Annotated in this window: 60 protein-coding genes, 1 tRNA gene and 1 riboswitch (2 of these 62 only partly in view); of the genes, 41 read left to right on the plus strand and 20 right to left on the minus strand. The window is 35.9% G+C overall.

The features are described 5' to 3' along the window. The 4 genes from ACH0CI_RS18130 to ACH0CI_RS18145 form a co-directional block, all read left to right on the plus strand. Window positions 1–145 carry the final stretch of an SRPBCC family protein gene (locus ACH0CI_RS18130; protein ID WP_406902017.1) on the plus strand. 284 nt of this gene lie to the left of the window's left edge, so only the last 145 of its 429 coding nucleotides appear in the window; the start codon falls outside the window, past its left edge; its stop codon occupies window positions 143–145. Continuing rightward, on the plus strand, window positions 146–481 hold the full coding sequence (locus ACH0CI_RS18135; RefSeq protein ID WP_034266233.1) for an ArsR/SmtB family transcription factor: 336 nt from the start codon (window positions 146–148) through the stop codon (window positions 479–481). A gap of 184 nt (window positions 482–665) precedes the next feature. Continuing rightward, window positions 666–1,454 (plus strand): MBL fold metallo-hydrolase, encoded by a 789-nt coding sequence (locus tag ACH0CI_RS18140; RefSeq protein WP_034266236.1) that lies wholly within the window; start codon window positions 666–668, stop codon window positions 1,452–1,454. Between the two features lie 125 nt (window positions 1,455–1,579). After that, entirely contained in the window at window positions 1,580–2,449 is an 870-nt protein-coding gene (locus ACH0CI_RS18145; RefSeq protein ID WP_335707688.1) for a GNAT family N-acetyltransferase, read from the plus strand. A gap of 165 nt (window positions 2,450–2,614) precedes the next feature. Here the strand turns inward: ACH0CI_RS18145 and ACH0CI_RS18150 are convergent, their stop codons facing one another. Next, window positions 2,615–3,418: an alpha/beta fold hydrolase gene (locus ACH0CI_RS18150; RefSeq protein WP_406902069.1), complete on the minus strand. Its 804-nt coding sequence runs from the start codon at window positions 3,416–3,418 to the stop codon at window positions 2,615–2,617. A gap of 334 nt (window positions 3,419–3,752) precedes the next feature. Between ACH0CI_RS18150 and trhO the strand changes: the two genes are divergently transcribed. The 6 genes from trhO to ACH0CI_RS18180 all read left to right on the plus strand — a co-directional run bounded on the left by trhO (window position 3,753) and on the right by ACH0CI_RS18180 (window position 9,516). Further along, window positions 3,753–4,721, plus strand: a complete 969-nt coding sequence (gene trhO / locus ACH0CI_RS18155) for an oxygen-dependent tRNA uridine(34) hydroxylase TrhO (protein WP_033579013.1) — start codon at window positions 3,753–3,755, stop codon at window positions 4,719–4,721. Between the two features lie 201 nt (window positions 4,722–4,922). Beyond that, on the plus strand, window positions 4,923–5,780 hold the full coding sequence (locus tag ACH0CI_RS18160; protein WP_406902020.1) for an SMP-30/gluconolactonase/LRE family protein: 858 nt from the start codon (window positions 4,923–4,925) through the stop codon (window positions 5,778–5,780). Window positions 5,781–6,004: 224 nt separating this feature from the next. Then, complete coding sequence (locus tag ACH0CI_RS18165; protein ID WP_025751868.1) at window positions 6,005–6,367, plus strand: group I truncated hemoglobin; 363 nt, start codon at window positions 6,005–6,007, stop codon at window positions 6,365–6,367. 141 nt (window positions 6,368–6,508) lie between these two features. After that, window positions 6,509–7,945 carry a 4-hydroxyphenylacetate 3-monooxygenase, oxygenase component gene (hpaB, locus tag ACH0CI_RS18170; protein ID WP_406902021.1) on the plus strand — a complete coding sequence of 479 codons (1,437 nt, stop codon included), beginning with the start codon at window positions 6,509–6,511 and terminating at the stop codon, window positions 7,943–7,945. 148 nt (window positions 7,946–8,093) lie between these two features. Then, complete coding sequence (locus tag ACH0CI_RS18175) at window positions 8,094–8,900, plus strand: DUF817 domain-containing protein (RefSeq protein ID WP_033579016.1); 807 nt, start codon at window positions 8,094–8,096, stop codon at window positions 8,898–8,900. A gap of 55 nt (window positions 8,901–8,955) precedes the next feature. After that, window positions 8,956–9,516, plus strand: coding sequence for a tubby C-terminal domain-like protein (locus ACH0CI_RS18180; RefSeq protein WP_335707684.1), 561 nt, complete (start codon window positions 8,956–8,958; stop codon window positions 9,514–9,516). A 30-nt stretch (window positions 9,517–9,546) separates the two neighbouring features. On the opposite strand, the gene htpG is transcribed toward ACH0CI_RS18180, so the two are convergent. After that, the gene (htpG, locus tag ACH0CI_RS18185; protein ID WP_406902024.1) at window positions 9,547–11,427 is read right to left on the minus strand and encodes a molecular chaperone HtpG; all 1,881 of its coding nucleotides are present in this window, start codon (window positions 11,425–11,427) and stop codon (window positions 9,547–9,549) included. Between the two features lie 210 nt (window positions 11,428–11,637). Beyond that, a riboswitch (ZMP/ZTP riboswitch) is annotated at window positions 11,638–11,716 on the plus strand. A gap of 168 nt (window positions 11,717–11,884) precedes the next feature. On the opposite strand from htpG, the gene ACH0CI_RS18190 reads away from it, so the two are divergent. From ACH0CI_RS18190 to ACH0CI_RS18205, 4 genes are all read left to right on the plus strand, one after another. Next, window positions 11,885–13,084 (plus strand): phosphoglycerate dehydrogenase, encoded by a 1,200-nt coding sequence (locus tag ACH0CI_RS18190; protein ID WP_013057119.1) that lies wholly within the window; start codon window positions 11,885–11,887, stop codon window positions 13,082–13,084. Window positions 13,085–13,208: 124 nt separating this feature from the next. Further along, window positions 13,209–13,670 carry a hypothetical protein gene (locus ACH0CI_RS18195; RefSeq protein WP_310884474.1) on the plus strand — a complete coding sequence of 154 codons (462 nt, stop codon included), beginning with the start codon at window positions 13,209–13,211 and terminating at the stop codon, window positions 13,668–13,670. A 260-nt stretch (window positions 13,671–13,930) separates the two neighbouring features. Further along, entirely contained in the window at window positions 13,931–14,473 is a 543-nt protein-coding gene (locus tag ACH0CI_RS18200; RefSeq protein ID WP_335707681.1) for a DUF6143 family protein, read from the plus strand. 514 nt (window positions 14,474–14,987) lie between these two features. Continuing rightward, window positions 14,988–15,137 (plus strand): hypothetical protein, encoded by a 150-nt coding sequence (locus ACH0CI_RS18205; protein ID WP_328171054.1) that lies wholly within the window; start codon window positions 14,988–14,990, stop codon window positions 15,135–15,137. Between the two features lie 119 nt (window positions 15,138–15,256). Here the strand turns inward: ACH0CI_RS18205 and ACH0CI_RS18210 are convergent. Beyond that, window positions 15,257–15,328, minus strand: a tRNA-Ala gene (locus ACH0CI_RS18210). Window positions 15,329–15,434: 106 nt separating this feature from the next. Then, on the minus strand, window positions 15,435–15,983 hold the full coding sequence (locus ACH0CI_RS18215; RefSeq protein ID WP_335706640.1) for an HD domain-containing protein: 549 nt from the start codon (window positions 15,981–15,983) through the stop codon (window positions 15,435–15,437). Between the two features lie 241 nt (window positions 15,984–16,224). On the opposite strand from ACH0CI_RS18215, the gene ACH0CI_RS18220 reads away from it, so the two are divergent. Beyond that, a complete protein-coding gene (locus ACH0CI_RS18220) occupies window positions 16,225–17,526 on the plus strand; it encodes a GH25 family lysozyme (protein WP_406902025.1) in 1,302 nt (433 codons plus the stop codon). A 179-nt stretch (window positions 17,527–17,705) separates the two neighbouring features. Continuing rightward, window positions 17,706–17,936 carry a hypothetical protein gene (locus ACH0CI_RS18225; RefSeq protein ID WP_260506611.1) on the plus strand — a complete coding sequence of 77 codons (231 nt, stop codon included), beginning with the start codon at window positions 17,706–17,708 and terminating at the stop codon, window positions 17,934–17,936. A gap of 152 nt (window positions 17,937–18,088) precedes the next feature. Here the strand turns inward: ACH0CI_RS18225 and ACH0CI_RS18230 are convergent, their stop codons facing one another. Beyond that, the gene (locus ACH0CI_RS18230) at window positions 18,089–18,988 is read right to left on the minus strand and encodes a DMT family transporter (RefSeq protein ID WP_335706638.1); all 900 of its coding nucleotides are present in this window, start codon (window positions 18,986–18,988) and stop codon (window positions 18,089–18,091) included. Between the two features lie 136 nt (window positions 18,989–19,124). Here ACH0CI_RS18230 and pdxR point away from each other — a divergent pair, with 136 nt between their 5' ends. From pdxR to ACH0CI_RS18255, 5 genes are all read left to right on the plus strand, one after another. Next, the gene (gene pdxR, locus ACH0CI_RS18235) at window positions 19,125–20,558 is read left to right on the plus strand and encodes a MocR-like pyridoxine biosynthesis transcription factor PdxR (RefSeq protein WP_335706637.1); all 1,434 of its coding nucleotides are present in this window, start codon (window positions 19,125–19,127) and stop codon (window positions 20,556–20,558) included. 517 nt (window positions 20,559–21,075) lie between these two features. After that, on the plus strand, window positions 21,076–21,708 hold the full coding sequence (locus ACH0CI_RS18240) for a hypothetical protein (protein WP_034266280.1): 633 nt from the start codon (window positions 21,076–21,078) through the stop codon (window positions 21,706–21,708). A gap of 134 nt (window positions 21,709–21,842) precedes the next feature. Beyond that, window positions 21,843–22,688, plus strand: coding sequence for a DUF2971 domain-containing protein (locus tag ACH0CI_RS18245; RefSeq protein ID WP_406902028.1), 846 nt, complete (start codon window positions 21,843–21,845; stop codon window positions 22,686–22,688). Window positions 22,689–22,833: 145 nt separating this feature from the next. After that, window positions 22,834–24,033 carry a phospholipase D-like domain-containing protein gene (locus ACH0CI_RS18250; RefSeq protein WP_335706634.1) on the plus strand — a complete coding sequence of 400 codons (1,200 nt, stop codon included), beginning with the start codon at window positions 22,834–22,836 and terminating at the stop codon, window positions 24,031–24,033. A 358-nt stretch (window positions 24,034–24,391) separates the two neighbouring features. After that, complete coding sequence (locus tag ACH0CI_RS18255) at window positions 24,392–26,326, plus strand: alkyl/aryl-sulfatase (protein WP_406902029.1); 1,935 nt, start codon at window positions 24,392–24,394, stop codon at window positions 26,324–26,326. 9 nt (window positions 26,327–26,335) lie between these two features. Here ACH0CI_RS18255 and ACH0CI_RS18260 read toward each other — a convergent pair whose 3' ends face one another. Next, entirely contained in the window at window positions 26,336–26,491 is a 156-nt protein-coding gene (locus ACH0CI_RS18260) for a hypothetical protein (RefSeq protein WP_162871471.1), read from the minus strand. A gap of 198 nt (window positions 26,492–26,689) precedes the next feature. On the opposite strand from ACH0CI_RS18260, the gene ACH0CI_RS18265 reads away from it, so the two are divergent. Both ACH0CI_RS18265 and ACH0CI_RS18270 read left to right on the plus strand, forming a co-directional pair. Beyond that, window positions 26,690–27,982, plus strand: a complete 1,293-nt coding sequence (locus ACH0CI_RS18265; RefSeq protein WP_406902031.1) for a Glu/Leu/Phe/Val family dehydrogenase — start codon at window positions 26,690–26,692, stop codon at window positions 27,980–27,982. A gap of 232 nt (window positions 27,983–28,214) precedes the next feature. Further along, entirely contained in the window at window positions 28,215–28,775 is a 561-nt protein-coding gene (locus ACH0CI_RS18270) for a nitroreductase family protein (RefSeq protein WP_335706631.1), read from the plus strand. 308 nt (window positions 28,776–29,083) lie between these two features. Here ACH0CI_RS18270 and ACH0CI_RS18275 read toward each other — a convergent pair whose 3' ends face one another. Both ACH0CI_RS18275 and ACH0CI_RS18280 read right to left on the minus strand, forming a co-directional pair. Next, a complete protein-coding gene (locus ACH0CI_RS18275; RefSeq protein ID WP_406902032.1) occupies window positions 29,084–29,569 on the minus strand; it encodes a hypothetical protein in 486 nt (161 codons plus the stop codon). 21 nt (window positions 29,570–29,590) lie between these two features. Next, the gene (locus tag ACH0CI_RS18280) at window positions 29,591–30,004 is read right to left on the minus strand and encodes a thiol-disulfide oxidoreductase DCC family protein (RefSeq protein ID WP_406902034.1); all 414 of its coding nucleotides are present in this window, start codon (window positions 30,002–30,004) and stop codon (window positions 29,591–29,593) included. Window positions 30,005–30,372: 368 nt separating this feature from the next. Here ACH0CI_RS18280 and ACH0CI_RS18285 point away from each other — a divergent pair, with 368 nt between their 5' ends. Both ACH0CI_RS18285 and ACH0CI_RS18290 read left to right on the plus strand, forming a co-directional pair. Continuing rightward, window positions 30,373–31,140 (plus strand): ABC transporter ATP-binding protein, encoded by a 768-nt coding sequence (locus tag ACH0CI_RS18285; protein ID WP_406902035.1) that lies wholly within the window; start codon window positions 30,373–30,375, stop codon window positions 31,138–31,140. Then, window positions 31,137–33,644 carry an FtsX-like permease family protein gene (locus ACH0CI_RS18290; RefSeq protein ID WP_406902036.1) on the plus strand — a complete coding sequence of 836 codons (2,508 nt, stop codon included), beginning with the start codon at window positions 31,137–31,139 and terminating at the stop codon, window positions 33,642–33,644. The genes ACH0CI_RS18285 and ACH0CI_RS18290 overlap by 4 nt, the downstream gene beginning before the upstream one ends. An 87-nt stretch (window positions 33,645–33,731) precedes the next feature. On the opposite strand, the gene ACH0CI_RS18295 is transcribed toward ACH0CI_RS18290, so the two are convergent. Next, entirely contained in the window at window positions 33,732–34,196 is a 465-nt protein-coding gene (locus tag ACH0CI_RS18295; RefSeq protein WP_182029696.1) for a hypothetical protein, read from the minus strand. A 47-nt stretch (window positions 34,197–34,243) separates the two neighbouring features. Then, window positions 34,244–34,744 carry a hypothetical protein gene (locus ACH0CI_RS18300; protein ID WP_335706627.1) on the minus strand — a complete coding sequence of 167 codons (501 nt, stop codon included), beginning with the start codon at window positions 34,742–34,744 and terminating at the stop codon, window positions 34,244–34,246. A 123-nt stretch (window positions 34,745–34,867) separates the two neighbouring features. Between ACH0CI_RS18300 and ACH0CI_RS18305 the strand changes: the two genes are divergently transcribed. Next, complete coding sequence (locus ACH0CI_RS18305; protein ID WP_154972927.1) at window positions 34,868–35,686, plus strand: hypothetical protein; 819 nt, start codon at window positions 34,868–34,870, stop codon at window positions 35,684–35,686. Between the two features lie 90 nt (window positions 35,687–35,776). Here ACH0CI_RS18305 and ACH0CI_RS18310 read toward each other — a convergent pair whose 3' ends face one another. Continuing rightward, window positions 35,777–36,001 carry a hypothetical protein gene (locus ACH0CI_RS18310; RefSeq protein WP_230683503.1) on the minus strand — a complete coding sequence of 75 codons (225 nt, stop codon included), beginning with the start codon at window positions 35,999–36,001 and terminating at the stop codon, window positions 35,777–35,779. 829 nt (window positions 36,002–36,830) lie between these two features. Between ACH0CI_RS18310 and ACH0CI_RS18315 the strand changes: the two genes are divergently transcribed. The 12 genes from ACH0CI_RS18315 (at window position 36,831) to ACH0CI_RS18370 (ending at window position 43,652) form a co-directional block, all read left to right on the plus strand. Further along, window positions 36,831–37,244: a GRAM domain-containing protein gene (locus ACH0CI_RS18315; RefSeq protein WP_406902037.1), complete on the plus strand. Its 414-nt coding sequence runs from the start codon at window positions 36,831–36,833 to the stop codon at window positions 37,242–37,244. A 345-nt stretch (window positions 37,245–37,589) separates the two neighbouring features. Next, window positions 37,590–37,799 carry a hypothetical protein gene (locus ACH0CI_RS18320; protein WP_263034173.1) on the plus strand — a complete coding sequence of 70 codons (210 nt, stop codon included), beginning with the start codon at window positions 37,590–37,592 and terminating at the stop codon, window positions 37,797–37,799. Window positions 37,800–37,894: 95 nt separating this feature from the next. Continuing rightward, the gene (locus tag ACH0CI_RS18325; RefSeq protein ID WP_406902038.1) at window positions 37,895–38,224 is read left to right on the plus strand and encodes a hypothetical protein; all 330 of its coding nucleotides are present in this window, start codon (window positions 37,895–37,897) and stop codon (window positions 38,222–38,224) included. A gap of 128 nt (window positions 38,225–38,352) precedes the next feature. Beyond that, window positions 38,353–39,168 (plus strand): protein-glutamine gamma-glutamyltransferase, encoded by an 816-nt coding sequence (locus tag ACH0CI_RS18330; RefSeq protein ID WP_406902039.1) that lies wholly within the window; start codon window positions 38,353–38,355, stop codon window positions 39,166–39,168. 431 nt (window positions 39,169–39,599) lie between these two features. Continuing rightward, window positions 39,600–40,073: a DinB family protein gene (locus tag ACH0CI_RS18335; protein WP_116741067.1), complete on the plus strand. Its 474-nt coding sequence runs from the start codon at window positions 39,600–39,602 to the stop codon at window positions 40,071–40,073. Window positions 40,074–40,206: 133 nt separating this feature from the next. Then, complete coding sequence (locus ACH0CI_RS18340; RefSeq protein WP_406902040.1) at window positions 40,207–40,422, plus strand: DUF378 domain-containing protein; 216 nt, start codon at window positions 40,207–40,209, stop codon at window positions 40,420–40,422. 133 nt (window positions 40,423–40,555) lie between these two features. After that, a complete protein-coding gene (locus ACH0CI_RS18345) occupies window positions 40,556–40,741 on the plus strand; it encodes a hypothetical protein (RefSeq protein WP_034266296.1) in 186 nt (61 codons plus the stop codon). A 15-nt stretch (window positions 40,742–40,756) separates the two neighbouring features. Then, complete coding sequence (locus ACH0CI_RS18350) at window positions 40,757–41,035, plus strand: hypothetical protein (protein ID WP_048020820.1); 279 nt, start codon at window positions 40,757–40,759, stop codon at window positions 41,033–41,035. A gap of 101 nt (window positions 41,036–41,136) precedes the next feature. Then, window positions 41,137–41,940, plus strand: a complete 804-nt coding sequence (locus tag ACH0CI_RS18355; RefSeq protein WP_048020818.1) for a cobalamin-binding protein — start codon at window positions 41,137–41,139, stop codon at window positions 41,938–41,940. A gap of 18 nt (window positions 41,941–41,958) precedes the next feature. Further along, the gene (gene fabZ, locus ACH0CI_RS18360) at window positions 41,959–42,384 is read left to right on the plus strand and encodes a 3-hydroxyacyl-ACP dehydratase FabZ (protein WP_406902041.1); all 426 of its coding nucleotides are present in this window, start codon (window positions 41,959–41,961) and stop codon (window positions 42,382–42,384) included. 195 nt (window positions 42,385–42,579) lie between these two features. Continuing rightward, window positions 42,580–42,855 (plus strand): hypothetical protein, encoded by a 276-nt coding sequence (locus ACH0CI_RS18365; protein ID WP_014459988.1) that lies wholly within the window; start codon window positions 42,580–42,582, stop codon window positions 42,853–42,855. 176 nt (window positions 42,856–43,031) lie between these two features. After that, window positions 43,032–43,652, plus strand: a complete 621-nt coding sequence (locus tag ACH0CI_RS18370; RefSeq protein ID WP_033579046.1) for an NUDIX hydrolase — start codon at window positions 43,032–43,034, stop codon at window positions 43,650–43,652. 34 nt (window positions 43,653–43,686) lie between these two features. On the opposite strand, the gene ACH0CI_RS18375 is transcribed toward ACH0CI_RS18370, so the two are convergent. Continuing rightward, the gene (locus ACH0CI_RS18375) at window positions 43,687–44,331 is read right to left on the minus strand and encodes an SDR family oxidoreductase (protein WP_028413280.1); all 645 of its coding nucleotides are present in this window, start codon (window positions 44,329–44,331) and stop codon (window positions 43,687–43,689) included. Between the two features lie 411 nt (window positions 44,332–44,742). Between ACH0CI_RS18375 and ACH0CI_RS18380 the strand changes: the two genes are divergently transcribed. After that, entirely contained in the window at window positions 44,743–46,254 is a 1,512-nt protein-coding gene (locus ACH0CI_RS18380; RefSeq protein ID WP_221780028.1) for a class I adenylate-forming enzyme family protein, read from the plus strand. Between the two features lie 34 nt (window positions 46,255–46,288). On the opposite strand, the gene ACH0CI_RS18385 is transcribed toward ACH0CI_RS18380, so the two are convergent. After that, window positions 46,289–46,747: a MarR family winged helix-turn-helix transcriptional regulator gene (locus ACH0CI_RS18385; RefSeq protein WP_013057155.1), complete on the minus strand. Its 459-nt coding sequence runs from the start codon at window positions 46,745–46,747 to the stop codon at window positions 46,289–46,291. Window positions 46,748–47,146: 399 nt separating this feature from the next. Here ACH0CI_RS18385 and ACH0CI_RS18390 point away from each other — a divergent pair, with 399 nt between their 5' ends. After that, on the plus strand, window positions 47,147–48,109 hold the full coding sequence (locus ACH0CI_RS18390) for a VanW family protein (protein WP_406902042.1): 963 nt from the start codon (window positions 47,147–47,149) through the stop codon (window positions 48,107–48,109). A 42-nt stretch (window positions 48,110–48,151) separates the two neighbouring features. Here the strand turns inward: ACH0CI_RS18390 and mbcS are convergent, their stop codons facing one another. The 7 genes from mbcS to gad form a co-directional block, all read right to left on the minus strand. Then, window positions 48,152–49,732 (minus strand): acyl-CoA synthetase MbcS, encoded by a 1,581-nt coding sequence (gene mbcS / locus ACH0CI_RS18395; protein WP_335708389.1) that lies wholly within the window; start codon window positions 49,730–49,732, stop codon window positions 48,152–48,154. Between the two features lie 156 nt (window positions 49,733–49,888). Next, window positions 49,889–50,587 carry a hypothetical protein gene (locus ACH0CI_RS18400; protein WP_014459981.1) on the minus strand — a complete coding sequence of 233 codons (699 nt, stop codon included), beginning with the start codon at window positions 50,585–50,587 and terminating at the stop codon, window positions 49,889–49,891. Between the two features lie 1,636 nt (window positions 50,588–52,223). Further along, on the minus strand, window positions 52,224–52,571 hold the full coding sequence (locus tag ACH0CI_RS18405; RefSeq protein WP_406902043.1) for a hypothetical protein: 348 nt from the start codon (window positions 52,569–52,571) through the stop codon (window positions 52,224–52,226). A 234-nt stretch (window positions 52,572–52,805) separates the two neighbouring features. Further along, the gene (locus tag ACH0CI_RS18410; RefSeq protein ID WP_406902044.1) at window positions 52,806–52,967 is read right to left on the minus strand and encodes a hypothetical protein; all 162 of its coding nucleotides are present in this window, start codon (window positions 52,965–52,967) and stop codon (window positions 52,806–52,808) included. A gap of 172 nt (window positions 52,968–53,139) precedes the next feature. Then, a complete protein-coding gene (locus ACH0CI_RS18415; RefSeq protein WP_406902045.1) occupies window positions 53,140–53,634 on the minus strand; it encodes a cupin domain-containing protein in 495 nt (164 codons plus the stop codon). A gap of 67 nt (window positions 53,635–53,701) precedes the next feature. After that, on the minus strand, window positions 53,702–54,709 hold the full coding sequence (locus ACH0CI_RS18420; protein WP_406902046.1) for a hypothetical protein: 1,008 nt from the start codon (window positions 54,707–54,709) through the stop codon (window positions 53,702–53,704). Window positions 54,710–54,922: 213 nt separating this feature from the next. Continuing rightward, a complete protein-coding gene (gene gad, locus ACH0CI_RS18425) occupies window positions 54,923–56,326 on the minus strand; it encodes a glutamate decarboxylase (RefSeq protein ID WP_028413270.1) in 1,404 nt (467 codons plus the stop codon). 224 nt (window positions 56,327–56,550) lie between these two features. On the opposite strand from gad, the gene ACH0CI_RS18430 reads away from it, so the two are divergent. Beyond that, a protein-coding gene (locus tag ACH0CI_RS18430) for an LURP-one-related family protein (protein WP_406902048.1) crosses the window boundary here: on the plus strand, window positions 56,551–56,994 show its 5' portion. 78 nt of this gene lie beyond the right edge of the window; 444 of the gene's 522 nt are visible here — the first part of the coding sequence; the start codon lies at window positions 56,551–56,553; its stop codon lies off the right edge, out of view.

Consider the following 56,994-nt stretch of genomic DNA (forward strand, 5'->3'; position numbering starts at 1 on the left):
ATTTACGCTTATTCATAGCGGCTGGAAAGAAGCTGAAACACTTCTTGAAAAAGCAAACGAAAAGAGTTCCGTGGTACGAGATAGAATGAGCTACGGGTGGACTAGTCTCGTGAATGAAAAACTTCGAAAGGTTGTTGAAAACTAAATGACTTCATCAGCTGCCAAGCATGATATCTTTCAAGCCATTGCTGATCCTACTCGAAGAAAAGTACTTGAGCTGCTTTCTGAAAAAGAATTACCTATTTCAGAAATAACGTCCCATTTTTCAATAAGCCGTACCGCTGTTGTCAAGCATCTTCATATACTTTCAGAAGCAGACCTAGTCCATGGACAAAAAAAAGGCAGAGAAAAAGTGTATCATCTTCAGCCAGAGCCTTTGAAAGAGATAAAAGATTGGCTTTCTTACTACGAACAATTTTGGACAAACAAATTATCTATTCTTCAGCATATTGTTGAAAGAGACGAAGAAAGAAAGCAATAGAAAAAGCATAAAAACGTTTTTTATAAGGAATATAGCAAAGCCAGTCGTTAAAAAGACTGGCTGTTTTACATAAAAGCTGGTTTTATTCTAGAAGGACAAATAAAAGAAAGATGCAGAACACCATAGGGCATTTCTTAAAATAAAAAGATAGACCTTTAGAAGAAAAAAAGGGGGAAACAGAGCAATGAACAAGCTTTTATTTTATGGGACGAGCGATGCTCAAGGAGTGCCTCGATTATTATGTGACTGTAAAGTATGCGCGCAAAAAGATCCATTAAATCAGCGCACAAGACCTAGTGCACAGTTCACACTGGACGGTAACGTGTGTTTGATTGATGTATCACCTGATTTTAAACATCAATTTCATTTATACAATAACAAAAAAATCCCTTCTACCGTGTTTATTACTCATCCTCACAATGATCATGTTGCTGGTTTAGGGGATTTAGCCGACTTATGCTACTGGAATAATGTAAGTACAGAAGTCGTAGGAGCGCCTGAAGTCATCAATGAGTTAATCAAAAGATTTCCTTATCTCGCAAAAAGAAAAGGGCTTACCTTTAATGGCACGTTAAAGTGGGAAAGCGGAGAAACGGCCATTACGTTTCATAAAGTGAATCACGGATTTAACGGTTATTCCTACGGCATTGTGGTTCATCAAAAACAAGGCGAACGCTGGGCGTATGTATCCGATTCTTTTAATGTGACAAATGAACAGTGGAAGCCTTTTTACCACTTAGATTTACTGATATTCGGTACATCTTTCTGGAAAGAATATCTTCAAAAAGAAAAAAGATCCGTATATGATGTGACAGAGGCAATGGAGATTAAAGTGAAGCTACAGGCAAAAAACATGGTGTTTACTCATTTATCACATGATATTGATATCAGAAAGCACGCTGAGATGCTTTTAGATAAAAACGTAAGCTTTGCCTATGACGGACGCGAGATTTCATTACCTTATTTGTGTTGAGATTAATTAATATCATATAGAATAATAATTTCAAACTAGGAAGGTAAAAGGGGTTAATAAGCAGGGATAGCTTGAAGTAGGAACGAACACGACACTAAATTGGAGTTAAAGAAGGGGATAGTGTTATGGATGCTATTATAGAAAAATCAAATAACCTCGGTGAATTATCTCGATTTCTATCAGAAAAAAATAGTCAGAAAACATCACATATTGGTTATTGTGGTGAAAAAGAAGAAGAAATCTACCAGACATTAAAAGAAGATTTTATTAGTGACGAGGGTGATATTAAATTTTTAATCGCTAGAAATAGGACAGGAGACATTTTAGCGGCTATTGGATTTGATATCGAAGAAACGGTAGCAGAAGTGTGGGGACCTTTTAATAAAACATCTTCTATTGATTTGCAATCTCAATTATGGAAACAGTTAGTTAATGAAAATCCTTTGATTCAAAAATTTCATTTTTTTATCAATGAAGAAAATGAGCTGCAACAAGTATTTATGAATGAAATAAAAGCAAAAAAGACTGGTGAACACTTGATCTTAGAAATTAAAGAACAAAATTTTGATAAAGTTATTGAAATGAAAAGCGAGCCATTTAAACATAGTGATTTTCAAGCATTTGAAATGCTGCATAACGCAATGTTTCAAAATACTTATTATGATGGAAAAACAATTATTGAGAGACTTAACGATAGAAATATGTTAAAGATACTTAAAAATATGTCTAATGAGTTGCAAGGCTATGCGTACTTTGAAGTCGATACTGAAATGCGAGAGGCTTCATTGGAGTATATTGGTGTTTCAAAGAATGCTCAGAGTCAAGGTCTAGGAACGAGGTTGTTAAAGGAAGTTTTAACAGAGATGTTTTCATTTCCACAAATTAATGAAATTAAACTAACCGTTGATAGAGCAAATAGTCAAGCAAATCGAGTATATATGAAAGTTGGTTTTGAACCAAAAGATATTCTTATAAGTTATCGCCTCAAACTGTAAAAGAGTTAAGTTCAATGAGGGCGGAGAACATTAAGTGTAAAAGCGCTCGGATTTTTTTCGAGCGCTTTTACTTACCATTTATATTGCTGATTTGTAGTTCTAACTTATGCTTCTTTCTATCAACCGAATCCGTTAGAAACAAGGCAATTCTTTTTTTGTTGTAAATTAGATGCGCTCGATAAAATCACTCACAACTTTGTTAAACCGATCGCTTTCTTCGAGAAAAGGGCAGTGACAGCTGTTCTCAAAAACTTCAAGTACAGAACCTGAAACCAGCTTTTGAATATGCCTTCCAGCCGCTACAGGAATGAGTTTTTCTTCTTTTCCAAAGCACAGTAAAGTAGGAATTGTAATAAACGGGAGGAATTCTCGATAATCCACAATGGATTGATCAAACAAAATAGCACTAGCTATTGACTCGGGCATTTTCGTTACTTCTTTCATAATCCAATGTTTATCTTTTTCAGTTAATTCATCCTTAAACATAAGCGGAATAAAACTTTCTAATGTGCTTGTTCGATCAAGCTGAATACCTTGCATAAGCGAAATAAGGGCAGGTAAATCAAATGCACCGATTGGAAAGTCTGACCATTTAAAGTCTGAAGCCATTTCATCTACAATAATATTCCCTTTTACATTTTCTTCACCAAATTGTTTCAAATATTCCCACACAACAAAAGCACCCATCGACCAGCCTACTAATATGACGTCTTTTAATCGATTATTATTTATAAACTCATGCACATCGCGAGCATAAGTGAAAATTGTGTGACCATATGGAGTATGACTTGAATTTCCATGTCCTCTTAAATCCAAAAGAATAGTTTGATACTGTTTCGAAAAAAAAGAAAGCTGGTTGTGAAAAAAACGACTGCTCATCCAAACTCCGTGAATGAAAATAATAGGTGTTCCTTCCCCTTGTTGTTCATAGTATAAAGTTGCACCGTCTTTTAATGTATAAAAAGGCATCATTTCCACCTCCAATCTCAAAGGTTCATATCTCATCATGTATGCGCAGAAAAGCTCAGGTAGAACGTATCTCCGCAAGAAAATGTTCATAAAAAAACAAATCCTAGAAGTGTTCGCCTTGATATGTTATACTATTACAGGCTTAAATACTGTATGTTTTTGAAACAATCATTCACTGTAATACTTTTTAGATAGAAGCATCCTCATAAAAAGGATGTTGTTTTTGTCGTAATGTACCTTTAAGTAATGAATTGTTACCATCAATTCGGTTCACAATAACCGACCTACATGCATTATATCTTGCAAATATAAACAGATAGGTGGAAGAAGCAACATGACTGAAAGAAAACCATATCAAGTACTACTATATTATTTGTACACTCCAATTGAAAATCCTGAAGAGTTCACAGCTCAGCACTTGGCATTTTGTAAAGAGCTTGAACTAAAAGGACGCATTTTAATTGCGGCTGAAGGGATCAATGGAACAGTATCAGGAACAGTTGAACAAACAGATAAATACATGGAAACGATGAAAAATGATCCTCGTTTTGAAGGTATTGTATTTAAAATAGACGAAGCAGATGAACATGCGTTCAAAAAAATGCACGTGCGTCACCGCAAAGAATTAGTAACTCTTCGATTAGAAGAAGATGTGAATCCTCTTCGCGTAACGGGTAATTACTTAAGCCCAAAAGAATTTTATCAAGCGATGCAAGATGAAAATACGGTCGTAATCGATGCACGAAACGATTATGAATACGATCTAGGCCACTTCCGAGGAGCTGTTCGTCCGGATATTCAAAACTTCCGTGAGCTTCCTGAATGGATTCGCGACAACAAAGATCAGTTTGAAGATAAAAAAATCTTAACGTACTGCACAGGCGGTATTCGCTGTGAAAAATTCTCTGGATGGCTTCTTGAAGAAGGTTTTGAAGATGTAAGCCAGCTTCACGGAGGTATTGTAACATACGGAAAAGATCCAGAAGTACAAGGTGAACTATGGGATGGTCAGTGCTATGTATTTGATGAGCGCATCAGCGTACCAGTTAACCAAAAAGAGCATGTGATTGTCGGGAAGGATCACTTTACCGGCGAGCCTTGCGAACGTTATGTTAACTGCTCAAACCCAGAATGCAATAAGAAAATCTTAGCTTCTGAAGAAAACGAACACAAATATTTACGCGCTTGTTCACATGAATGCCGAGTAAGTCCCCGTAACCGCTATGTAAAAGAACATGGTTTAACAGAAGAAGAATTTGCAGCACGTGTTAAAGAGTTAGAAAACGAACACGTAACTTTATAATAAAAAAACAGCACGCTATATACAGCGTGCTGTTTTTTTATGAAAAGATTCTCTTGTAACCTAGTGTTTAGAGAAGGTTATGCAACGGGTATTTATAAAAAGGAAACATATTCCTGTTTTTTGTTTTGCATACTTAAAGGAATATGTTTTAGAAAGCGATTAAAAAACGGTTGTACATAAAAACAACAAAGGAGCTTGAAAATGGAAGCGAAAATTGAAAAAAAGTACGATGGACGTTTACTGGAAGGACCCCTATGGGATGGAGAAAATCAAAGATTAGTGCTAGTAGACATTTTAGATAAAAAACTTCTTACGTACGATCCAAAAACGACAACATTAGAAGATATGGATCTTCCTTCAGTTGTTACAAGCGTTTCTACAACCAATCATTCAAAATTGGTCGTCTCCACTCGTAATCAGCTGCTTTTAGTGGATAAAAACAAAAAGAATCATGAAGAGTATATCCGTTTAGATACTCTTGAAAAAAACATGCGTTTTAATGACGGGAAATGTGATCCATATAATCGCTTTTGGATTGGCACGATGAGTGAAGAAGATGAAGAAGGAAAAGCCCAGCTGTACGTAGTAGATGAAAAAGGTGTAATTAAGAGTGCTAAAGAAGGATTAAGCGTGTCAAACGGGCTAGCTTGGAATCGAACAGGAGACAAATTCTTTCTGGTTGATTCCCCAAAAAATAAAATTATGTCTTATTCATTTTCTAAAGAAACAACAAGGCTCGAAGATGAAAAAGTGGTGATTGACCTTTCAGATATAGACGGGTTTCCTGATGGAATGACAATTGATGAGCACGACCGACTGTGGGTAGCGCTTTGGGGAGGTTCGAAAGTTATTTGTGTAGATCCAGAGAAAGGAGAAATTATAGAATCTATTCATCTTCCTGTTTCCAATGTAACCTGCTGTACGTTTGGAGGAGACGATTTGCAAACATTATTTATCACCACAGCTAAAGAAGAAGAAAAATACGAAGAAGCTGCCGGCTCTCTTTTTTCATGCCGAGTAGGAGTTAAAGGCGTGCCGGCTTATACTTACGTGTATTAGAGAAGCGCTTGTAAAAATGTAATGATTCCTAAAGCCCAGTAACGAGAGATGTTACATACAGCTTCTACAATTCCTTTACGTTGTGTCCATTTCTTTACATTTTATTCTTTATGAGGAAGAGGAATAAAATATGGGGACAACGAATTTCCATAAAGAAGCCTTTTAAAGAATATGAACACTTCTATTAGGTAATAATGGGAAAAGGTACAAAAGGAGGAATTGTTTTGGAACAAACATTGTATGAAAAAGTGGGCGGACAAGAAGCGATTGAAAAAGTAGTTGATTATTTTTATTCTGAGCTTGTTTTAAAAGACGAAACAGTTAGTCACTTTTTCGAGCACACGGATATGGATAAACAACGTCGACATCAAGCTAAGTTTATAAGCTTTGCCTTAGGTGGACCGAATCAATATTCAGGAAAGTCGATGGCCAAAGCGCATGCAAATATGAATATTCAGCCCGAACATTTTAATGCAATTGCTAAGCATCTTCACGATGCACTTGCTCACTTTAATGTTGAAGAACCTGATATTGACCAAGCATTAAGTAAAGTTGAATCCCTAAGAAATGATATTCAATATAAATAAATCATAAAAAAAGAAGGTTATTGTGACCTTCTTTTTTTTATGCGCAAAGCTGTGATGTATGAAGGAAACATGGAAAAGACATCGTAATATGATAAAAATGCAATAGGTAAAAATATTTATCGAAAGTCTGGGAGTGGGAGTATGTCAGCAATTAATGGGAAGCAATACGTAGAGAGAATTAATCAATTAAAAGCAAATGTATGGGTTGATGGCAAGCTCGTAACAGGCGATATATCAGAACATCCGGCTTTTAAAGGAGCCATTAACAGTCAAGCTAAGCTTTATGATCTTCAGCATGACAAAAAAATTAAAGATATCATGACATATCAATCTCCGGCTTCTAAAGAATTTGTTGGTACATCTTATTTACAGCCTAAAACAAAAGAAGAGTTAAAAAAAAGACGAGAGATGACCCAGCAATGGGCGCAATTAACCCATGGTATGATGGGAAGAAGTCCAGATTATATGAATACAGTATTAATGGCTTTTGCATCCTCTGCAGAACTCCTGAGAGGAGAAGAAAATTGCTTTCCTGAAAACATCATTTCTTATTATGAATATGTGAGAGAGCACGATTTATCGCTCACTCATACATTCATCGATCCTCAAGTCAATCGAATCCAATTTTATTACGAGCAAAACGACGAACCGATAGCAGCAAAAATAGTTGATAAAAACAATGAGGGAATCGTTATCCAAGGCGCGAAACTGCTTGCTACACAGGGCGGAATGACGGATGAGCTGCTCGTACTGTCTTCAGCGGGCATTCAAGGAAAAGAAAAAGGATTTGCTTTTTCGATTCCAAGTAATACAAAAGGAATTAAATTTATTTGTAGAGAATCATTTGCAGGAAAAGAATCGACGTTTGATTATCCATTAAGTTCTAGATTTGAAGAAATGGATACAGTTGTTGTTTTTGACCATGTATTAGTACCGTGGAACCGCGTTTTTTTCTATGAAAATGTAGACGTATCAAATACATTCCTTGCTTCTAGTTCCTTTTCAGCTTTTGCTCTGCATCAGGTAACTTCAAGGAGAATTGTCAAAACAGAGTTTGTATTAGGGATTGTACAATCTCTGATTGAAACCATTAACATTACGGATTATCCGCATGTGCGAGAAAAAGCAACGGAGCTTATTATTGCGTTAGAAACAATGAAAGCTCTCATGATGAAAGCAGAAGAAGAAGCGGAAATTGATCCATGGGGATACATGCGTCCGAATGAAACTACACTTCGTATTGCCGCAAATATATTTTCAAAAACATATCCTACCTTTACAGAGATTATCCAGCTTTTAGGTGCAAGCGGACTAATGGCAATACCGACAGAAAATACGTGCCGCTCATTGGTTAAAGAAGATATTACGCGTTATTTACAAGCTAAATCGAGAGGGGCAGAAGATCGAATTAAGCTTTTTCGACTAGCGTGGGATTTAACTATGAGTCCGTTTGGCACAAGAGAAACACTGTATGAACGTTTTTTCTTTGGAGAGCCTGTACAGTTAACCAGTTATCTGTACTTATCTTATGATAAAGAGCGCTATGTGCAGACAGTAACCGATTTTTTGAAAAGTTAACGGAGAAAACAAATCTCCGCTGGATATGATAGTTTGGTTACAAAAACAGCGGAGATGCTTATTGAATAAATTTGAAAAATCTGCAATAATTTTCAGGTAATCATTTCTGTGAAAATACTAAGGAATACTATAAAGATAGGATGTTACAATGAAGCAATTAATCTATTTTGGTTTAGAACAAGCAAAATCTTGTGTTTTTCCTGTTATTATTTTTCTGACATTAGCTATGACAAAAATAATTGAAGTACCGTTTATTTCTAGATATGACCTTATTTTATTAGCCTGTCTAGGAACTCAAGTTTTAATGGTGATGTTTAAACGAGAAACGCTTGATGAAGTAAAAGTCATTGCAGTATTTCATTTAATTGGACTAACGTTAGAACTCTATAAAGTTCATATGGGCTCATGGAGCTATCCAGAAAAAGCTTTCACTAAAGTCTGGGGAGTTCCGCTGTACAGCGGATTTATGTATGCTAGTGTAGCCAGCTACATGTGCCAAGTGTGGAGAAGGCTTGAATTAAAGCTTACGAATTGGCCTTCTACGTGGATTGTCAGTATACTAAGTATGGCTATTTACCTTAATTTTTTCACGCATCATTTTATTTACGACTTCCGCTGGTTTTTAAAACTTTTTACTTTACTTATTTTTTATCGAACTTTTGTATATTTTACGGTTAACAAACGTACATATCGCATGCCTTTAGTATTGTCTTTTGTACTGATTGGCTTTTTCATTTGGATCGCTGAAAATATCGCAACATTTTTCGGAGCATGGCAGTATCCAGATCAACAGCAGCAGTGGACAATGGTTCATATAAGTAAAATTAGCTCTTGGCTTCTTCTTGTGATTGTTAGTTTCTTGATTGTTGCTTTACTAAAGCATTTAAAAGAAAATCAAAGCCAATTTAAACAAAGTAAGAAATCAAAAGAAACAAACGAACTATATGAAAGATAGAAACATAACTATGTACATGCTGTTAATATAAGGTACAGAATCTTTGGAGGCTTATATGCAAGAATATATCTTTTATCTTCCCTATTTTAAATCAGCGGGAAAGACCGTAGCAGTTACAAATGAAAATGGAGAAAATGTCGGACAGCTTAAGAGAGTGCATAAAAACATGTGGACTAAAAGTATTGATTTTTTAACTCGTGATGGACTTCCAGTGTTAGATTCTATTTCTTGGTTTCCTATCTTTTCCTGCGGCTTAAAGGTACATGTACAAGTTCAATGGGAAGGAAGAACGGTGTTTATTGATCACGTGAAAAAACACCGGTGGGTGATAAAAGAAAATGGAAAAATAATAGGGGATCTATTAGGTAAAGGAATAATTAAAAACGAAGGCGCACAAGAAATTAGATGGGGAAATAACGTCTACATGTTAAGCAGTCATGAAACCGTAGAGGAAGCGTGTATTTTTAATCAAAAAAGAGAAAAAGTCGCAGAGTTTAAATCAGATCTTTTTCATTTTAAAGAAGGAAAACACTCAATAAGAGTAACAGAAGAACTGCCCGTACCCATTTTTATCGCTTCTTACTATATAACTGCTTTTATTATGCCATACATATAATCAGGCGCAGAATGATTCTGCGCCTGATTTTTATATCATAATTTTACAAATATCATTTGTGAATTCAACGGGATCACTAATAGATAAGCCTTCAATTAAAAGAGCTTGGTTATATAATAAATTTGTATAAAGGTCTAATTTCTCTTTGTCATTTTCAAATGCATCTTTTAAAGAAGCGAATACATCATGATTTACGTTAATTTCTAACACTTTTTCTGCTTTTACATGTTGATTATCAGGCATAGCACTTAAAATTTTCTCCATTTCAATCGTTACTTCACCATCAGCTGATAAGCAAACGGGATGTGTTTTTAAACGTTTAGACGCGCGCACATCTCCTACTTTTCCCGCCAAAGCTTTTTTCATATAGTCAAATAGCTCTTTATTTTCTCTTTCCTCAGACTCATTGAGCTCTTCTTCTTCTTCTGCTTCAATCCCTAAGTCACTGCTTGAAACAGATTTAAATTCTTTTTCTTCGTACGTCATTAACATTTTAATTGCAAATTCATCGATATCTTCTGTAAAATACAGAATTTCGTACCCTTTATCTGCAACCAATTCTGCTTGAGGAAGCTTTTCAATTCGGTCATACGATTCACCTGATGCATAATAGATATACTTTTGATCTTCAGGCATGCGCGATACATACTCATCTAGTGTTACGAGCTTTTTCTCTGTAGAAGAATAGAATAAAAGCAGGTCTTTTAATACGTCTTTGTTGCTGCCAAAGTCACTGTAAACGCCGTACTTCAACTGGCGGCCAAATGATTCATAAAACTTCTCGTACTTTTCACGTTCGTTTTTAAGCAAGCTTTTTAATTCATTTTTGATTTTCTTGCCGATGTTTTTGGCAATCAGCTGAAGCTGGCGGTCTTGCTGCAAAATTTCACGTGAAATATTAAGAGATAAATCTTCAGAATCTACCATACCTTTTACAAAGCTAAAGTAATCTGGAAGAAGATCTGCACATTTATTCATAATTAAGACGCCGTTTGAATACAGTTCAAGCCCTTTTTCAAATTCTTTTGAGTAGTAGTCAAACGGACTATTTTCTGGGATAAATAAAATGGCATTGTAGCGAATCGTTCCATCCACATTAATATGAAGGTGAGTGAGCGGTTTATCAAATCCGTAGCGCTTTTCTGAATAAAACTGCTCATAGTCTTCTGAAGTCAATTCATTTTTATTTTTCTTCCAGATCGGTACCATACTGTTGATAACTTGCTCTTCTGTATAATCTTCTAGCTCGTTATCAGCACCTTCTTTGGGACGTTTTTCCGTTATGTCCATTTTAATCGGGTAGCGGATAAAGTCTGAATACTTTTTAATGATCTCTTTTAAACGATACTCTTCTAGATACTCATCATATGTTTCATCTTCTGTATTTTCTTTAATTTTTAAAATAATTTGAGTCCCAACCGTTTCTTTTTCGCAAGGTTCGATTGTATAACCATCAGCACCGGTAGATTCCCATTTATAGGCTTCATCGCTGCCTAACGCTTTACTAATCACCGTTACGACATCTGCCACCATGAACGCTGCGTAAAACCCAACGCCGAATTGACCAATAATCGTGTGCCCGTCCTTTGTTTCATTTTCGTTTTTAAACGCAAGGGAACCGCTTCGCGCAATTGTGCCCAAGCTGCTTTCAAGCTCTTCTTGCGTCATGCCAATTCCAGTATCCGTAATGGTTAATGTACGGTTAGTTTTATGTGGTGTTACTTTTATGTAATAGCTTTCTTTGTTAAAACGCAAGGAGTCGTCTGTTAAGGCTTTGTAATAAATTTTATCGATTGCATCGCTTGAATTTGATAGAAGTTCTCTCAAAAATACTTCTTTTTGAGAATAGATGGAATTAATCATCATCTCTAATAATCGCTTTGATTCGGCTTTGAATTCTTTTTTTGACATAAGAAGTTCTCCTTTCCAAATAGGGCTTATAAAATAATTAGCACTTGAGTGGATAGAGTGCTAATCACTCTTTTTATTTAACATGTATTAGGATATTTGTCAATATATTAGGAGATTCGCTAAAGAGATTAAAAATTAGACTGAAAAAAGCAAACTTTTAAAAAAAGGTTGAACGTTCTGAAAGAGTTTGCTAGAATATACTTAATTTCAAAGACTATATGTGACTGGCGAAACGCGGATAACCGTGAGGAAGCATATAGTGACGTAGCCGTTCGCCTGGGCAGAGGTAAGGGATTAATACATATCTCTTACCTCTTTCTGTTTAGGGGGAGAGGATATAGAAGTTATCAGACATGTAGGCTAAAAAACCAGACTTTTAAAAAAATTAAAAATGAAGTTTCTTTATCCAAAGGTAAAAACATGTAAAACTACGATGATAATCAGAGGAGAGTACAAAATGAGCACATTAACATTAGAAAAAGTACAAACAATCAAAACATTAAACAACATTGCACAAAAAGGTCTAAATGTTTTTAATCAAGAAGGTTATCAGATTGACAACGACAGCGAAAATCCAGATGCGATTGTCGTGCGTAGCTTTAACATGCACAGCATGGCATTTGACCAAAATTTAAAAGCTATTGCACGAGCTGGAGCAGGGGTTAACAATATACCGGTGGACGCTTGCACGGAGCAAGGTATCGTTGTATTTAATACGCCAGGAGCTAATGCAAACGCAGTAAAAGAAATGGTTTTAACTACAATTATGGCTTCTTCTCGTAACTTATTTGCTGGAGTTGAATGGACAAAAGGATTAGACGGCCAAGGTGATCAAATTCCTAAGTTAGTTGAAGCAGGTAAAAAACAGTTTGTTGGAAAAGAAATCAAAGGTAAAACATTAGGCGTTATTGGTTTAGGTGCAATTGGTGCTCTTGTAGCAAACGACGCGCTTGATTTAGATATGGACGTAATTGGTTTTGATCCATTTATTTCTGTTAATACAGCTTGGAATTTGTCTCGCAACGTACAGCGTGCAATGTCTCTAGAAGAACTATTTGCAGCATCTGACTATATTACGGTTCACGTTCCATTAACGGACGATACAAAAGGTGTTTTCAATAAAGAGACGTTTAGCATCATGAAACCAGATGTTCATATTTTGAACTTCTCACGCGGTGAGCTTGTAAACGAAGAAGATATGAAAGCTGCTCTTGAAAGTGGAAAAGTTGGTCGATATATTACAGATTTCCCAAATCAAAATGTCTTGAACATGAAAAATGTTGTGCCAATTCCTCATTTAGGGGCATCAACACAAGAATCAGAAGAAAACTGTGCGGTAATGGCAGCACGTCAAGTGAAAAATTTCTTAGAAACAGGAAACGTTAAAAATTCAGTGAACTTCCCGAATGCATCTCTTCCTTACACTGGGAAAAAACGCGTAGCTGCTTTCCATCACAACGTACCGAATATGGTAGGACAACTTACGCAAGTATTCTCAAACTACAATTTAAACATCGCAGATATGGTGAACAGAAGCCGCGGTGAATATGCGTATACAATGATCGATATTGACAATCAAGTAAGTGACGAGATTGTGCCTGAGCTAGAAGAAAAAATTGGTCAAATTGAAGGAATTATTACAAGTCGCATTATCTAATTTGGTTATCATCCTATTTTAGTGTTTCAGCCCTAACTTTTTTAAGTTAGGGCTGTTTTTACATGGTGCTTATCCTCATATCATTTCCTTCATTCCCATAGCATATAGAAATACCTTTAAAGAGGTGAACGTTTTGTCAGGAGAAATGATAGGGATTTTGATAGGGTCACTCATCGCGCTGGCAGGAACTTTCATTACGTCTGTCGTAGCTATAGCGATGTCGAAAGAGCAATACAAGCAAGAGCTTCGCAAAGCATTTATCCAAAAGAAAGTTGATGCCTATACCCATGTGTGTCAGGTTATTTTAGCTATAAAAAATGATTTACTGACAATAACCGTTTCTTCAGCCGGCTTAAACTGGACGGCTCAATCTATTAACAAACTAGCAGATGTATGTATTACGGAAGGACTGTGGATCGATGAAGAAGACAGCAAAAAGCTGGAGGTTCTGCAAAAGCAGCTTTCAAAGTTTGTATTGGATGAAATAGAACTGTCTAGACATGATATCCTCACAACTTGTTATGATATAGTTGAATATTGCGAAAAAAAGATTAAAATTCTCCATTTTATGACCGTAAAAGAATAGATGATTACTATGTTAAGAATAAGTGATTGTGGGAATATTAAATAAACATTGGACGATAAAGTAACGAAACAATCCTTTATACACCAAGTATAGACAAGAGTGCTAGGAAGAAAAGAAAAAAGTGAAATTTCATTTTGGAAAAGTGATAGAAAAAGGTAGGCATAAGAGGGTGTCTATCTTTTTTTCGTTTATATATACACTTGTCCAAGCGTTTATCGAAAAACTTCATAAAATATAGTACAAAAAAGGGGGGTGATTGTATGTCAAGTTACGAGTCGAACAAACAGTATATTAAAGCGGTTAATATACCTAATCCTTTATATCAATCGTTAAAAGGAGACTATTTTGTTGGACAAACTGAGCCTATTCGTTTTGGCGGAAACAGAAACGCTTGGGGCGGATTAGTGAACACTTCCGGCTCCGGAGTAGATTTATTTGTGAATGCTTTTACTATCACTAACTATTCAAACGAACCTTTTACTGCTGAAATTTGGTTTAATTCTATCCCCCCTGGAAAAGGAACAACTTCAGATAATGTGAGTCCAGCAAATACTACAATACGTTCAAAGCCAAAAGGGAAAATTAAATTTGCAGAAATGGTAAAAGGCGTTCCTGCTAAAGGGGTAAACGTATTTAACCGTGTTGTTCCGCCGAAAAGTACATTAGTAAGTGATGAAGACGGCAAATTTATCTTTCCAAACAACGGTTCATACGTTATTTTCTTAGTTTCTCCAGGAAATAAAGAAATCGAAGCTGAAATTGCCTATGGATGGTTTGAAAAAAAGCGTAAGAAGGACTGTTAACTGAATAGCTTTTAACGATGGTACAAAAAAGAACTTTGCAGCAGCATGCAAAGTTCTTTTTTATAGTTTGCATTTTTTCTTTCGATTATCGATAGAACCAAAGAGAAGTAAACACGCTTAACATCTCACGTTAATATCTAACTTCAAATTATCTTAAGCTTCAATTCATACTGGCTTCATATAAATTAATCATACTGAATGTATGAATAATTTATATGAGGTGGAGCAATGTTAAACAAGTTTTTTAAACTATTTACACAAAAAAACGAGATATCTAAAGATCAAGAAATAGAATTCACGAAGAGAACGATTTTGATGAAGTTTGTGATGAGTATTTTATTATAGATGAGTATTAAAAAAACTATAAAGCGCTGCAAAACTTAAAGGATTGATTAAGTATATCCGTGTATCGAGTAAAGGTATACTTTTATGGACCATTAATGTGTATAAATTGCTTTTTAAATGAAACATTGTGTAAAAAATGGGCATCCTAAAAGCAAAAGGAGGGGATAGAATGGACAAAGAAACAAAAGATGAAACAAGTGAAGGGCTGAATCAGCTTTTTGAAATTATTAATGCAAAAGGCGACGAGGGCGAACTTAGAGAAATTGTAAGTAGAAGCATTGAAAAGAACAATTATAAAAATCATGAGGATCAATCATAAAAAAAGAAAATAAAAAACCTCTTCATGGAAATCATGAAGAGGTCAAATGAAACAGTATTGCGACCATTCCATCGTGCAGAGTTTTAAAGTGTTTTAAACCCTTGATACAACTGATTTTATGGAACTGATGGGATTCGAACCCACGACCCCTTGTCTGCCAGACAAGTATTCTCCCACTGAACTACAGTCCCGATTATGTAGAGTCTTTATCGTTTATTGACTCTACTATATTTTAATACGTATATGGCACGTTCGCAATAGTTATTTTCAGTGTTTTCTAATTTCTTTATATGAATATTAACTTCTAAAAAAATCATTTACTTCTTGTTCGTACGTATAAAAGAAGCTTGGAATCTGACTTGATTCTAATCCTTTTACAGCGTATTTACTGATGGATTCGTAGTACCATTTCTGCTTTTCGAATCCTCTTTTAAAACTATTCCAAATCACATCTCCTTGCTGATTGTAGCTTTCTTTTAAAGACCGTAAATTATCTAATTTATCTGCTACAATTAAGGCTTTCACTTCAAGAGAAGCTGTTTTAACGGTTTGGATTGTATGCTGTTTACGTTCTTCCCAGCTTTTTGATTTGTCTTCTGTATGAGCTGCAACAATCTCCGCTACTTCTAAGCCAAATCTTTGTACAATTTCTTCAAGTGTTACACTTGTATCTTCTACAGCATCATGCAGATAAGCTGCTGCAATTACTTCTTTACTAAAACCCGCTTTTTCTAAAATATCACCTACGTTAATAGGATGAACAATATAAGGTTTATCAGACAATTTGCGCATTTGACCGCCATGAGCGTCTTCAGCATATTTACGTGCTTCCTTTATTATAGACATCATATTCCTCCACTTTTTATACAATATTTTTATATTTAGTATAAACGACTATGGCTCTTATAACTTTATTAAATTAAATAAATTCCTTTATTTTTTAATAAGATAACCCTCAAAAAAGGTCCTAGTAGCTCAAATCACTCCTTATCAGACAGCTTACTACAAAGCCTAAAATCTATCTATTAGGCCTGTATCAGTTGCCATTTTCTTTTTTATTCATAGTTTGTAGGAAGGAGTGATAGCAGTGCAAAACCGTAATAATCAAAATATTAAGGTCATTGATGTTTCTCATCACAACGGAACAATTGATTGGACAAAAGTGGCGTCAGATGGGGTAAAAGGCGCGTATATTAAATTAACAGAAGGCACAACCTTCTTAGATAAAAAATCATATGATAATTATATAGGAGCAAAAAACGCAGGCTTACGTGTGGGATTTTACCACTTTGCTCATGCTGATAATGATCCTATTGCAGAAGTTAATTTCTTTTTAAATAAATTGGGCAGCATGAAAGTTGATTTGCCTCATTGCTTAGATTTGGAAGAAAATAAAGGGAAAACAAAAGCGCAGGTCACAGCCTTTGCTGTTAGATGGATGGAGTATATTGAAAGGAAAACAAGCATCACGCCTATTCTTTATACGGGATATAGTTTTATTACATCCAATTTTACAAGCGCTGTAGCAAAATATCCGCTATGGGTAGCTCGTTACAGTGGGAGTAACCGTTCTAAGGGATTTATTAATCCAGGGAATACAACAATCTGGGATAGATGGGCTATGTTCCAATATACAGATCAAGGAAAAGTAAAAGGAATTAACGGCAATGTTGATATCAATGAAATGGATCTGGACTTCTTTAATAGTATTAATACAGGCATTACGGTGGTGGATAATAATAATCCCTCAGCACAATTGCAGCAAGGTGATAGCGGACTAGCCGTAAAAGAACTGCAGCAAAACTTAATTAAATTAGGGTTTGATCTTTCTCAAAAAGGAAGCGATGGTCAATACGGAAATGAAACCGTTGCAGCTGTTAAAGCTTTTCAAGAGAAGTATGGATTAACGTCAACTGGAAAAGCTGATGAAAAAACCTTAGCTAAAATGATGGAATTGCTTAAAGGTGTAAGCAATCCTATAGAAGAAGCATTACCTAAGGTTACTTCACTGGGAGATAAATATTCTTTTCAAGTAAAAGCGAAGAAGGATATTGGAGTCTACAAATATGCGAATGTAACAGAGAATTTCAGAACTATAAAAAAAGGCACGGTATTTAGCGTATATGGCTATACGAGTGCAGCATGGGCTGTTCCAGGTGGATTTGTGCAAATGAAGGACGTGGAACCTATTCCCGTTACAATTAAAACAGGTGGATTAAGTAAAGACATGGAAACGGAGTTCCGTGCTTTCTTAAAAAATGAAGGAATTGACAGTGAATTAAATGTACATGCAATAGGTAATCCGTCAGCCGAACTCACAGTAGCTGGACTTGATTTCGTAAAAGTTAAGCAGTTTTTAGATAAAAAAGGTTGGTACTACAAGCAATAAAGCCCCGCTCTTTGGAGTGTGGCTTTATTTTGAGATTTATAAAAAAGGGGAGCAGGCATCAATTAAGTAATTAAAATATGTTCTAAATAACAAATTAGGTGGTAACAAAAAAGTTTTTATGTATAGTCCACCTCTAACAGTCATATTTTTAGTCAACGGCTCATGGAGGGTGAATGAATATGAAAAATACGCAGATTCGAATTGAAACGCTATCCTATCACTATGAAAGCATTATGGTGAATGATGAAGTAGAGCGTGCGATAAAAAGTATTGAAGTGACGTATCGAGCATATAAACATAACCATGTTTTAAACGGACACGTAGTACTTTCAGGAGAAGAGATTTACGATCTTCAGCAGCTGACTCACACGGTGGCTGGAAAAATAAAAGCAGAATTAGAAACTACATAAAAAAGCGCCTTTCTTTAGATCTTAAACCAAGATTAAAGAAAGGTGCTTTTTTATATTAATTAAACTGCAAAAAGAAGAAATTAAAGTATGTTCTAAATAAAATATATAAATAAAAAGCATATCGCCTAAGAGAATTCCCTAAACCATACACATTATCTTTGTATTGTGAACCTCGTCTTTTTTACTACTGCTCGTCTTTTACTATGCGTAAGCAACACGCCGCATAACGTAATGATGCTTCCAGCAATGGAAGCTGCACTCGGGATATCTTTTAAAAGCAGCCACGCTAAGAAAAAGGACAGCGCAGGAGTTAAGTAAAGAGAGATGGCAGCCTCAGCAGAACCTATACGCGATGTCAGATAAGCGAGTACCATATAGGGAATAACGGTTGGAAATAATCCTAAATATATCACGCTTATTGCTGATCTGACAGAGATATACGCAAGTTCCGTTTCTAACCCAGGTAAAAAAACAAGCATAGAAATTGTAGCTCCCCAAATACTGTACGTCACAAAAGAAAGGAAACCATATTTTTTTAATAAATTTTTTTGACATACTATATAGAAGCTTTCTGCAAGGGCAGCTAGCAGAACCAGTAAGATTCCATTAACTGAGTGTACAAAATTCTCTTTGCTGAAGGTTAAAAGTACAATACCCGCAAGGCTTACTGCAGATCCAATCCATTTTCTTTTTCCGAACTCCTCCTGAAAAAGAAAAATAGCTAAAAGCGAAGAAAAAATAGGAGTAGTCGAGATCAGTAAACTCGCAATACCCGCACTTACCGTTTTTTCTCCAATGTTTAAGGCTGTGTGATAGACGGTAAAACCTAAAAAACCGAGCGCTAAAAGAAGTGGAATATCTTTTCTATCAGGCAAGGACATGCGTGTGGCTATTGCAATAACTAACAGCACTACAGAAGCAATACTTAACCGAACAAAAGCGAGGTGCTGAGGAGAAAACGATTCCAGCCCTATTTGAATAACTGGAAATGCTGAAGCCCATAAGCTAATCATCAGTATATGTAAGAACACCAGACTAAACGTTAATTTCATACCTATTCATCTCCATTTTTTATTTTGAATCCAACCAGTATCTATTGTGGTTCCCATGTTAATAAACATTTGATAAAATGTCTTCAACCAGTTTGAAAGCAATTAACCCAACCACTTTAAAAACAGGAGTACGTGTATGAATCAAGAGAACAGTTCGAGTTATCCAAAATACAAGCAAATCATTGATTTTATGAAAGAGAAAATTGCACGTGGAGAATGGCCGATTGGAAGTAAAATTCCTAGTCAGCGAAAGCTTGCTGCTATGTTTGATGTTAACCGAAGTACGGTCATCACCGCATTAGAGGAATTAACAGCGGACGGTTTAATTGAAGGTAAGATGGGAAAGGGAACCATCGTTATAAATAATACGTGGACACTTTTGGCTACAACTCCGCCCGATTGGGATGTTCATGTGAAATCAGGCATGCATCATCCGAGTCAAGCAATGGTACAAGATATTAATGAATCAGAATTTAACTCAAACCTTATTCAATTAAGCAAAGGAGAGCTTTCACCTGACATATTTCCTAAAAACAAAATGAAATACGCCGTAGAAAAAGTAGCAGAAAATATGGAGGTTCTAGGATACGAAGAACCAAAGGGGTATTTTCCTTTACGAAAAGAGTTAAGCGCATATATGAAAACAATAGGGATTGAATCTTCTCCAGATTCTATTTTAATTGTTTCCGGCGCTCTTCAAGCTCTTCAGCTTATTTCAATTGGACTGCTGCAAAGAAACTCTTCGGTTTTGCTCGAAAAACCTTCTTATCTATATTCCTTACATGTATTTCAATCAGCCGGAATGAAACTCAAAGGCCTTGCTATGGATGAGGAAGGAATAAAAGTAACAGCTATAAAACGCGCCGACCCTCAAGAAGGGCAAGCTATTTTATATACAAATCCATGTTTCCATAACCCCACGGGAACATTAATGTCACAAAATAGGCGTTACGATTTGTTGGAAGAATGTGAGGAACATCAGCTTCCTATTATTGAAGATGATTTATACCGCGAATTATGGCTAGATAAACAGCCTCCGCTGCCATTAAAAGCTTTAGATAAAAATGGACACGTGTTATATGTTAGCAGTCTTTCTAAAACACTAAGCCCGGGATTACGGATCGGATGGATAGTCGGCCCAGAACCAGTCATTGAGCGTTTGGCGGATATTAAAATGCAAACAGATTATGGATCTAGCTCATTATCTCAAAGAGTAGCAGCAGAATGGTTTAAAAATGGCTTATATCAACAGCATATGGAAACTGTACGAACGGAATTGCGAACAAGAAGAAAAGTGATGCTGAATGCTTTGGAAACATACGCAGGAGATATAGCAACATGGACGAATCCTGAAGGAGGCTTTTTTATATGGGTGCATATTCAACCTTCTATTTTAATGAAATCTTTATACTCTCGTGCTTTAAAAAGAGGGATATTGCTTAACTCTGGAAGTATTTATGCACAAGAAACCGGCAGTTATCTTCGGCTTTCTTATGCCTATGCCTCTTTACCAGATATCGATAGAAGCATTGAAATTCTTGCTGAACTGATTCGGGAATTGCAAGTATAGTAAAAAAAGGAATAGTGGATTACCCACTATTCCTTTTTATTTGTATCAAACTATTCTTCTTATAAAAAACATCAAGTAACAACTGACTATATATTATCATCTATAAATACGTGTTATTTTTTATGGAAAAAATAAGTTAATAAAACTTTTAATTGACTTTCTGTACGTTTTACATGTAAATCGTGAATGGTTTTAACTACGTAATCATTATCAAACATTTCCAACACCTCAATTATTGTTAAGTTTCCTGTTTGTTATAGTTTATGAAATCATCAGACGCATATCATCGGCCATCAGCTGTAACTTTACGGTTTATCTTTTACAACTAAAGGCTGAAACGTACGCTCATGATTGAACGCACGAATAACAGGATATGCAAAAAAATGAAAAGTGTGCACGTTTTGTTTTAAAAAAGCTATATCTTTAAAAAAAGAAAATTGATTGTCACACACATTTATGAATATGTATCTACTAAGTAAGAAGACTTTTTTAGTTGGTGGGATTGAAGGTGAAAAAGATGGATGAATTATTTAAAGATCTTGATCTGTACAGAACGCAAGAAGAAATGAAGCAGTATTTTGAACATACGCAGCAAATGATTCATCAAAACAAAGAGTATATAAAATTAGCCAGACTTAAAAAAGGGCGTTTCAAAAAGTTTTTTGAAGAGTTTTATCCGCTTTATTGCTTCAGCCAATCTTCTTATTGTCCGAGGAATTCAAAATTGAAGCTTATTATTGGAAGTCAAGGATACGACGGATTAATTATTCAGCCGGATGGTACTGAAAAACGAATTGAAATTACTTCTTACAAAGATGGGAAACTGGAATTTGAAGATGCACAGAGGGTCAATTCAGGAAATTTTGCTCTACCCCGTATCCAGACGGAAGGTTCTGTGGAAGAGTATATAGAAAAAGTGCTAGAGAACATTCAAAAAAAGAGCAAAAAAGATTATAGTGGCGCATCCATTTTATTTGTTGTACACACGTTTCATTATTTTGAAGCTTATGGAAAAAGTTCAGCTGCCTTTATTCGTACCTTAAAAAAAGAAATGAAGAATACAGATTTTCGAGCGGATGAAATTTATTTATTGGAATTAAATCAGCCAGAAAGTGAAAGTGTTAAGCAAAACATTCATTTCATTAAATAAGAAGACACGCTGTAGATGTTGAGGTGTGTCTTCTTTTCTGATAATAGCACTTAATGCAGGTGGATAATTTTGAAAATTACAACAATTAAGTGCTATAATTCAAGTATGAATATGCATTCAGAGGAGGAAAACCAATGGATTTAGCTTATAGAGAGAAAGCGTACGAATATGCCAAAAGATTCGAATCTAGCTATGACGATTATGATGAACGCTATAAGGTGCACAATAATCCGACGGTATGGCGATTTATGCCGCTGTCTGATTTTCAAGATTTACTAGAAACCAATGCGCTTTTTTTTGCAAAACCTGATGCATTTTCAGACCCCCTTGAAGGATGCTCTTCGATGTGGAACATAGAAGAGTTAAGAAAAAAAGGCGAACGTCATAACCGTACCTCTAGAACCTATATAAGAAAAATCCATGAATTTTCTGCTGTTTCATCCTGGCATATCAATGATTACGAAGCCGCTGGAATGTGGGATCTATATTTAAAAGGGAATGATGGCGTAGCTATTAAAACAACCTATGAAAATTTATTATGCAGTATTAAAGATTTACGCTATAAAATCTTCTCTGGAAAAGTGCAGTACATAGACTTCCAAAAAGAAATGATCAGTCACTCTGTATATGACACATTATTTTACAAGCGCAAATCCTACCAGCATGAAAATGAACTGAGGCTTGTTATTGTAGCAAGTCGTATACACGCTTGGAAGCTGCAAAAGCTATTCGAAATTCAAGGTATTTCCGCAAATCAATGGCAAAAACGAATGGATATCCTCGAAAAAAGATCGTATGAGTTTTCTCACGAGCATGGTAACCTCCTTACATGTAGTTTACATCAGCTGATCAATGAAATTTACGTATCACCAAGAAGTGCTCAAAGCTGTGTGGATGAGGTGAAATCTCTTACTAAGAAACACGGTCTCGCTTATAAAAAGGTTATTCAGTCTGACTTGTATAAGGACTATATTTACTAAATGCTAGCGAAGTACACAAAAGCTTAATCAAAAAATGATTAAGCTTTTTGTGTTACACGTTTTATATTCCCATACATTTCCTCATATAAAATAAAACAAACCTCCAAAGCCTATATATACATATTAGACGAATCAGGAGTACAGTATGGTTAAAAAAATGCTGTTTATTTTAGTATGCGGGCTTTGTTTGTGTTTGTTTTTTCAATGGGACGTAAAAAAAGGCTATAACGCTTATGTTCGCGTACATCCGCTTATCGAAACGCCTGTTTACCAAGGCAAGATAGCGCTGTATACACAAGGAAGTAATTTATATCCTGCTTTATTTGAGGATATTAAAAAAGCAAAAAAGTACGTGTACATTCAATTTTTTATTATTCGAGCGGACAACATCAGCATAAAGCTATTTGAGCTATTGAAAGAGAAAGCAGCTGAAGGGGTAAAGATTAAACTTTCTGTAGATCGTTTTGGAGGAAACGATCTCTCCCGAACACTCATAGATGATCTTAAGAAAAATGGAGTTGAGTTTACCTTTAGTCGAAAAGCAAGCAGGCAGCACTTTTTTTATAGCATTAATCATCGAAATCATCGAAAGTTTGTCGTAGTAGATGGCCAAGAAGCCTATCTCGGAGGTTTTAATATAGGAGAAGAATACTTAGGGAAGCATAAAAAATTGGGCTATTGGCGTGATTATCACTTGCGAATTAAAGGAGAAGGTATTTTTGAAATTGAAAAGCAATTTTTGAAAGATTGGGAAGAAGACACGGGACAACATATATCTCCTCAGCGAGTTCCTATCGCTCGCTCTCACGGAGCAAACTATCAGCTATTGTTTTCAACTGGAGAAGAACTTGAGCAAAAGATGATTGAACTAATCAACCGTGCCAAAGTAAAGCTTACCATTGCTACTCCTTATTTTATTCCAAGTGAACATTTAATGAATGCACTTATTTCAGCAAAAGAAAAAGGCGTTTTAATCGATATCATACTTCCGGACAATACCGATGCGTGGTTCACTAAACCGCCTAGTTACCCTAAAACAGAGCAACTATTAAACAAAGGTATTCGAATTTTCTTATATAAAAAGGGGTTTTTTCACGGAAAAGTAATGGTCATCGATCATACGATTGCCAATATTAGCACAGCCAACTGGGATCCCCGAAGTTTTTATTTAAATGATGAAGCGAGCTGTCTTATTTATGATCGCGAGATGATTGCACACATAGAACGAGAAATGAATGAAGATAAAACAAACAGCCGCAGATTAACCAAAACAGTAATAGATGAAATCCCTAAATGGGAACGTTCTCTTAAAAAAACACCGGAATGGATTTATTATTATTTTTGAAAAAATACCCAAATCAAGTTTTAATTATTTTTCCCCGGGTATATATTCTGTGTAAGGCCAATACAGGAAAGGAGAGACTGTACACATGCATTGTTTTACAGCGACTTCAAGAAATGTATTGAGCACCTTAGAAGGAAGATTTGCTTTAATTACAAAAGGAACATTGGTAAACAATCGTTATACTAAGTGCTAGGCTGTCTAATTCAGACAGAATACTCGACTATTTTATTCAAACATAACATTCAGTATAAAAAAGAAGATGCGTGCTAAGCGCATCTTCTTTTTTGTTGACTCTATTTTCTCTCTCTTTTGTACTTCGTCTTATTTTTACGCATAAAATAATAAAAAGGAGGGGGTTATGCTGTTTGATTATGAACGGGAGTTAACGATTGACCGAAAAGATGCTACTCAAAAGACTGCAGTCACTAATGCTGAGACTTATAAAAAAATAGACTGGGAACAAGTGAAATCAGAACAAAATCTTGCGGATGACCAAGCCCTTGTACGCGTACCTTTTCCGCTGATTTTCAAAAAAAATCAGCTGTATCCTGTATGGGATTTAAGAAAGTACGCTTTTTTATTTGAACAATCTACACCTGCTACTGTCCACCCTAAACTGTGGGAACAAGGAAAATTAAATGTACAAGCCGGTTTATATCAAGTAACTGAAAACATCTTTCAGGTAAGAGGCTTTGATATGGCTAATATTACATTTGTTAAAGGGAAAACTGGGTGGATTGTTATTGATTGCTTAACATCCAAAGAAACGGCAGAAAAAGCGCTTGAACTAGTAAACCAGCAGTGCGGGAAGCGTCCTGTTAGAGCTGTTATCTTCTCTCATTCGCATATAGATCATTACGGCGGAGTTCTAGGGATATTACCTGACTCAACACAAAATAAAACTAGTAAAGTTTATGCTCCTGCTGGATTTATGGATGCGGTTATTGATGAAAACGTCACGGCGGCAACAGCAATGACACGAAGAAGTCAATACATGTACGGTATTCGACTGCGACGCGATGAAAAAGGCTTAATTGACAACGGCATTGGAAAAGAAATTTCATTTGGAACAATCACGCTTATTAAAGGAATAGAAGAAATTCATCCTTCCGAACATCCTTCTTATGTAAGTAAGAAAATTGACGGCGTCTCATTTCAGTTTCAGCTTACGCCAGGGACGGAGGCGCCTGCTGAAATGAACATCTATATTCCTAGTGAAAAGGCTCTTTGTATTGCAGAAAACTGTACGGCCACTCAACACAACCTCTATACCCTTAGAGGAGCAAAAGTAAGAGACGCAGCAGCGTGGGCAAGGTACTTGCAGCAAGCAATCGATTTATTTGGCCAAGAACTAACAACTGTATTTGGGGTACATAATTGGCCAAGGTTCGGAAACGAGTCGTGTATTACCTATATCGAAAATCAACGAGATGTTTATCAATATATTCATGACCAAACATTAAGGCTGGTGAATCAAGGTTATACCATCGACCACGTCGGCCGAATGATGAAGCTACCGGAAACCCTATCTCACGATTGGTATACAAACGGCTTTTATGGAACGGTTAACCATAACGCAAAAGCGGTTTATCAGCGCTATATGGGCTGGTATAACAGCAATCCTGTAGATTTAAATAAACTGTTTCCTGAAGAGTCAGCTAAGAAATATGTAGAGTATATGGGCGGAGCGGACAACATTGTCCAAAAAGCACAGCGCTGTTTTCAACAAGGTGACTATCAATGGGTAGCTGAAGTGACCAAACAAGTTATTTACGCTGATCCTCACCATGTGAAGGCAAAACTTTTATGCGCAGACGCGCTTGAACAATTAGGGTATATAGCTGAATCTGGTCCTTGGCGAAATGAATATTTAACAGGAGCCAAAGAACTTCGTTTAGGTAATATACCGCTGCCAGTCAATATTATTACAAAAGAAGTATGGGATACACTTCCTTTGAAAAATATTTTAGAACTATTTAGCATTCGCGTAGATGGATTAAAGGCGGGCGCATGTAACTATCGTATATTGTTTGTGATACCCGATCGTAATGAAGTAGCTCTCACAGAACTTAAGTATGGAATCTTTAGGTATCTTGGAGATACGCGAAAGAAAGCTGAGGTGACGGTAACAGTGTGGCAAGATACCTTATACCGGCTAACAACTACAAATGATCACTCTTATAGCTCGGTCATATTTGTTCAAGGAGATAAATCAAAATGGGATTTCTTTTTGTCTTGTCAGGATTCTATTGATCCAAACTTTAATATTGTGACACCTGTTTCTAAAAAATAGAGTACCTGATTACAACTCAGAAAGCACATCGTTGACTTTTTGTTCAAAACAGCTGTCGCATGTGAAGATTTCTTTTTCTTGAAAAGATGTTAGCCTTTCTCCACAGATGGAACAGCATTCTATATAGTGATTGTTTCGCTCTTGTTCTTTTCTTTCATGTAACATAGCACTTTCCTCCTTTTCAGTATAAATAGTTTGTCTTATTTCTTTAAGTATATACTAATATCAGCCTATGCAGGGAATATAAGGCGTGCTAATGCAGATTATTTATAAAATAAAAGCGTTGTAAAATCGCTGAAATTGGCACAGGAATTGCATATTAAATCATTGAGAAATTTCAATGATTAATATGGGGTGAACAGAATGTCCATTACAAAAACAGCTAGTGAATTAAAAAAAGAACAGCAGCAAGAACAGGAATCACTTAATTTATTTTTATCTACTCAAACCGTTATTCAAGAAGCACTTCAAAAACTAGGGTATGGTGAAGAAATATATCATTTGTTGAAAGAACCGCTGCGCATGATGACGGTTCGTATTCCAGTTAAAATGGATAACGGATCGGTAAAAGTATTTACGGGCTACCGCTCTCAGCATAATGATGCTGTCGGGCCCACTAAAGGAGGCGTACGCTTTCATCCTGAAGTAAATGAAGAAGAAGTGAAGGCATTATCCATTTGGATGAGTTTAAAATGCGGGATTGTCGACCTTCCGTACGGCGGAGGTAAAGGCGGAATTGTATGTGACCCAAGAAACATGTCGTTTGGTGAACTAGAGCGACTCAGCCGCGGCTATGTAAGAGCCATCAGTCAAATAGTTGGGCCTACTAAAGATATTCCTGCACCGGATGTCTATACAAATTCTCAAATCATGGCGTGGATGATGGACGAATATAGCCGACTGCGTGAGTTCGATTCTCCTGGTTTTATTACCGGAAAACCTATCGTACTCGGAGGATCTCAAGGACGCGAAACTGCAACGGCTAAAGGAGTAACTATTTGTATAGAAGAAGCTGTTAAAAAGAAAAACCTTAACTTGCAAGAAGCACGGATTATTATTCAAGGCTTCGGAAATGCCGGCAGTTTTCTTGCTAAGTTCATGCATGACGCAGGAGCAAAAGTAATTGGCATTTCAGACGCGTACGGAGCTCTTTATGATCCGCTTGGTCTTGATATTGATTACCTCCTTGATCGACGCGACAGTTTTGGTACCGTAACGAATTTATTTACCAATGTGATGACAAACGAAGAACTATTAGAAAAAGAATGTGATATTTTAGTACCCGCAGCCATTTCGAATCAAATTACGGTTCGTAACGCGGATCGCATTAAAGCTTCTATTGTAGTCGAAGCCGCGAACGGACCGACTACACTTGAGGCTACGCGCATTTTAGACGAAAAAGGCGTGCTTTTAGTGCCAGATATTTTAGCGAGTGCTGGAGGTGTAACGGTTTCATACTTCGAATGGGTGCAAAATAATCAAGGCTACTACTGGTCTGAAGAGGAAGTAGCTTACAAATTACGCAAGGTAATGGTGGATTCATTTGAAACGATCTATCAAATCGCTCAAGAAAATGACGTAGACATGAGACTCGCTGCTTACATGGCAGGAATCAAAAAATCAGCTGAAGCTTCTCGTTTCCGCGGCTGGGTATAAGATAAAAAAACGATTTGGATTACATGTTCCAAATCGTTTTTTATTTGCCGGAACTGCCAAATAATTAAAAGAAAAACTGCTAAAAAAATAAACACGCTTAAAAAATTGGCATATTCATCGTTACCTAATTGATAATCAAAACATTTGACAGTGAGAATGATTTTCAATTATTCTATATTCAAGACAAATACATAACTATAATAAATTGAATGTGAAAAAGGAGACGAAAAGCATGAGCGTATTAGATATTATTAAAGCCAGAAGAACGATTGGAGCTATGCAAGACAAAGAAGTATCAGAAGATGCTATCAATCTTATGTTAGAAGCAGGCACTTGGGCTCCTAACCATAAAAAGACAGAGCCTTGGAAATTCCGAGTGTTTACAGGGGATTCACGCGTTCGTTTAGGAGACGAAATGGAACGTATTATGAAGCAAAAAACTGCTCACTTAAGTGAAGAAGAAGCGTTGAAAAAAACAACAAAAGCTAAAAAAGGCCCGCTTCGTGCTCCTGTCATTATTGCTGTAGCAGTAAGTCCTTCAGGAAAAGTGCCTGAAATTGAAGAAATCTCTGCGGTAGCGGCAAGCATACAAAATATGCTATTAGTAGCGGAAGAACAAGGTTTGGCTACAATTTGGAGAACGGGTGACATTGTCTATCAGTCAGAACTGAATGACTTTTTATCTCTAGAAGACGGCGATAAGCTCCTAGGCTTAATTTACGTCGGACATCCTAATAAAGAAGCTTCATCAAAACGTATTCCGTATCAAGATAAAACAATTTGGTATCGTTAGAAGGTTATTTCTGTGTTTCTATAAATAAAAGGCAGCAGCTCATAAGTTGAGCTGCTGCCTTTTTTATTGTTTTTGAAAGTGGCATAAAGAAATTTAATGCCAACATGCAGCGGCATCAATTTGCACTTTTATGGGTTTACCTGCAGCAGTTCTTTTTAGTATCTTATCGCGAACTTCCCTGGTTTCCGTAACTACTAGTCAGAACAATCAGAACAAAAAAGGAGTTGTCTGTGTTCAGTCTTCTTTGCGAAGACCAAAATAATAAGTACACGCCAAACCGAAGATAATGGGCGGCAAAAGAAAGACGATCATTTAACGGTCACCTTCCTTTCGGATGATTGAACGTCTACTTTCTGCGTTGGGGTAGCAGTGTTGACAAAGAAGATGCCTTTTAACTTTGAGTATTCCATCAATACTAATAGCAAACTCATCACAAGAAGCGGAACACACACCACTTTGGCAGGAATGTTGAAACAATAGTTAAGGACGGTGATGTTAGCAATAATGGGGAGAAAAATAATGTTCCCTAGTGTCGCGGTACGCGGAATCACCAATAACAACGCAGCTAATAATTCGCCAGTGGCAATAAAATAGTTGTAGAAATCAGAATACCCAAAGAAATACCACGCCAGTTTCATCGCAGAATCTTTTGTTGAATCGAACACGAAATCGCCTGTTATAAATTGTCCTGGGTAGATTTTGGCCATTCCATAAATAAGAAACGTAATAGCCATGGTCCACCTTAGGGTCGCAAGAATACTTAAACGAAATTTCTCTTTTGTTGATAAACTCATTGTTTTCCTCCATTTGTATGCTTAGTCCAAAAATCGCATTTTGGCTTCAGGGGTTGGCAACATACATGACGTTTGTTTTCCAAACCACTTATACCGATTACGTGCAATGAAACGATAGAACAGGTTTCGAATGAACGCGGGAACCACTTGGAAACACGCCATTAGTTGAATGGGTCCTCGAAGCTGGCGGACAATATGTAGGATAGCCGTAGACTCTGTGTAAAGATTCCCGTTCATAAGAAGAATGACCGAGTGAAGTGGTGGGTGCTCATAGTTATGCTTACGCAGCAAGGTTCCCGCAGTATCAGATTGAAGCGACGCAAAACGAAATAGAGCACGTGAATCTCGTTTGATAACAAACTGTACCCATTTGTTGCAAAGATTGCAAACACCATCAAATAGAATAATAGGATGGTGTGATGGATTTGGCGGCATGACGTTTCTCACCTTCCTTTTTTTATGAATATTTACTAAAATAAGTATAATTGTTTGCTTGTTGGACTACAAGACATAGGGGTAAAAGTGGAAATATTTTATGTGAGTTCAAGTAAATTTAAGCAAGAAAACAGAGTCAAATACAACACTGTTTTTGTTTGAATTTGAATGTATCAGCTTATCTAATAAAATTCTACTTTTTTGTGTTTCTTATAAATAACTAAAAATTTTTCCTTTTTTTCACAAAATGTAAAACTATTCCTGTTTTGAAACGTACTAGATATAGGAGAAATTTACAAAGGTAGATGCGATAAAAGAGTTAACCATCTTTGTTACTACAAAAAAGAAACTTACTTCGAGGTGAAGACGTGAAGAATCAACATATTTTAGAGGTGAAAAATTTAACTAAAGTTTATAAAGGAGAGGGATATGAAGTCACTGCACTAAATGATATATCCTTTCAGTTAGGGGTAGGTGAAATGGTTGCTGTTATGGGAACGAGTGGTTCAGGAAAAAGTACGCTGCTGAACATTTTAGGAGCACTCGATGAGCTAACTAGTGGAACGATTAAATTAAACGGAATGCTTTCAAAAGATATGTTCCAAGAACCTCAAGCTTCAGCGTACAGACGAGATAACATTGGATTTATCTTTCAATCATTTCACTTATTAAAAGATTTATCTGTAGAAGAAAACATAGCTCTACCGCTAGTTTTAAAAGGACTTACATCGGATGCAATTGATTCAAAAGTAAATAGCATTGTTGAGCTCTTGGGCTTAACAGCTTGGAAAAAACACCGTCCTGTACAACTGTCAGGTGGACAACAGCAGCGGGTAGCTATAGGAAGAGCTATTATAACTGAACCACCTATTATTCTGGCAGATGAACCTACAGGTAACCTTGATTTTAATACTTCCGAAGGCATACTAGACACACTGGTAACCACAAAAAACGAACTTAGCCAAAGCATACTTCTTGTTACTCACGACCCTAATGTAGCTACTTATGCAGATCGCGTTCTATTCTTTCATGATGGCTCTATTGTCGATACGTATATCTGTAGTGGAAATAGTGATTTGGATCATATACTAGAGAAGTTTAAGCTTATTACAAAAGCCGAGAGTCCTAAGATATGAAAACACTACGAGGTTTAGCTTTTCGTTTATTTAAGTCCAATAAATTCATAGTGTTTTCGTCTATTGTAAGTATAGCTATTTCTACCATGCTTGTACTTAGTATGGTTTTATTCTCTTTTAATGCGCAGGACACATTAAAAAGTCAATTAAAACAAACTTACGGTGAGATGGATTTGTCCGTAGGGTTTGATATGAATCAAGGCAAAATTTTGACATCAAATTTAGTTGAAGAAATTCACCAGGATAAAATGGTAGATAAGGTATCAAAAGTATCTATTGCTCATTTAAACCTAAATCAACTACATGCCTCTATCTATACAGTAGGTGTTGAAAATGATTACTTAGCTAAAAGTCGATATCGCTTTTCCAAACCTCTAAATAGTAGCTCTGTGGCAATGAATAAGAGCTTAGCCCAAGATTTAGACATAAAAATTGGAGATAAAGTCCTTATTGAAAACAGAACATACACATTAGCGGAAACCGTAAATGATTTATCCGCTACTGGAGTAGCACCGGATATGCTGATACTTAATCAAAAGAATGTAAAACGCTATATTCAAACAAAAGAAAAAAGCAGCGCAGAAGCGACTTATTTATTAATAAAGGCACACAAAAACGAGAGCGCCTTAAAGTTGGCCAATCATATTAAATCATATAACAAGGACTTACGTATTGATATAGCTGAACAAGATGCAGGCGTGCAAAATAATTTACAATCCTTACATACATTTATTATGGTTTTATCGGCATTGGTATTAATCATCACGTCTCTTATTCTCATTTCAAACTTTGAGCTTTTGCTTTACAAAATGAGGAATCAGTTCGCCATTATGCGGTCGATAGGAGCCACTGCTAAACAGATTAGCGAGATTATCACACTTCAAAGCACCGTTATAAACACCGTAGGTACAGGTGTCGGGTTTTTGCTAACCTTTTGCAGTCAAAGGTACTTATACAGCTGGTTAAGAAAAGTGTCGAAAATATCTTCCTCTCCATCTGATTTTAACGTAGGTACTGCCGTTATCATTACAGTTGTAATGTTTGTTATTATTCAATTCTTTTTACTCATTCCAGCTTATCGAAGTACAAAAGTATTGCCACTAAAAACAATGCAGAAGAACGAGAAAATTAACTATGGTTTTTCCAAGACAAGAATAGTAATTTTTAAAGTACTAATAGCAATGTCCTTATTTTTAGTTATAGGAAGCCAGGTATTTCCTACAAGAGGCACATACGGACCTGGGATGTTACTAATTACAGTTATTTTAGTCTTGTTTGCCTTTATACTAATCTTTCCTATCCTAGTGACTAAAGGATTAAAGTGGTTTTTACCATATGGAAAAAAACTATTTGGGCAAGAATTTTATATTTCCGTTAAAAACCTAATTCCTCAAGTTAGAAAAAATACCATGATTATCTTAATAATATGCGGATTAATGGTTATTACTGTATTTGGGTCAATTACATTTAGAACCATTCAAATTAATGGACTAACATACTTAAAAAAAGAATATGTAATGCCCATTATTGTGGAAACTCGCCTTGATGATTCAAAAATAGATGTAGCAGAACTCACTAGAAAGGCTGAACAATTGCCTCACGTAAAAAGCGTTAGCAACATGAGTAATCAGGGCTTAGGAGAGATTTTAAATTCAAAAAAGGTTGCGGATATTCGTTACAATGTGGTTGACTTGAAAAGATTGCAGAAGCAAGGACTTCTAGAGAGCTTCTCGTATGTAAAGGGAAGTAATAAAGAGAATAGTATAATAGTGTCTGAAAAATTTGCTGAAAGTCATGGTTTAAAAGTCGGTCAGGTACTCCATTTAGGTATGTATGTTGAAAATCAAGATGAATCAATGATAGAGGGAAATATAATACCTAAGGGAGATTATGTCGTAACAGCTATACCTGACCACCTTCTTGACAACTATGAGGCATTTTTAGATTGGAAAAACAAGGAGTTTAAAGATGTGAATTTTTACCGCCTATATATAGATGCTACGGATGTAAAGGCCGCTTTAAAAGAAATTGAAGGTTTAAAAAGCCAGTATCCCGAATTAAAGGTAAGCAGCTATGATCAATCTGTTAAAGAGGCAAACGAAATGTTTTATCAGCGCTGGGGAATTTTTATAGTTGTTATTGCCACGTTGGTTGTTTCTACCATGGTAGGAGTATTTAATTCATTGGCAAATAATATTTATTCAAAACGAAAAGAATTTGCTGTTTTACGCGCGATGGGCATGACGCCAAAATCCATTCGTAAAGTCATTCTTTCACAAGTGAATTTATATATTACGATTGGAGTAATATATGGAATTGTAATGGGACTTTTAATAACATTAATTCTGCTATCAATGGATCCAGGGAAGTTTGTTATAGATTATAAAACAATTCTTTCTGTAGTAGTATCAATGCTTGTAGTTAGCACTTTTTTATTCTCATACGTAAGTCGAAAAATATCTGGACAAGATCTTTCTATAGAGCTTACTAATGATAATAAGTGACCTCTCATTTAGGTATAGTAGAATACTATAATAGTAATAAACCCCAATCTCTTTGTAGAGGTTGGGGTTTATTAATTTCTATGTTATTTATTTAACAACAACGTTCCCTACATATTGTGCGTAGCCTCTATCAGTTTGGAGTTCTAGCAAATAAACATAATTCCCTTTTTTCTTTGGGAACGTAAAAGTTCTATCTTGTTCGTTTATTCTAATATCTTGCTTCGCATTACTAGTGCTTATTGTATAAGAACTAATGTCATTAACAAGAAAATCTTCGCTATCAAACCTTAAATTCCCTGGTGTTTCAGGGGCTACAGCTAGCTGTTGTTGCTTTTTAGCTCTATTTATACTATTCCTTGTATTTGTTTCCTTTCTGTACTGTTTTCCTTCTTCACCGCGCCAATCTACATTAGTTTCTTTCAGTTCAACATCCACAACATCATTGGCTGATAATGTAACCGTAGGGGGAGAGAAGTCATATTCCTCGCCTATACACCCTGATAATCCAACGATAATAAACGTAAACAGAGATAATTTTATAAACTCTTTCATATATAATGTCCCCCTTAGTTAGTTGCGACTAATAAAAACATTGCTGCTTAATTGCTTGGAACAGGGGAGAGGTAATAATAAATATCATATTCTTTATCAATATGAGGGACCACTTTAGTATCGGTACGGGTTTCAATTGTCATATTTGATTTTGTTGGGGTACCGGCATAAAAATCGTACTTTACACCTTTTGGAGTCGTTATTTCACTAGTGATATCTGTATTTCCCTTTGATTGTTTAATAATAGCTGGATTCCCATTAAAATACCAACGGATTTTTTGATCCTTTTGAGTTAATGTAGCTGTTCCTATACCTACATTCGATTTTTCTTTAATTGTATAGATAACAATCTTTTCGTTATCTACATATTTGCTTTCACCGATAATATCTTGTATTCCTGTAGACTCTTTTTTTGCATTTTCAAAGGCTTCATCTTCACTAGAATAGAATTCCACGTCTTTTTTACTGTTTACGTTCGTTGCTGAACAAGCCGTTAGTATACTGGCTGACAGTAGAGATGCGAGTAATGCAGAATATAACTTTTTCATACAAACCCCCGTTTTATTAATTTCTTTAATTTTAATCTTAATATAAATAGTTAAAATAATCCATTTATGTGATATAGTTGTTCAGTATGTAAAAGTTAAACAACAAAGAAATGGAGTTTCACAATGAAGAATTCAAGGAAGATAGCAGCAGGAGCAGCTGTTCTAACTGTTGCTTTTAGTTTAATGGGATGTACCTCAAAAGAATCAATTAGCAAAAATACAAAACAAGAAGAAGCCCAAAAAGAAATAAAAATAGAGTTAACGTTTCTCCAAAATGAATGTGATCGTCTTATTAATAAAGATGAGGACATAGAAAAAACGTTTCAAAGTTATAAAAATGATTTTAATTTGTTATCTACGTCCGTTAACAGTACTGCAAAGGTTAATAAAATGAATAATGACGAGTTAGAAATAAGTATCAATAACCTTGAAAAAGATGTTGATAAACTAAATGGAGAAGAGGCTTTAAAAGCTTATACGAAATACACTTCCCCTAAAACAATATATAAAGTGACAATGATGAAAAATATGCATTCGGTTATCGAGGCCACCAGAGGTTGGGATGACGGCAAGGATCTAGGTATATCATTCTTCTACGACCACCTCCATTCTTCTCAAGAAGATATTAATAGAGATATAAAACCTACAGTTAATGACATAACAAACGGACCAGTATACAAACTGCATATAATAAAAGATGAATTACAAAAGCATCGAGATGCTTTTAGTAAGGAACAGCTTGAAGAATTAGAAACAGCAATGAAAGGTTTTGATTATTCCTTGGATACTCAATTAAAAACCATCAGATCATATAAAAACATTGTTAACAATCCGTACACAAGTAATAATTATGACTATGAAGAAGAAGAAAAATATAACGGAGCCCGCACGTACCTTACTGATTTTGAATCGGATTTAGGTGTTGCTAAGCCTGAGTACTAAAAACGTCTGAAATGGAGGCCAACTATGAAAAAGCAAAAAAAAATGTTAATTACATTTTAATGTTTTTTAAGTCTTTCGATGTTGTAATATTTATATCTTCTTTCGTCTGACCAAAATGAAATGTCCTGCAATCGCTAAAGCAAGAGCTAATGCAATATTCTTTACAGCTAATAGGATAATCCGTGGATATAACTGCATATCTATAGAGAATGACATTACGTTATATACCGGAATGTCCCTAGTCGTCCAATACTTGACCGCTATATATGTTAATAAAATAAATAGCGGAATAGCAATGTTTCGTGATAACACCATAAGGAAAAATCCTAAGTAACAGTACAACACAGTTTGAGGAACATAAATAATAGTTAAATTAGATAATGATATGTAAGGATAAGGGTACCTTAATGTAATAGAAATTAGTAGTACAAAAAATGCCGTTAGAAAAATAAGAAAGAAATATGTCACTCTAATTAGGCCGTAAGACAAAACAGGTATCGGGGAGTTAGGTGTTAACTCAGCTGTTTTATCTTTATCAAAAGAGTGATCTAAAAATAAGTATATGGACCACCAACTGGCTATAGGACATACAACAAATTCTATTATTCTTGATATATATTGAAGGCTTTCTAGATCAGGGGAAAAGCACGTATAAAGTATTGCAATTAAAACAATTAAAAAAGGTACATAGAAGTCTATACCCATTGATTTAGCTTCGGACGAGATGTTTATTTTTTTTACGAAGGCCATTAGCATTTTCCTTTCTCTTAATTATAAGAGCGTAGTTACACAAATAAACCAAGTTTAACTGATGGAGTTCTTACGCATTCAATTAAGATGTTACTAGTGTATAATTAAAACATATTTAGAAAAACAAGTAAAATAAAAATTGAGGAAGATTACGCGGTTAGTAAACCTCCTGTAGCTCCAAAAAACGTATCTTTCCTATAAAGTTTTTGAAGTTTGCGGGGATTAACAAAAAGTGCTTGGATATTTAAATATCCAAGCACTTTTTTGTATGAATTATTTTAACTGGAAAGATTAATTAGGTGGCAGATACCTAAAATTTACAAAAAAGTGTAATTATTATAAAATTTAGTTATGTGCACGTTAAACAGAAGTAATTTCTATAGGGGGGGATAGTATGAGTTTAAAAGAGAGAGCAACTAAAGAGTTTAAAGAAAAGATTAATAGCGAAGAAGAAATTAGAGAATCTATTCTAACTTACTATGAATGTGAAAATGGATTTTCGGGACTTGTAGGTGTACCAAATGGAAATTCTATACCTATTCGAGGTGTTTTAGTTTATACAGAAAAAAGCCTACTTTTTTACGGAGAAGTTTTCTCTAAGCTGCCTATTGTATTACATATCCCATTCAATAAAATCAGAGAAATAAAAACAGGAAAGAAAATTCTTACAATTTTCAAATCAACTCTTACGATGGTTGTTGTTCATGATGATCAAGAAGTTTTCTCTACACGGGGAAACAAGGAGGACTTTTCTAGGTTGGAGTCGTTTTTTGAAAATGTGAATGAAGAAGTATTTCTTGCTAAATAGGTAGTACCAAGATAAGCCTAGACTTAAAAATTAGGCTTATCTTGGTATGGCGTTCGCTAATAACGTACTTTTAAGAAAGGATTTGGGTGTGTATATAGAAAATACGTTAGACGTTAGAATGCTATTTCAGTTCAGAGAGAGGTGGTAAGTATGCGTAAAAGAGATAAAGGGTTTTGGATAGCTTACCTTGTGTTTGCAATTATTATGCTATTAATCTACAAATATATACCGGCTGAAAACGGGTTTCTCGTTATCGTTTTATTTCCTCTAATTTATTGGTTCATCTACGAATTTATATTAAGACCTAAGAAAAGAAGAAGCAATGGTTAAGGAGGGGCAATTTGCTTGTTTTGGAATTATCTTAACATGTCAACAGGACTTATAATAGCTTTAGCAAACATTTTTAATTCTGCATTCCAAGGAAGTATGCGTTGGATTATGGTTGGGTGTGGTTTGTTAATTTTTATATACAATTTAATAGTAACTTTTGATCAAAAACAAAGTGAAGCGGCTAATCAAAATACTGTAGGAATTGTATCTAGAAAAAGGCGTTAATTGTTTTAGAAGTTTAAAGTACTTAAATTTACTTTCTTTTATAAGTGACGTAACGAAGATTCTGGAGTGAAAATTTTATAAGAAAGAGGGAAGTAATGGACGTTCAAAAGGTAGCAAATTTATTTTTGATTTTTGTCTTAATTACAGCAGGCATTTCATTGGTAATTGGCTTTGTTGTTGCTGTGAGAAGTACAAACTATAAGAAGGGATATGTAAGTACTTTTATATCCAGTGTTGTCTTTTTAATAATTATTGTGAGCTGGTATGATAAAGCATCTTCAAACGTTTTTATGGGAACAATACCTTGGATTTTAAATGTTATTGCCGTCATTATTGTGTTACCACTGTACGTGTTAGTTGCTCGCTTTATATTTAAAAAGGTGACAAAAGGACAAAGAGGAACAAATGAAAAAATTAGCGGTTAACTTACTTTTTTTATTGTTTTTCCTAATCTTCACGATTTTAAATAAATGAAGATACACAAAATAATTTTTTATCAATATCCTGTTAGAGAAGGTGATTGATATCATTTTCTGTAAAGGAGAGAACGTCTATGATTAAAGTTAATCAACAAATTGTGAAAATAAGCGATTTAAATAATAGTTCGTTAACAAAAGAAAAAGCAGACATTTTAAAACAAATGGATGCCTATAGGGAAGTGTATGAGTATGCTACATTTGACCAGCTTGATTTTGATGTATCTGTTAAATTGCAAATCATTGAATCATCTGTATTATTGCGTAAAAGCGGCGCCAGGTTTGCTACATTTGCACGTTCTAGATGTAACGAAAAGTATTGGAAACGAACCGATGATGGAGGATTTCAGCTACTTTCTACCGTTTCTCCTCATCAGGCCATCGATGATATTTTCTACAACGGACACGAATATGCATTTGAATGCGCGACGGCTGTTATCATCATCTTTTATAAAGCCGTATTAAACAATATTGGAAAAGCAAACTTTAACCGGCTTTTTGCTGACCTTTACTTACACGATTGGCAATACGATGAAGATCTTGAGCTCCATGGTTATAAAGGATCTGACTACTTGCCCGGAGACTGTGCATACTTTAAAAACCCTGACTATAATCCTGATACTCCTCAGTGGAAAGGTGAAAATACCATTGTATTAGACGAGACTTTATATTTTGGTCATGGAATTGGGATTACGACGCGTGAAAGAATTATTGAAGTGTTAAATTTAAAGCGAAAAGACGATTCAAAACGCTCGGCTTACCTGTCAGATGAAATTGTGAGGCTTCAGACCGTTCACCTCAGTTATTTTGCGGTTAGATACGAACCTGTTGTTTGGTACGACAGAAACAGCGCTATTATTTCCACTATTGGGTCGATTACGTATGTAGCTTGATTGATCAAAGTTTTAATACTTTGGTCTTTTTTTGTAAACAGGAAAGAATTACATGAAGGTAAATTTGAGAATTCAAAAGGATTTTATGTATAAAAGCAGAATCCATTTAATACGCAGGTCTTAAAACTAAAAGGAAAGGAGGAGATTACTATTAAAAATCGTGATAAAAGACGCAAGAGAAAACGCGGCACATTAAAAGATTATCTGAAAAATAAGCTTGGTCAACTAAAACCGAAGCCAAACAAAGGGCCTGTCTCAAATTTAAAGTCTTCTGCTTAAAACATCCCCCTAGTTTTTATATAGGGGGATTTTCTTTTGAATTTTCTTTTATTTTAATCTTTAAATGTTATGAGTGGCATTTAAAGATTAATTTGTGCACAATAGACATTGAATAGTTTATCTAATACGACAACGTAAGGAGAGATTAGACGATGGAAAACATGATTTTAAAACATATGGACGTTGTAAGAGGGATTACGATTAGTATCCTCGAAAAAACAACAGAAGAGGTAGCGGACATCACACCAAAAGGATTCAATAACAATATCCGCTGGAATCTCGGACACATTGCCTTTATTCAAGAAAAACTTGTGTTTGGCTTAGCTGGTGAACCGATGCAAACGCCAGAGAGTTATGAAAGCTTTTTCGGCGCAGGAACAAAACCTGCCGATTGGACGGAGGCTGCTCCTTCTCTTGAAGAAATTGCGAATGTGTTGAAAGATCAAGCACATCGTATTAAAGAGTTCATGCCTCAGCAGTTTGATAAGCAGTTAATCACACCTTTTACAAATAAAGCGGGTATCAACTTTACAACAGTTGGCGAAACGTTTTTATTCAGCTTCTATCATGAAGCGATGCATGTAGAAACGATTAAGCAAATTGGGAAAGCAGCAGCTGCACAATAAGGAAATAAAAAAGAATAAATCACATATTCTTTATAACTATTTTACATAGCGCCTATGCATATACTGATCTATACAGCGCATAAGATGTAACATGAGCTGCTTTTCCTAATGCAGTTCGCAAGGAGGTGACAACGTGAAATTTCTTTCAGGTTTAACGACTCTTCTTGTGATTTTAGGCGGTTTAAATTGGTTAGCTGTAGCATTAGGCGTGAATGTAGTAGAAGAGCTATTTGGCTCTTGGGATTGGTTAGTAACAACGATTTATTGGTTAGTTGGCCTGTCTGCTCTTTATCAAATTTTTAATAAGTTCTTCGGAACGGGAGCAAGTGTCAAAAGCAAAGCGCTATAATAAATATTATTTTTTATTATCTCTTTAGGGGGTTTGAATGTATATTCAAACTCCCTTTTTCATGGATAAAAGACGTGACATCTTTACAAAATACGGTAAAATAAGGTAATAACCAAAAAGTAGGAGGGATGAGATGGAGCTTTGGGGTGTAGTACCTATCTTAGTGTTTGGAGTTCTTTATATAGGAATCATTGCTGGTATGATAGCTGTTATTGTTATAGTGTTAAAGCGAATGAAAGAGAGAAATCAATATTTACGTGAAATACGGGATGAACTGAGAAATCAAAACAAGATAACTATAGCAGAAAATAAAGAATAGAAGAGGGTTTAATAGATGAATAAAAGTGTACTTCCTATCTTTTTTATCGTAAATCTTTTTTTTATTTACTGTTTATTATTTAATCAAGGATACATCTTTCAACTAAAGAATCTACCTTACATATGGGCTATTTATTTACTTATTGGCACCCTTCTAGCTTTTTATTATATGCTGCGATACAAACAAAAAAGAGACGGACAGGTGCTGCTTTCAATCGGTATTTTGACTACAAGCATTAGTTCACTTGGCTGTTTGGGTTTCTTTTATTTCTTTTATCGTGCGATGGGTGGATAAGAAAGAGCACCAAAAGCAGAGACTTCAGTGAAAGTCTCTGCTTTTTATATGGAAATCTATTGTATAATAGAAAAAAAAGAAATGGATGCAGGAGGGGAAATATGCGAATTGTTTCGCTTTGTCCAAGCAATACAGAACTAATAGCGTATTTAAAATGTGAGCATTTGCTCGTAGCAATTGATGATTATTCCGATTGGCCGCAGTCTATTCAGAGTCTGCCGCGTTTAGGTCCCGATTTATCTATTAATATGGATGCGGTGGAAGAAGCCAAGCCAGATTTAGTCCTAGCTTCACTAAGCGTTCCTGGAATGGAGCGAAATATTGAAGAACTTAAAAAACGAAAGATACCTTACGTCGTATATAATCCTAATTCGCTAGAAGATATCCGTCAAAATCTACAGGATTTAGGCCAGCGATTAAATATTGAAACAAAAGCAGCTGAACTGTTAGAGCGGTATGATCAGTTTCTTTCTACATATAAAGGAATGGCACGTCAAATCGAAAAAACCACTGTATACTGGGAATGGTGGCCAAAACCCGTTTTTACTCCTGGAAAAGCAAACTGGCTGACCGAAATTAGCGCGTTAGCGGGAGGAGAAAATATATTTGCTGATCACAAAGAAGCAAATGTACAGAGTGATTGGGAAGAAGTGCTCAAACGAAATCCACATCACGTGTGTTTGGCTTGGGTAGGCGTACAGACAAACAAAGTAAATCCAACGATTTTACACAAGAGACCGAACTGGTCTGACATGCCGGCCATAAAAGAACATCGTGTATATGTACTAGAAGAATGGCTGTATTGTCGTCCTTCACCTCGATTGCTGTTAGGATTAAAAAAACTCGCGCCGCTTCTTCATCCAGATACGTTTCCTGCATTTGACGGTAAGGACCCTTTATTATAAGAAAAAGGAGCGATACATATGAAAGATATTGAACAAATAAAACATACCATTCAACACCGCTATCCTTTTTTACTTGTTGATCGCATCTTAGAGCAAGAAGAAGGAAAGCTTGCTGTAGGAATCAAACAAGTAACAGCAAATGAACCTTTTTTTCAAGGTCACTTCCCGGACTACATGGTAATGCCTGGTGTACTTATTGTGGAGGCTCTTGCTCAGCTCGGCGGATTTGCCATGGCTACGGATGACCACCAAAAAGGAAGACTTGCTTTTTTAGCAGGAATAGATGAATGTCGCTTTAAGCGTCAAGTAAGGCCAGGAGATACACTACGCTTAGAATTTGAGATTCTTAAGCAGCGCGGAAAGATTGTAAAAGGAAAAGGAAAAGCATTTGTAGGCAGCGAATTAGCTTGTGAAGCGGTCATTACCTTTGTTCTTGATGTATAATACAAACGCCTTTGTAAAAAAGCAGCTGATGTTAGCAAGATGAAAACGACCGATGTAAAAAAGGAAATAATTCAGGATAAAGCGTAGCGAGAAAACCGCCTTATGTCGTAAAAGCGGTTTTTTATGAATACCTTTTTACCTTTTGATAAAAGAAGAAACGGGGTATAGAAGAAAAAAGGGAAAGGGGAGAATGCAGTGAGAACATTAACGGAAGTTGTTGTATTACTCACACTATTAGGTACGTATATAGGCATCTCACTACTTGTCTATAAACGGAAAAGAACGAATCCGTTTTTCTACAGCATTTACTTTTATTTAGCTACCAGCGTCATTTTGATTTGCTTGGTTATCTTTTGGCTTCAGCTTCGTTTTGGACTCACTGATAAGCAAGTAGGAGGATTGCTTATCAGTGTGGTGGCATTCTTTTTACTTATTTATGGTTTGTTAAAAACAAGACAAAAAGACAGGTAGCCGGTGCTATCTGTTTTTATTTATATTTATGTTATATATTTTTATCAATTGTAGTGTCAATTCAATACATCTCTTCATATAATAAAGATAACAGCTTTCTTTTGCAGGTTAGTTGACATCGCAGCTTATAACTCGCTATTCTTTTGATAATTCATTTTGTGAAAGGAAGTGGACGTATGGATGCATCCCGCATTATAGCTAAGTTAGAAAACCGGATGCCGACAATCCTTGGGATGGAGCAGTTCTCCCGCTTCGGCATTCTTGTTCCACTTATTGAAAAACAAGGGGAACTACAAGTTTTATTTGAAGTAAGAGCGCTCGATTTACGTAGACAGCCCGGAGAAATTTGTTTTCCAGGAGGGCGTGTTGAAAAGACGGATGCAGATGAAAAAGAAACGGCTATCCGTGAAACCTCTGAAGAGTTAGGGATTACCCCCCAATCTATTCAGCACGTACAAGCTTTAGATTATATTGTTTCTCAATTCGGAACAATCATTTATCCTTATGTAGGTTTCATTGATGAGTCGCTTGAACTTCGACCGAATCCTTCGGAAGTAGCAGAAGTATTTACCGTGCCTCTTTCTTTTTTTCAGCGTACCGAACCTGATATACACAATATTAATTTCAGAGTAGAACCCGAACATAATTTTCCTTATGACGCGATTATTGGTGGTGAAAATTATAATTGGCAAACAAGAGAGATGGAAGAACATTTTTATTACTATGAAGATCGAGTCATATGGGGACTGACAGCAAAAGTAATTTACCATTTAATACATGTATTAAATGATAAATAAAAAGCAGCGAATACGCATTCGCTGCTTTTTTATATTAAATAGATTGAATAGCTTCTGTGATAGGTGTATCACCTGAAACTAAATCAAAAGAACGTCCGAATGTATGATCTTCACTTAACGTTTCTACTACCACACGCGCGACATCTTCACGAGGAATGGATCCGCGCTCTTTGTTCTCACCGGCATCTACACGTCCTGTTCCTGGTTCGTTTAACAATCCGCCTGGACGAACAATTGTATATGTTAATCCGCTTGCTTCTAAGATTTTATCTGCATAATGTTTGGCTACATAGTAAGGAATTAGTGAAGTATTCCAGTTTTCACGGTGATGTGCTTGAAGGGCGCTTACCATCACAAATCGTTTAATTCCTAAATCTTCTGCAGCTTCCATCGCTTTTACTGCTCCATCTAAATCAATTAAAAGTGTCTTATCATGACCTGTGCTGCCGCCTGATCCTGCGCTAAAGATAACGGCGTCACAGCCTTTCATCACTTCCTTAATTTCATGCACAGTGCCTTCTAAGCTTGCAAAAGCCGTTTCTACACCTCTTGCTTCAAGCTCTTTTGCTTGTTCTTCTTTACGAACCATCGCACGTACAGTGTGCACATCACTTTCATTCAAAATGTTTACAATATGTTTGCCCACTTGACCATTCGCACCAATTACGAGAACTTTCATGTCTAAATTTGCTCCTTTCAAATCCAAATACTTATACACTATTGTTTCATATTCACCGTTTCCATTCAACAAATGAGCTCAAAATTAGGTGAATAAGGAGAAAGTAAGAAAATATATTAAAAAAATGAAAAACAAGAAATAAAAACTAATTTACAAACAAAAAATGGAAAAAAATAGTTCATTAAACCCAGTGTCTGAACTATTTAAATTTTGTAAAATTTTCTCAAACCCTTGGTAATACAGCACTTCTTAAAAACAGTATCTCTTTTAACATTTCCCGATACAACCTATATAAACCCATTTTGATAATTTTAAACTTTTACTTCGGAAAAATTTTTTGTTATTATGTTTTAGTCATTAAAATATTCACGAACGAAATATTTAGTCCGAGCGGACAAAGGAGAGGATAAAATGAACACATTACAATACTTAGTCGCAGAACGTGCAGAGATTTCTCCTCAACATGAAGCACTAGTTGAACATAATGAACGTTATACATTTAACGAATTTCATGAAAAGGTAAATCAATTGTCTCATTACTTCTTAGAGAAGGGAATTCAAAAAGGAGATCGTATTGGTATTTTAGCTCATACAAGCATTGCTTACCCAGTCGTTACAATGGGAATTTTACAAGTGGGAGCAGTCGTTGTTCCATTAAGTAAGAGTATGACACCTTATGAGCTAGATAGCATTATTACGAGCGGACAGTTAAAAGCGATTATCCACCACAATGAATTTACGTCTGTATTAGAAAAGGCGGAACAAACGGATGGACTTAGCTTTACGTTAAAAATTGAGGATGCAAAAGAATTTACAACTCAATTCTCAGCGTACAATACAAATACACCAGAAGCACTTCCTGAAGTACTTCCTGAAGATTTAGCATTAATGATGTTCACATCAGGTACAACAGGCAAATCAAAAGGATGTATGATTGCACATGGATCGGTAAGTGCCTTTTTAAACTCTGGCGGACAGGAAGAACGTGCAAATATTGATAAAAGCATGCGCTATTTATTTGTTCATCCATTCTTCCACATGAGTTCGATGAGCATTTTATTTATGTGCATTAACACAGGAAACACAATGGTATGTTCTGAAGAAACAGATCCAGCTAAAGTAATTGAGGTAATCGAAAAAGAAAACATTAAAATGCTGTTTGCACTACCACCAGCATTAAAATACATCGTAGAAGAGCTTGAAAAAGGAGATCACTATGATTTCCCTCTAAAACTTGCTGTGTCAGGCGGAACAAAAGTATCAGAGTCTTTAATCGAACAATATGACCGTAACGGTATGATTTTAGCTCAAGGATACGGAAGCACAGAAGCTTGGATTATCAGTTCATGGCATCCTCAAATGGGATGGAAGAAAGTAAGCTCAGCTGGGAAACCGGCTCCACATGTGGAAGTTAAAATTGTAGATCCTGAAACACGTCAAGAAGTTCCAACTGGAGAAAAAGGTGAAGTACTTGTACGAAGCCCTTATCTATTTAAAGGCTACTGGCAAAACGAAGAAGCAACAAATGCTGTCTTACAAGATGGCTGGTTAGCGATGGGCGATGCAGGTCGATTAGACGAAGACGGATTTCTTTATATTGAAGGACGCTATAAAGATGTAATTGTATATGGAGGAGACAACATCTACCCAGATCAAGTAGAAGAAGTTGTCCTAGCAGCAGACGGTGTGTTAGAAGCGACAGTTGTCGGCATGCCTGATGATGTGTACGGAGAAGTTCCATATGCATTTGTTGTTAAACAAGAAGTATCTGCTTTAACTGAAGAAGACGTAGTGAACTTCTGTAAAGAACGATTAGCACCATATAAAGTGCCAACTGTTGTATTTGTTTCATCACTTCCTAAAAACAGTGTAGGAAAAGTGTTGAAAAACGAAGTGAAAAAACAAGCCTTAGCACACGCATAATAAAAAAGCGGCCTTATAGCCGCTTTTTTTATATTTATTGCTGTAATTTTTGAGATATTTTTTTCATAATGTGAAAGTATTGATCTCTTTCTTCTTCTGATAAGTGTGAAAGTAAATCTGACCAAAAATCGACACGAGTAGCTTGCAATATTTCGACAACTTTTTCGCCTTTTTCCGTCAACTCTACCCACACGCTTCGGCGGTTTTGCTTTTTATATATACGATTCACAAGCTCATCATCTTCTAATTGATTCAATACAATGGTGATAGCACCGGGTGAGAGCCCAAGTACTTTTGTGATATCGCTAACAATACAGCTTTTTTTATCGTGAATCGTCTTTAAGATTGCCTCTTTTGTTGAAGTTAAATGGTAGGGAAGCAAATCATATTTCTCACCGATTACGGTGTTTTTATATTTTAAAAGAGCTTCTTTTACATGATCTATACTTTCTAGCTGATGACTAATCTCTTCTTTGCTATAACGTTCAGTCAAGCGTAAATCCTCCTCATAAAACAAATTCCATTTTTACCATTATATCATGTATAATGCCCATAGAAAAATGAACAACACCGCGAAAATTGTCAGAAAAATTTTAAAATAATTACCATAATTCGTTAAAAAATCCTTGTTTTCGTGCTATTATATATAAGAATAGTAATAACAGGAAACGCATACAACATTTGTTTTCTATTGAGTTCATAAGAAAAAATGGGGTCTATGAACATCATTCCGCTTTACCTCATGTGTTGAACAAAGAAAAAATATAAAAAATGGTGATTATTCACTTTGGCAGATCGTCTTTTATAAGATGTTTGTATAAAATGAATGTATACATATTTTTATAGAAAAAACATATTGAGGTAAAGCCGAGATATGGGGGGATTCAATTACATGAAGAAAGTCTTAGGGGCGCTCTTGCTTGGCGCGACAATTGTTAGTGCGTTTATTGCGTACGGCATGTATACAAATCATTCCGCAAAGCAAACAGCTGCGATAGAACAAAAACAAGCGGCTAAAAAACCAGAAAAAAAGGCTGAGAAAAAGAAAAAGCCAGTCCTTAAAGTCGAAGAACTGACGTATCAGTTAAAAGATTCCCGTACAGGAAAAGTAATGAAAGAATTCAAGCCGGTTCATTACAAGGATAAAGGTGTATATGATCAAGAAATTAAACAGTTAGCGTCTGAGCTGGCAAAAGGGATCGATACACCTATGCAAAACATAAAAATAGATGAAAATGGATCGCTGACTGGCGGATCCAAGCAAATCATCTTAAAAGAAGCCGAACTTGTTAAAAATCTGCAGAACTTAAATACGAAACAATTGGAGGTAAAGGTTCCGATATACGAAACCGCTCCAAATGTCACGGCAGCATCTGCTCAAGGGATCGCTGATGTATCATTAGCTTCGTATTCTACACGTTTTCGTCCAAGTGATACAAGCAGAAACAGAAATGTTCAGCTATCAGCAGAAGCAATTAATAACGTTGTGTTAGGACCAGGAGATTCATTTTCTTATAATCAAACAGTTGGGGAGCGCACAGCAGAAAGAGGCTATCAGCCTGCTCCTGAAATTATCAATAAACAGCTGGTGATGGGAATTGGCGGAGGTATTTGTCAAACATCTTCTACGTTATTTAATGCGATTGACGGCGCTGGTCTTCAAGTGACAGCTAGGTCTCACCATTCAAAACATGTAGGTTATGTACCTGCGGGAAGAGATGCGACCGTATCGTGGGGAGGACCTGATTTTAAGTTCACAAACAACAAAGATTATCCTGTCATCATTAAAGCATATGCAAACGTAAATACAGGTGTTTTAACGGTAGATGTTCGTACTTCACAGCGTGCTATCTAATAAAAAAAGACGTATCCTAACAGATACGTCTTTTTTCATTTATTATGCTTTTTGTTGCTCGCGTTCACGAAGTTCCACACGTCGAATTTTACCTGAATTAGTTTTTGGTAATTCATCAATAAATTCAATTACGCGAGGATACTTGTAAGGTGCAGTAAGAGTTTTTACGTGATTTTGCAGCTCTTTAATAAACCCTGTATCTGTTGTTTTTACATGATCAACAAGAACAACATACGCTTTTACTACATGGCCGCGATCAGCATCTGGACTAGCTACAACGGCACATTCTTTCACTGCTGGATGCTTAATTAACGCATCTTCAACTTCAAACGGCCCAATTGTATAGCCGGAACTGATAATAATATCATCTCCGCGTCCTTGGAACCAGTAATAGTTCTCTTCATCTTTAGAAGCGCGGTCACCTGTTAAATAGTAGTTTCCTTTATACGTTTTCTCAGTGCGCTCCATGTCTTTATAGTAGTGCTTGAACAGAGAAGGGAGGTCTCTACGAACGGCAATGTCTCCAACTTCTCCAGGCTCACAAGGCTCGCCGTCTTCATTAATGATTTCTACAAACCCTTCAAGCATCGGTTTACCCATTGAACCAATCTTCGTTTTTACACCTTTTAAGGTACCAATCAAAAGGGTATTTTCCGTTTGGCCGTATCCATCACGTACTTGGATATTAAAATATTTTTTAAACACATTAATTACTTCTTCATTTAGCGGTTCTCCGGCAGATACAGCGCTATGAAGGTGAGACAGGTCAAAACGTTCAAGTTCATCAATTTTAGCCATAAAGCGATACTCTGTTGGCGTGCAGCACAGTACGTTTACTTGTTCATCCTGTAAAATTTCTAAAAACTTTTTAGGTTCAAAACGTCCGTTATAGATAATGCCTGTTGCACCTTGTCCAAGTACAGATAAAAACGGAGTCCAAATCCATTTTTGCCAACCAGGACCTGCTGTTGCCCAGACCGTATCGCCTTTTTTAATATCTAACCATTCAGCAGCAGCGATACGAAGGTGAGCATAAGCCCATCCATGAGTATGAACAACGCCTTTTGGCTGTCCTGTTGTACCAGATGTATAAGGAAGGAATGCCGTATCATCCTTAGTTGTGTTAGCTGCTTGGAACTGTTCTGATACATCCGCTGTAAGTGACTCTAAGCGCGTCCACGACGTAACATCAGCACCAAATGTAATTTTATGTTGTAGAGAAGTAGGGAAGTTTTCAATCTTATCGATCTCATTGCAGAAAGGATGGTAAGAAATAATCGCTTTTGCTTCAGCGTGATGTAAACGATATTGGATATCTTTTGCGCGTAATAGTTCTGAAGAAGGAATTACAATAATACCTGCTTTTAAACATGCTAAGTAAATAGCATACGATTCAATAAGGCGAGGTGCGATAACCAACACGTGATCGCCTTTTGTTAATCCTAGCTCCGTTAGCCCGTTTGCCACCTTATTTGCTTTTGCTAACAGCTGGTTATATGTAATTTCCTCACGCACACCGTCAGCGTCCTGCCACTTTAGCGCAAGCTGATCGGATGCATGTTTTTCAATTTCCTCTGTTAAGTTGTAATGTTCACTTGGAACTAAATCTTTTAGTTGAATCATAAAAACGACTCCTTATATTATAGATATCAATGATTTTTTATCATTACTATTATTATATTACTAACTATTAGTACTTGCTACTAATTTGTTTTGGGTTTTAGTAAAAAAGCAAAAAAAGACCCGCTTGTCTTATTACGACAGCGGGTATAACATATGTTATTTAAATAAGCTCCATTTTGTATGAATAGGTACTAGCTCTTCTTCAGACTCGTCCTCTTCGTATAAACCACGTTCTTTTAAGTATTCCACAAAATATAAGTCTGCTTCCTTACGTTCATCATAAGGCTTAATCGATAAAACAAACCCTACTTTATGCTGATCTTCATTTTCAACGCCTGAGAGATACGCTTTTACATTATGCTGCAAGAATAGCTCTTTAGCGGGAATAATTAAGTCCTTGACGAACTTCGACAGTAATTCTAACTCAAAGTCGAAGGTGAACTTAGCAATTTTTTCTAGATCTGCAAATACCACGCCGATAAAACTCGTATTATGTATTTCGTAGTCTTTCGTTTTTTCATCCCATTCAATATGTCCGATTTCCTTTAAGTAATTAATAAAATACCCAATGCCTTCATCACGGCCAAAAGGTTGTTTAGAAAGAACCAAACCGATCTTTTTGTACTTAGGCAGATACACGCATGAGATAGCGGCTTCAACTTTATGCTGTTGAAATAAGTGCGTTGCCCCTTGAAGCAAAGCATCTAAGACATGATGGGTAATTTTCATTTGTTTACGAGGAAAGTGATATTCGTTGCGTGCTAATTCATCTGTATCAGCAAACGTTGCTCCAATAAAGCCTGTATTGGATAGGGTAGGAGGGAGCTTCTTTCTTTTTCTTTTTCGTACCGTCATTCAAAAACACTCCTTGTGATCATCAATACGATAAAAAATAAATCGAACATATGTTCTTATCTAATGATACAAAAAATGTGTCGAAAAGTAAAGAGAAGTTAACGGAGAATTTGAAATTTTATAATAAAAGTAGCTAATGATCTTAAAACGCAGCGGTCATTAAAAGGTGGAAAAGAAGAGGGGGAGCAAAAAAATAAAAGGCTGCAGATGAAAAGCATCCACAGCCTTTTATATATTCATTAACGAGCTTCTGTTAAAGCTACCATATCTTCATCATCTAAATCGATATCTACGTGACAATCCATTGTGTGAATTGTTTTATCTTCATGATTTCCATAATAAATTGTAATGTTCATGAGTATCGCTCCTTTAAAACTGGATAATGACATCCAATTTATACCGTCATCTATTTGTTTAATATTATACCCGATGAAAAAGGAAACTACAACTAAAATCACTAAAAAGCTGATAGGAAAGGGGTTTATAGTGATTTTAACAAGGAATTAGGTAGAATAAAAATACTTATAACTGTATTTTATTACAGAAAATACGAGGTTTTTACTTTTGTTGATGAATAAAAATCCATTTAATGCAAACATATGTACTAAATGAAAAATATACGTTCAGTAGCAAATAAATCCTTTTTCATCGTTTTGCAAAAGGTTCATTGAGAATACGATGAGAAAAAATGAATGAGTGTAAAATTTAATTTATATAAGTCATTCATTTTTCAAACTCTCTAAATATAATCTAAACATCAATCGAACTGATCAATCCTAAAAATAAACTGGTGAAATTCATATGTATTTCTATAAAATCATATCTGCAATTGTTCAATTAGAACAAATCTTGTTGCTAATTAGTTTAGTGAGTTAGATCATATAAATACGAACCCTATCTCATTTTTAAATTCTGTCTCACTATCATAAGTATACTTTTGTAATGAGATAGAATTTGTGTTTTATCAATTGGTTCCTAGAATATATATTATGTAAACTAGAAAAAGAAATAAAATCGTTAGGGTCTCCCTTGCTCTTAGATCCTTGGAATACTTTGCTTTTCTTTTAAAGTGTGTAGGTTCCTTTTAAATCAGCTGTTTTTGCTTTCGGTATTTTAATTCTAAGGTTGTGAACAGAACTCTTAAAAATCGACTGAATGACGCGCTTAAGGTCAAATGAATTAAATTATGTAGAAGCTATGGATAGATTGTATCTTAAAAATCGTTAAAATAGCCGCTCACTTAATCGCAATCTCCTGAATACGCCAGTACGTATCATTTTATATGTAATTAAGTAATGCCTTATGGTTTATCCTAGAACTTTACAATTTTGCATCCCAAGTTTAAGGTAGCTATGAATCAGTGTGATAGTAGTTGATTTAATGTAGAAGCGAAAAAAAAGGAAAAAGAACAACTTCTTCCCCTCCATCCGCTTGTCATACAAACTTTTCAAGTTACTAGTTTCAAGGCTTCACTCACTAAGGTATGTTTCCTAATCGTAGTCATGAATTTTATCAAATAGCCCAAATTTATTTCTTTTGTAAGTAAACAATGGTGATTCATTAAGAATACAAACTGATTGAACATTAAGTGAAAAATAGCACATGGTGTAACCAGAACACCATGTGCTATTTTTAATTATTTCGTTAATCCGCAAAAACCTGAATCATCCACTTCCTGCATACCATTATCTAGCGCGTACCGAACTTGTGAACACTTCCATAAAGTTCTACTAAATCCAGAAGGGTTTTCCTTCTTTTCCTCTGCCACTTTTTTCTGTGTTTCAGTAGGTAATTTTGGAATAAGATAAGCCGCTGCTTTTTCTTCTTCTACCATGACGGGTGTTACTTTAATGAATAACCCATCTTCGGCAATAGACTTTTCTTCATCTTCGGCACGATCACGTTCACTTTTTTCTTCCGCTTTTCTAGTTCGTTCTTGCTCCTCTTCTGCATGTTTCGCGATAGCTGCTGAATCTTCCCACAATGGTGCTTCTTCTTCAGAGGGAACAGTCTTGTCTTCTCCTTGTAGGGAGGATTCTGAAGAATAATGATCGCTTTTTGATTGTTCCTTTTCTACTGAATTACTTTTAGGGTGTTCTGTTGCGGACCCATGGGCATTACCTGCAGGAATGTTTCCTTCTTTTGATGAAGGTGTCTCTTGTTTATACGTTGGAGACTGCTCCGCTACATGAGTTGAATTAGTTTTATTGTTGGTTGTTTATTCTTTTTTAACTTTCTCTCTCTCTGTTTGGTCCGATGACGTAATTTCTTTTTTTGCAGTATTTGATTGATTTTCTTGAGATGTTTGCGCACCTTCCCCACAGCCTGCCAAAAATCCTAGTGTTAAAAACGGAAGTGCCAGTAAGCGTTTCATCTTCATAACAAGTTCCTCACCTTCTTATTCATTGGATGATTGACTTCAATGCAGCGAACTACTTAAGTTCGTACCTACCTTTGTTTCGTTTGCTTTATAGGTTGGATCAGGTGTTTTTAGACTTCGCATCTATTTTTTATATAAAGGAAAATAAACTGAAATTCACTTGCATATAAGCTTATTCTAAGATGAATTTATAATTATATTTTTCCGCAACATTAACTAATTGTTGCATCTGCTCTGGAGTTGGACCTTGGAAATCTGGTAGCCCAGAATCTTTTGGAACTTGTAAGCCTAATTCTTTTACAAAGCTGTCAAATTTAGCTGGTGATGCTGTGACAATCATTTCTCCACCGTCAATTCCGGCCTCAAATCGATGTGGACTTCCTTTAGGAGCAAAAACGTACTCGTTTTCATTTACCTCAAAGATTTCATCACCTACCAAAAATATAAATCTCCCTTTTTTTATATAAAAAGTTTCATCTTCATTTTCGTGGACATGCAAAGGAGGCCCCATTTTGGGAGGTTCTACAAGGTGAACAACTGAAAAGGCACCATTAGTATCTTCTCCTGAAGCTAATATCGTAATTGTCTCTTGCATAAAATGATACGTATTTTGGTCATTTGGAATTCCGTGTAAAGGTTTGATTACTATATTTTTTAACTCACTCATAAATTATCCCTCATTTGTAATTTAATTTTAAAGGTATTCATCTATCATCTAAAAACCTACTACAGCATTAGTAACCATCTACCGTAACATCAGTAATTGACCCATCACTAGGACTTACTTGATACCAACCTTGTGTAGCTGTATGTTCCTCTCCTGTATCTTCATTATCCACAACATTTTCATAAACATGGATAATATAGTTTCCTGAGTCGTCAAGGTGATCGTATTCTACAAGAAGAGGTGAATCTTCAGATATGCCTTGTTGGTCACGAACTAGCTGGATAGCTTGCTCTTGGGAAACTGTTTGTTCGGCTGGTTCCTCTTCCTCAAGGGTTTCTGTATCTTCTTCTTGCTCTGATTCTGATTCTGTTTGCGCCTCATCTTCCGAATCAGCCTGAGCTTCTTCCTCATCCGCTTTTGCCTGAGCTTCCTCTTCCTCCTGCTGTTTCTTTTCTTCTTCTGCTAAACGTTCTTCTTCCGCTTTGCGATCTGCTTCTGCCTGAGCTTCAGCTTCTGCATCAGCCTTGGCCTGCGCCTCTTCTTCTTTTTGTTTGTCTTCTTCTAGCTGCGCGTAGTAATCATCTAATTCTTTTTCCATTTGCTGCTGTTCAAGGTCTGATAATTGCTTTTGTTGTTCTTGTATTTGGTTTTGAAGCAAAGCAATTTGTTCTTCTGAAGCATTATCAACAAAATTGATGTTTTCTACATAATCACCACTGGCGTCAAAATTAACTTCCATCATACAAAAAACATTTTGCTCTTGATTAATCCCGTAGTAAATATACTGATTGTCACCTACTTGGATATACTGATAACCATTCATTACGTTTAATAAGTAATCGCGATCAGCTTCTTTAGAATTAACGGCTTTTTTAATGGTTGATGCTTTTGTTTGTAATGTATTTGGCGATGATTCTTTTACAGCCGTTTTGTTGCCGTTTTCTTTCGTATGAACCGCTGTTGATTTCTCTGTAGGCTCTTCTTTTGGTGATACCATTTCACTGGACTCATCACTACACCCTGCTAGCAATACGGCTAACAGCGGAATACCAAAAGCAAGTTTCAACATTTTCATAGACTATTATCCCCTTTTTTTATCTTTTTTTAGGTTTTATATAATTCTAAAGAACTATAAAACCTTAGGGGTTATTATACCAAAATTAAGAAAATATAAGAATATTTTCTTGTTTAATTTATGGGATTTTTTTGAAAAGATTATCTTTTTATGTATAAAACACACAAAGCCATGTACTTTTCATAACATGGCTTTGTGTGTTCGTAATCGATGTTAATGATGAAATCCATTGTCGTATTTCGTGTCTTTAAGAACAGGTCTATCCAATGAGTTAAGAAATTCAACGGCTTGTTTGAAATTAACCATAAATAAATGAGCAAGGTCTCTTGAAAATCCATTTCTAACAACAATGCGCATGATTGTGATTTCTTCCATGTCTGCTGGGAGTGGATAAGCAGGCACTTGCCATCCATACGTGCGTAGTTGTCTAGACAGGTCATAAAGAGTCCAGTTTGGCGTGTATCCTTCTTTTAGTTTCCAAGCAAGAACCGGGATATCTGAACCATCGGCGATAATTTCGAATGCGTCCATTTCTCCAATTTCTTGGCTGAGAAACAGCGCGTTTTCTTGGGAGGTTTTTTGCACGGCATAATAGCCCTCTTTACCTAAACGTAAGAAATTGTAGTACTGTAAAAGGACTTGTGCTCCTGGTCTAGAGAAGTTAAGCGCAAAAGTTGGCATGTTGCCCCCTAAATAAGAAACGCGGAAAATAAGATCTTCAGGCAAGTCTTCTTTTTCTCTCCAAATCACCCACCCTAAACCAGGATAGACTAAACCGTACTTGTGTCCCGATACGTTAATGGACTTTACTCGCGGCAAGCGGAAATCCCAGATAAGGTCTGGTTGAAGAAACGGAGCGATAAAACCTCCAGAAGCAGCGTCTACGTGGATAGGAATATCTAATCCTGTCTTTTCCTGCAACTCATCCAATGCTTTTGCAATAGCAGCAATTGGTTCGTAAACTCCTGTATACGTCACTCCAAGAATCGGTACGACACCAATTGTATTTTCGTCAACCGCATTAATGACGCCTTCTGGATCTAAATAAGGATGATCTGCATTAATGTTCACATAACGAGGCTCTACGTCCCAATAGTTTGCGAACTTCTCCCACACCACTTGAACGGATGAACTAAATACAATGTTCGGCCGGTCTGTTGATAGCCCTTTACTTTTACGCAGTTTCTGCCACCGTCTTTTTAACGCCAGTCCACCAAGCATACAAGCTTCAGATGAACCTGTAGTAGAAACACCCATCGTTGTATCAGGATTAGGTGAATTCCACAAATCCGCTAAAATACGTACACATCTCTCTTCAATAGCCGCTGTCTGCGGATACTCGTCTTTATCAATCATATTTTTATCAAAAGACTCTCCATACAAACGCTTTGCATCAGGCTCCATCCACGTAGTAACAAACGTAGCTAAATTTAAGCGGGCATTCCCGTCTAAAGCAATTTCATCATGAATGATTTGATAAGCTGTTTCGGGAAGCATACCTTGATCACCAATACGCAGCCTTGGAATCGTCACTTCTCCTTGTCGAGAAAAAAGCGGATTAACAGGAAATTCATCAGGTAAATTTTTTTGTTCACGATGCGGATGCCATTGAGGCATAAAGTATCATCTCCTTATGTATATCTAACAAATTGCTTTACGTTCCACCTGGTGTTGTAACAAGCAGGTCTCCTTTACACATTATGAGCTTTGAAACCTATTTTCATTCTTTTCATTATTCGTAGCACGTAAGGACGAACTTTATTTAATAATACCCATGAAAATAGTCTTATCAAACTCAAAAGGTGTAAGATATGGTAATATATTCTAAAGGAGGTTTTTAGATGGAGAAACAAGGAATTATTTTGCAAGACAAGTTTTTCGAATTAGGTGAATCTCCTATCTATAATGAATCACAAGACATTGTTGGAAATGTCGCATATAAGTTATCTATTGCTAATAAATTTGAGATTTTAAAAAACGAAGAGATCGTGTTTACAGGTAAATCTAAAATGTTTGCCCTTATGCCAAAGATGATTATTTCAGATCACCACGGAAATGAAGTTGGAATGATTCAACGGAAATTCACTTTTTTTAAAAAGAAGTATCTTTATATTAGAAACGACGGCGATACATATGAATTTACGGGGAATATAACAGATCGTAAATTTGACGTTTTGCGTTCCGGCGTTCCTGTCATTCAAGTCCGCACACTTTCTTCGTTTCTGTCATTACGTCCACACACGTTTGCTTTAGAATTTCTCGAACCTGATCTTGATAAGTGGGAA

This window comes from Priestia sp. 179-F W1.4 NHS, from assembly GCF_045369295.1.
In the GTDB taxonomy this organism is placed as follows: domain Bacteria; phylum Bacillota; class Bacilli; order Bacillales; family Bacillaceae_H; genus Priestia; species Priestia zanthoxyli.

Bases quoted from the DNA above. Each gene is read 5' to 3' on its own strand.
- ACH0CI_RS18275 (WP_406902032.1), bottom strand. From the start codon at position 29,569: ATGAGTTTATCAACAAAAGAGAAATTTCGTTTAAGTATTCTTGCGACC.
- ACH0CI_RS18400 (WP_014459981.1), bottom strand. From the start codon at position 50,587: ATGACGGTACGAAAAAGAAAAAGAAAGAAGCTCCCTCCTACCCTATCC.
- ACH0CI_RS18380 (WP_221780028.1), top strand. From the start codon at position 44,743: ATGAACACATTACAATACTTAGTCGCAGAACGTGCAGAGATTTCTCCT.
- ACH0CI_RS18305 (WP_154972927.1), top strand. From the start codon at position 34,868: ATGAAGAATTCAAGGAAGATAGCAGCAGGAGCAGCTGTTCTAACTGTT.
- ACH0CI_RS18370 (WP_033579046.1), top strand. From the start codon at position 43,032: ATGGATGCATCCCGCATTATAGCTAAGTTAGAAAACCGGATGCCGACA.
- ACH0CI_RS18255 (WP_406902029.1), top strand. From the start codon at position 24,392: ATGCTGTTTGATTATGAACGGGAGTTAACGATTGACCGAAAAGATGCT.
- ACH0CI_RS18300 (WP_335706627.1), bottom strand. From the start codon at position 34,744: ATGAAAAAGTTATATTCTGCATTACTCGCATCTCTACTGTCAGCCAGT.
- ACH0CI_RS18215 (WP_335706640.1), bottom strand. From the start codon at position 15,983: ATGTCTATAATAAAGGAAGCACGTAAATATGCTGAAGACGCTCATGGC.
- ACH0CI_RS18295 (WP_182029696.1), bottom strand. From the start codon at position 34,196: ATGAAAGAGTTTATAAAATTATCTCTGTTTACGTTTATTATCGTTGGA.
- ACH0CI_RS18260 (WP_162871471.1), bottom strand. From the start codon at position 26,491: ATGTTACATGAAAGAAAAGAACAAGAGCGAAACAATCACTATATAGAA.
- ACH0CI_RS18310 (WP_230683503.1), bottom strand. From the start codon at position 36,001: ATGGTGTTATCACGAAACATTGCTATTCCGCTATTTATTTTATTAACA.
- ACH0CI_RS18175 (WP_033579016.1), top strand. From the start codon at position 8,094: ATGAAGCAATTAATCTATTTTGGTTTAGAACAAGCAAAATCTTGTGTT.
- gad (WP_028413270.1), bottom strand. From the start codon at position 56,326: ATGCCTCAATGGCATCCGCATCGTGAACAAAAAAATTTACCTGATGAA.
- pdxR (WP_335706637.1), top strand. From the start codon at position 19,125: ATGAATCAAGAGAACAGTTCGAGTTATCCAAAATACAAGCAAATCATT.
- ACH0CI_RS18290 (WP_406902036.1), top strand. From the start codon at position 31,137: ATGAAAACACTACGAGGTTTAGCTTTTCGTTTATTTAAGTCCAATAAA.
- ACH0CI_RS18315 (WP_406902037.1), top strand. From the start codon at position 36,831: ATGAGTTTAAAAGAGAGAGCAACTAAAGAGTTTAAAGAAAAGATTAAT.
- ACH0CI_RS18350 (WP_048020820.1), top strand. From the start codon at position 40,757: ATGAATAAAAGTGTACTTCCTATCTTTTTTATCGTAAATCTTTTTTTT.
- ACH0CI_RS18415 (WP_406902045.1), bottom strand. From the start codon at position 53,634: ATGAGTGAGTTAAAAAATATAGTAATCAAACCTTTACACGGAATTCCA.
- ACH0CI_RS18200 (WP_335707681.1), top strand. From the start codon at position 13,931: ATGTCAAGTTACGAGTCGAACAAACAGTATATTAAAGCGGTTAATATA.
- ACH0CI_RS18335 (WP_116741067.1), top strand. From the start codon at position 39,600: ATGGAAAACATGATTTTAAAACATATGGACGTTGTAAGAGGGATTACG.
- ACH0CI_RS18410 (WP_406902044.1), bottom strand. From the start codon at position 52,967: ATGAAGATGAAACGCTTACTGGCACTTCCGTTTTTAACACTAGGATTT.
- ACH0CI_RS18375 (WP_028413280.1), bottom strand. From the start codon at position 44,331: ATGAAAGTTCTCGTAATTGGTGCGAATGGTCAAGTGGGCAAACATATT.
- ACH0CI_RS18325 (WP_406902038.1), top strand. From the start codon at position 37,895: ATGGACGTTCAAAAGGTAGCAAATTTATTTTTGATTTTTGTCTTAATT.
- ACH0CI_RS18245 (WP_406902028.1), top strand. From the start codon at position 21,843: ATGGATTTAGCTTATAGAGAGAAAGCGTACGAATATGCCAAAAGATTC.
- ACH0CI_RS18135 (WP_034266233.1), top strand. From the start codon at position 146: ATGACTTCATCAGCTGCCAAGCATGATATCTTTCAAGCCATTGCTGAT.
- ACH0CI_RS18265 (WP_406902031.1), top strand. From the start codon at position 26,690: ATGTCCATTACAAAAACAGCTAGTGAATTAAAAAAAGAACAGCAGCAA.
- ACH0CI_RS18280 (WP_406902034.1), bottom strand. From the start codon at position 30,004: ATGCCGCCAAATCCATCACACCATCCTATTATTCTATTTGATGGTGTT.
- trhO (WP_033579013.1), top strand. From the start codon at position 3,753: ATGACTGAAAGAAAACCATATCAAGTACTACTATATTATTTGTACACT.
- ACH0CI_RS18355 (WP_048020818.1), top strand. From the start codon at position 41,137: ATGCGAATTGTTTCGCTTTGTCCAAGCAATACAGAACTAATAGCGTAT.
- ACH0CI_RS18420 (WP_406902046.1), bottom strand. From the start codon at position 54,709: ATGAAAATGTTGAAACTTGCTTTTGGTATTCCGCTGTTAGCCGTATTG.
- ACH0CI_RS18225 (WP_260506611.1), top strand. From the start codon at position 17,706: ATGAAAAATACGCAGATTCGAATTGAAACGCTATCCTATCACTATGAA.
- ACH0CI_RS18140 (WP_034266236.1), top strand. From the start codon at position 666: ATGAACAAGCTTTTATTTTATGGGACGAGCGATGCTCAAGGAGTGCCT.
- fabZ (WP_406902041.1), top strand. From the start codon at position 41,959: ATGAAAGATATTGAACAAATAAAACATACCATTCAACACCGCTATCCT.
- mbcS (WP_335708389.1), bottom strand. From the start codon at position 49,732: ATGATTCAACTAAAAGATTTAGTTCCAAGTGAACATTACAACTTAACA.
- ACH0CI_RS18190 (WP_013057119.1), top strand. From the start codon at position 11,885: ATGAGCACATTAACATTAGAAAAAGTACAAACAATCAAAACATTAAAC.
- ACH0CI_RS18230 (WP_335706638.1), bottom strand. From the start codon at position 18,988: ATGAAATTAACGTTTAGTCTGGTGTTCTTACATATACTGATGATTAGC.
- htpG (WP_406902024.1), bottom strand. From the start codon at position 11,427: ATGTCAAAAAAAGAATTCAAAGCCGAATCAAAGCGATTATTAGAGATG.
- ACH0CI_RS18180 (WP_335707684.1), top strand. From the start codon at position 8,956: ATGCAAGAATATATCTTTTATCTTCCCTATTTTAAATCAGCGGGAAAG.
- ACH0CI_RS18150 (WP_406902069.1), bottom strand. From the start codon at position 3,418: ATGCCTTTTTATACATTAAAAGACGGTGCAACTTTATACTATGAACAA.
- ACH0CI_RS18250 (WP_335706634.1), top strand. From the start codon at position 22,834: ATGGTTAAAAAAATGCTGTTTATTTTAGTATGCGGGCTTTGTTTGTGT.
- ACH0CI_RS18145 (WP_335707688.1), top strand. From the start codon at position 1,580: ATGGATGCTATTATAGAAAAATCAAATAACCTCGGTGAATTATCTCGA.
- ACH0CI_RS18270 (WP_335706631.1), top strand. From the start codon at position 28,215: ATGAGCGTATTAGATATTATTAAAGCCAGAAGAACGATTGGAGCTATG.
- ACH0CI_RS18390 (WP_406902042.1), top strand. From the start codon at position 47,147: ATGAAGAAAGTCTTAGGGGCGCTCTTGCTTGGCGCGACAATTGTTAGT.
- ACH0CI_RS18205 (WP_328171054.1), top strand. From the start codon at position 14,988: ATGGACAAAGAAACAAAAGATGAAACAAGTGAAGGGCTGAATCAGCTT.
- ACH0CI_RS18330 (WP_406902039.1), top strand. From the start codon at position 38,353: ATGATTAAAGTTAATCAACAAATTGTGAAAATAAGCGATTTAAATAAT.
- ACH0CI_RS18160 (WP_406902020.1), top strand. From the start codon at position 4,923: ATGGAAGCGAAAATTGAAAAAAAGTACGATGGACGTTTACTGGAAGGA.
- ACH0CI_RS18345 (WP_034266296.1), top strand. From the start codon at position 40,556: ATGGAGCTTTGGGGTGTAGTACCTATCTTAGTGTTTGGAGTTCTTTAT.
- hpaB (WP_406902021.1), top strand. From the start codon at position 6,509: ATGTCAGCAATTAATGGGAAGCAATACGTAGAGAGAATTAATCAATTA.
- ACH0CI_RS18240 (WP_034266280.1), top strand. From the start codon at position 21,076: ATGGATGAATTATTTAAAGATCTTGATCTGTACAGAACGCAAGAAGAA.